Raw genomic sequence first — 57,671 nt, 5'->3', positions numbered from 1 at the left:
GTCTGCCAATACGCGTGGGTGTAAACGCAGGCTCTCTTGATAATGATTTATTAAAAAAATATGGCTCGCCTTGTCCTGAGGCCATGGTCGAGGCCGCTCTTAGAGCCGCAGCTATTCTTGATGAGCACAACTTTGCAGATTATGCCTTTTCAGTAAAGGCCTCAGAGCTTAATCTGTGTGTGACCTCATATGAAGAGCTTGCCAAAAAAACCGATGCTCCGCTGCATCTTGGCATTACAGAGGCCGGTGGTCTTACAGGTGGCACCGTGCTCTCATCAATAGGTATATCCTGGCTTTTGCGTCAGGGTATTGGCGATACGCTGCGTGTGTCACTTGCAGCCGATCCTGTTGAGGAGATCAAGGTAGGCTGGGCTATTTTAAAGAGCATGCACCTGCGCTCACGTGGTGTGAATATTGTGGCCTGCCCAACATGTGCCCGCCATGGCATTGATGTTGTAGGAACAGTACGCGAGCTTGAGACCCGTCTTGCAGATATTAAAGATGAGATAAAGGTTGCAGTCATGGGCTGTATTGTCAACGGACCTGGTGAGGCTCTGCGTGCTCAGGTTGCAGTATGCGGCGGCAGCAACAATAAATCCATGATTTATGAAGATGGTGTGCTGCAGGGCAAAATTGCCTCTGACGAGGCCGTGGATATACTTGAAAAGCGTATACGCGACAAGGTTATGCGTTTAAATACAAATAAGATACTCTAAAGAAGGAAAGATAAAGACATGGTTATGTCGATACAGGCTATACGTGGCATGAATGATCTTCTGCCACAGGATACATCAGTCTGGCAGCAGATTGAGACAGTGCTACGCTCTGTGGTAGGTTCATACGGCTACAGTGAAGTGCGCATGCCGGTTTTAGAAAAGACAGCTCTTTTCTGCCGCGCCATTGGTGAGGTAACCGATGTTGTAGAAAAGGAAATGTATACCTTTGAGGACAGATCAGGGGATATGCTCTCTCTGCGTCCTGAGGGTACAGCAGGCTGCGTCAGAGCCTGCCTTGAGCACAATCTTATCTACAATCAGGAGCAAAGACTGTGGTATATGGGCCCTATGTTTCGCCATGAACGTCCGCAGAAGGGCAGATACCGTCAGTTCCATCAGCTAGGCTGTGAAGTCTTTGGTCTTGAGGGTCCTGATGTTGATGCCGAGCTTATCATTATGACAGCTCAGATCTGGAAGACCCTGGGCATTGAAAAAGAGGTGACACTGCAGTTAAATACCTTAGGCTCAAAAGAAGAACGCGCCTCTTATAAAAAAGAGCTGGTGGCCTTTTTAGAAAAGAATTTTGACAGTCTTGATGAGGACTCAAAGCGCCGTACCCACACCAATCCTCTGCGTGTTCTGGACAGCAAGGATCCTGGTGTTATTGAGCTTTTAAAGAAAGCACCTTCGCTGTCCTCACACTTTGGTGAAAAGACCTTAAATCACTTTAATGAACTCAAGGCTCTTTTAGATGCAGCAGGCGTTGCCTATGAGATCAATGACAGACTGGTGCGCGGTCTTGACTATTACAACTACACAGTCTTTGAGTGGGTGACAACAGCCCTAGGCTCACAGGGTACTGTCTGCGGCGGCGGCCGCTATGATGGCCTTGTTGAAGAGCTTGGAGGGACACCTACCCCTGCTGTGGGTTTTGGTCTTGGCCTTGAGCGTCTGATTTTGCTGCTGACCACACTTGATAAAGTACAGGCCAAAGCCATAGCTGATGTCTATGTCATAGGTCAGGGCAGTGATATTCAAAAGCATTTGAGTCTTACAGCTTCTTATCTGCGCTCAAAGCTTGATGGTGTCAGAGTTATGATGCACTGTGGCGGTGGCAACTTTAAAAAGCAGTTTAAAAAGGCTGACAGAGTGGGCGCCCGTGTAGCTGTAGTGCTTGGCGATGAGGAGATTGCAAAAAATCAGGTCACGCTCAAGGACATGACAGACAAGGATGCACAACAGATGACCGTAGCTCTTGAAGAGAGTATTGAGCTTATCGGCAGAATTATAAATAAATAATATAAAGAGGAAAAAACATGGACGTATTAACCGATGATCACGAGAGAGAAGAGGCGGTCAAAAAATGGTGGAAGGAGTACTGGAAGCCTATAGTTCTTGGCATTGTCATTGCTCTTGGCGGTCTTCTGGGCTTTAGACAGTATCAGGCCTATGAGCTTGAGAAGTCTCAGGAGGCAGCCTATGGTGTCTATCAGCTGCAAAATCAGCTGAACAAGGATGGCAAGGCCTCACTTGATAAGGCCACTGCCTTTATGAATGAGCACAAGGATATTTACGGTGCCCTGTTATCTGTTGATGTGGCTATGGTGCACATCAATGCCAAAGAGTATGACAAGGCAGCCGAGGCTTTAAACTTTGCCCGTGACAATGGTGGCGATCTCGTATCTCCGCTTGTAACTTTAATGCAGGCCAAGCTTTTTGCCCAGACACAAAAATACGATGAGGCCCTCAAGGCTCTGTCAACTATTAAAAACAAAGCCTATGCCATTGAAAAAGAGGAAGTCAGCGGCGATATCTATATGCTGATGGGGGATAAGGATAAGGCTCATGATGCCTATAAAAAGGCACTTGATTTAAGCGTTGAGCGCAAAGTGGCCATAGCCCCTCTTTTGCAGATGAAGTTTGACAACATCATCAAACACGGTGATACCCCGGCCTACAAGCTAATAGGTCAGGATACTCCTAAATAAGAGAGTAAAAGTATAGAATATGGAGCATTATTGCTCCATATCTATCTTGATTTGCTCTAAATATGATGTCACAATCGCTTCAAACGTCTATTTTGCACATATACAGGAAAGCTTAAATGATAAAACATAAATTGGCCCTGGCTTTACCATTATCAATGCTTGCACTTTTTGGCTGCTCTGGCAGCGAGGATCTTTACGCACCCGTTGAGGCTCCTGAAATTGTAAACAGTTTTGAGCCGCAGAAGCTATTTGACGTAAGCTCAGGCGGTGTAGACAAATACTTCTCCATAATATCCCCGGCTTTTGTTGGTAATACCCTGTACGTGTCATCACGCAACGGTTATGTCAAGGCCATGGATGCCATAGAGGGCAGTACACTCTGGAGCATAGATCTTGACGATGAGGATGAAAACTCAGATAAGAGATCTGCAAGGCTATCTGCAGCCCTTGATGCCAATCAGAACTATGTGGCAGTAGGCTCTGAAAATGGTTATATCTACGTTTTAGATGCAAAAGACGGACATGTAGTGTGGAAAAAGTATCTTGAGGGAGAGATTGTGTCAAAACCTGCCTTCTCAGGTTCAGGTGATGCCCTTTTTGTGCAGGATACCAGAGGACGTATTTTCTGTTTACAAAGTTCTGATGGCAGTGAAAGATGGGTGGCAGCCAAAGCCATGACCTCACTGCGTTTAAGATCACAAAGCTCATTTATTGTAGTAGGCGATGAATATGTGATTTCAGGACAGCCTGGCGGCAAGGTAGGTGTGTACCTGCAAAGCACAGGTGCTCTTGTCAATGAGGTAAATATTTCACGCGCGGCCGGTATCAATGATCTTGAGCGTATTGCCGATGTATCATCAACTCCGCTACTGCTTGGCGATGATCTCTATGCCACCTCATACAATGGTTCACTTAGTGTCTTCTCCTTTAATGACAATACTATGGCCAGCACTCTTGGCTATTCAAGTTCACAGAACATGGATTTTGATGACAACTATATAGTGATTACCGATGACAAGGGTCATGTCTACTGTATTGACAGACAGACTGGGGCCGAGATCTGGGTCAACAGCAGATTAACCTACAGAAAGACAGGCGCTCCGGCCATTTACGGTAATTATGTAGTAGTGGGTGACTATGAAGGTTATCTGTATTTTATGTCACTTGCCGACGGTAAGATTGAGTCTATGCTAGCCTGTGACAACTCAGCTATTTACTCATCACCTGTAGTGCATGACGGCAGATTATATGTTTTTGCCAATGACGGCTCTATTATATGTCTAAGCCATGATCCGGCCGGACTTGCCAAGGCCAAGGAAGGCACCAGAAAGGTTGAGCTTATGTATTCAGGAGCTAACGCCAATCTGATGGCCCCAGGTGTAGGCGAGAGTGGTGTCTATGCTCCTGATGTAATGAATGAGGCTGCACTCATGGCCCGCCGTGCCGCCATTATCAAGGCTGTAGAGGATGCGCAGAGACGTCAGAGAGCTGCAGCTCTTGCCCAGAAGAAGGCCTATGAAAAGGCCAGGGCTGAGTACGAGGCTAAAGTCAAAGCCTATGAGGAGGAGCGCCGCAAGCGCCTGTCAGGCTTTGGTCTGATGCCGCAGGAGGGTGTGAAGTCAGATGCTGCTGAGGATGTGCAGCCAGGCACTGACAATACTCAGCCTCAGCAGGCCCCTGCACCTCAGGCAGATCAGGTAGAAGATTCAAAGGCCAGCGGATTTGGTCTTTAAAGTAGGATAAAGATTTTTTATGAAAGTTGTGGCTCTTGTAGGCTGCCCTAATGTGGGCAAGTCTACATTATTTAACCGTTTAACCAAAACTCGCGATGCCCTGGTAGCTGATTTTCCAGGTCTGACCCGCGATCGTAAATACGGCCGTGCTCTTTTTGATGGCCGTGAATATATTGTTATTGATACAGGCGGTATTGCCGAGGATGCAGAGCAGCCATCCGATCTGACCAATAATATGACAAGACAGGCACTGCTTGCTATTGATGAGTGCGATCTCGTGCTCTTTATGGTCGATGCCAGGGCAGGTTTAATGCCAGGTGATTATCAGGTTGCCGACTATATACGCAGATCGGGCAAGAAATGCGCTGTGGTTGCCAACAAGGTTGATGGCATGAATGAGGATCTGGCAGGAGCCGAGTTCTATGGTCTGGGTCTTGGTGAGGTCTATCTTACAGCTGTAGCCCATGGCCGTGGTGTATCCGTGCTTATCGACGAGGTTATAGCACCTGTGCTGCGTGAGGAAGGTCCACTTGAGAGTGATCTTGAGGATGAGGAGGATGATGAATTCTCTGAGTACTCGCAGTGGGAAGAGGGCTATGAGTTTTTAGACAATGTGCCTGCTGATAAAACCGGCGGCGGCTTTGACTGGCATGGCTTTAGAGAGGCTCAAAGAGCAAGACTGAAGGGTGAGGGGACTACAGAGCAGAGCAGTGACAGACCTTTTGCCGATCTGCCTGTAAAATTTGCTCTTGTTGGCAAGCCAAATGTAGGTAAATCCACGCTGACCAACCGTCTTTTAGGTGAGGACAGAGTGGTGGTGTGCGATATGCCTGGCACCACACGTGATTCTATCTATATTCCTCTTGAGCGTGAGGGCAATAAGTATATTGTCATTGATACAGCAGGTGTCAGAAAAAGAGCCAAGGTTAACGAGGCCATTGAGAAATTCTCTATTGTAAAGACTCTAAAGGCTATTGAAGACTGTAATGTGGCTTTGCTGGTAATTGATGCAAGAGAGCATATTACTGATCAGGATCTCTCGCTTTTAAGCTTTATTATTGATTCTGGCCGTTCTCTTGTAGTTGCTGTTAACAAGTGGGATGGACTTAGTGCCGAGTATAAGGATGAGATAAGGCGCGAGCTTGATCTGCGCCTTGGCTTTGTGGATTTTGCCAGAGTGCATTTTATCTCAGCTCTGCACGGCACAGGTGTGGGTCATCTGTTTGAGTCTATTGATGAGGCTTATGAGAGTGCTACACGCCGCAATTCATCCTCGACATTAAACCGCATTTTACAGGCTGCAGTGCAGGAGCATGAGCCACCTGTATCAGGCGGCAGACGCATCAAGCTTAAATATGCTCATGCCGGCGGTTATAATCCACCGCGCATTATTATTCATGGCAACAAGGTCAACAAGATGCCAGAGTCCTACAAGCGTTATCTTATCAACTGCTATAGAAAGGCGCTTAAGATTATGGGTACGCCTGTGCTTTTAGAGTTTAAGGAAGGCTCAAATCCTTATGCTGACAGAAAACCTGCACAGATACGTATTACACAGTCTAAGATTCGTGAGCAAAAGCGTGAGGCACAAAAGCAGCGTATGTATGACAGAGCAGCACGCTCAAAGCAACGCAGTGAAAAGCGTCAGATAGAAAATGCTGTAAAAGCAGGTGAGGGCATGGTGCTCAAGGCTGTTAAAAAGCGTGGCAGATAATATTCAATAAACTTTTGAGCTAGAGCATGGGTTTAAACTCATGCTCTTTTGTATATTTTAAGGCTCAATGGCACAATATATGGGATTTTTCATCGCACAGTGTTTTTGCATTAACAATATGGCACGATCTTAAGCATTTTAGACTTTAGATAACTTATGCTAACTTTGCTCTACCTGCTATCATATAGTTAGTAACTGCTAGCACCCCACAATTTTTTACTTGACCTAACAAATAAATCCTGAAAGTTATAGGGCTTTATGTAAAGCTGTTGCAGCACTGACAGTCTGTGTTTTAATTTATCAAGAAAGCAAGTATCATAGGGATAAAGTGCTCACATTGATGCACTAAAAATCATAAAATGGCATACAAAGGTATTACATATAAATCATAGAGCATTAGAGGTTTTTATTATGGACACACTTGCATAGCCAAAAGTATTGCCAGGATGTGAGAGCTTTGAAAAAATTATTACTACTAATGCATATTATGTAGATAAGACCTCATTCCTAAAAAATCTCCTTGAAAGCTCTGATGAGGTTGAAAATGCCTTATTCATAAGATCTCGCCGCTTTGGTAAAACTCTTAATATGTCCATGATAAAGGCCTTTTGTGAGCTTGACTATAAAAATCCTGGGGACACCTCCTATCAGCAAAAGCTCTTTATAGACAATGACCTTAATCTTGCAGTCTATCAGAAAGAGTATAAAGAGCTGCGCGATAAGGTTATGGGGCAGCTGCCTGTTATCTATGTCTCTTTTAAAGGTATGCAGATCTTTTTTATACACAGGTATAGAGCATAGGCATTGGCTTTTGTAGAAAATACTGTGAGATAGCGTCTTTGGGCAATATGTCAAAGCAGGACAGATCTGACTAAAAAGAGTTATATGCAAGATGGATATTATGTGGCACCATACAATAATTTAAGATCAAGTTATTTGAATTTAACTTTATAGCGCAGCAGGTTAACCTTGTTATACACAGCATGTAGATGCTGTTACAGGTGCCATACGCAAGAGAGGGCTTAACCTATCAGCATAGATAGGCATAAAATATTCAGAGCATCTGCCTGATACTCAATTCTAAAAGTTTATTAGCGCATTTGTATCAATTTTTTTTATGGGGGCTTTGGCTATCATATTTAATTTAGGCTCTCTAATTAACCTTTTGTTTTAATGTATAATTCTATCTAAAAAGTGAACTTGTTTGCAAATTTGTTAAAAAAATAGATAAAGTGCCAAGATGGTAAATTGCAAGCCGATTAATTAGTGTAAGATAACAACAGATTTAATTTTGCCTGTATGAAGTGGCAGTAAAATAAGTTTTGTTTGATGGATAAAATGACTAAAGAGCAAGTACTGCAGACCAAATGCGATACAGGTCAGATAAGTATTTTGCAGTTGACTGATATGCACCTGTTTGCCAGTGAAAACGGCAAACTGCTTGGTGTACGTACGGCCGACAGCTTCAAGGCTGTAATAGAGACCATAGTCAATCAGCATATGCCATATGACTGCATCTTTGTCACCGGCGACTTATCTCAGGATTACTCAGCAGAGTCCTATCAGCGTTTTGCATCGCTGGTAAAGCTTTTAAACGCTCCTGTCTTTTTTGTCCCTGGCAATCATGATGACGGTCCTCTGATGTATAGTATTATGGGTCATCTTGGTATTAATACCAGCCGCTATCTGCGTATTGGCACCTGGCAGTTTATATTTTTAAATTCTGAAGTCTACGCTGTGCCGCATGGCTGGGTGGACAGGTCGGAAATTGATTTTATGCTGACCTATGCGCTTAACAATCCTGAACTGAATACTGCTGTATGCGTCCATCATCTGCCACATCTTGTAGGTAGCCGCTGGCTTGATACACAGACTATGCACAATCAGGATGAGTTTATCTCGGCGCTGCATCTTATACCAAAACTGCGTCTGGTGCTCTCAGGTCATGTGCATCAGGAATATGACAAGACTGTGGATAATATACGCTATATAGCAAGTCCCTCAACCTCTATTCAGTTTGAGCCTTTCTCGCATGACTTTGCTCTTGATATGCGCGGCCCCGGCTGGCGTTATCTGACTTTAGAGCCAAATGGCGATATAAGCACCAAAGTTTTTCGTCTGCCATCTGGCAGATTTGTTCCCGATCTTGGAGTTGGAGGTTATTAGTTTATGCTAATTGCCTATGTGCACGGTTTTCTCTCAGGTCCCAATGCTGTAAAAAGCACTATTTTAAAAAATTATTTAAAGGAGCATGAGCCTGAACTTTGTTTTGATGCTCCTGATTTTCCTGATACACCAAAAGAGGCCTATGAGTATCTTGAAGCCTATTTTAAAAAGGCACAAAAAAGTCACGATAAGATCTGTCTTGTGGGCAGCTCTATGGGTGGCTTTTTCTCAACTCTTATGGCCGATAAGTTTGGTTTTAAGGCAGCGCTTTTAAATCCTTGTGTCCACCCTCAGGATTATTTTAAAGATCTTGTGGGCAGTCAGTACAATGCAGCAACAGACGTATACTTTGAGCTGCATAATGATATGCTAGCTTATATATGCTATCTTGATTCAAGATGTAAGGTTAACAGTGACAGACTTTTTGTACTCTTGCAGCGGGGCGATGAGGTGCTTGACTATACAAAAGCGCAGAGCTTTTATGCAGGATGCAAAATGGATATAGAAGATGGCGGCTGTCATACCTTTGATAATTTTGAGTCCAAGATCCCATCTATTCTTGAATTTTTTAAAGCTTAAGATCTCTAAGCCTTAACTAATTTAAAGCCCTTAGACTTAAAGCATATGCAAGGCACAGGAGATATGACATGCGTATTTTAGTGGTTGAAGATGATCCTATGATTGGCTCTGCTGTATGCGATGCTTTAAGCAAGGACAATTATGCTGTGGATCTTCTTACAAACGGTACAGATGCTCAGTATGCACCTCTTGATGTGGATTATGACTGTATACTGCTCGATCTTGGTCTGCCTGGAATTGACGGAGTGACGCTGCTTATGCGCTGGAGAGAGAGCAGACTTAAAACTCCTGTGATTATTCTTACAGCGCGTGATGCTATTGACGACAGAGTCAACGGCCTTGACAGAGGCGCTGATGACTATCTTGTCAAACCCTTTGAGCTAAGTGAGCTCAAAGCCCGTATTAGAGCTGTAACACGTCGTCTTGGCACAAATGTGCAGTCTGTTTTAACCAATGGTCCATTGTCACTGAATGTACTTGAGCATGAGGTTTCAATTACAGAAGATGGCAAAACCCGTGTCGTTGATCTGACAGCGCGTGAGTTTTCACTGCTTGAGGCTTTGATTATAAGACCTGGTGCTGTGCTCTCACGTGAGGCACTTGAGCAAAAGATTTACAGTTTTGATGAAGAGGTTGAGAGTAATGCCGTTGAGTATATTATTCATACTCTGCGCAAGAAAATCGGTGCTTCATATATTAAGAATGTAAGAGGTGTAGGGTGGAAGGTAGCAAAAGAGTCATAAAGGATTCTTTACGCTTTCGACTTATTGTTATTTTCTGCACTTTAGGTCTTATAGCCACATTTTTTGCAAGTTTTCAGTCCTATGGCGTCGTTAAAAGAGAAGCTACCACCTTTATTGATGAGGAGCTCTCACAGATGGCAGCTGTGGTTATCAACTACAATCTGGCGCTGCCTGGGCGCTGGGAGGGACCGCGCCACAGTCATGAAATGCAGTTTAGGAGTTTCTTTCACAAAAGAAAGGAGCCTGGTAGCTATGCTCTTGAAAACAATGTAATTGCGCCGCGTGATATTGATCATCGCTACGATATCATTATAGCTCCTCTCTTTGGCCGTCCTGGCGATGCCATCTTTATTCCACCTGGAGTTGAGAACGGTTTTTACAACATCATAGTCTCTGATACGCGCATGCGCATGATTGTAGCTACTAAAAACAATGGCAGACGCTTTGTGGTGGCAAGACCTTTAAGTGCCATCAATCATATCAGCTCCAAGGCCTTTATCACCTCGCTTTTGCAGTTTATAGGTATAAGTCTTTTATATATTCCTATTGTTATTGTCAGCGTCAATCTTATGTTCAGGGCCATACATAAAATTGCCAGACGCATTGATAAAAGAAAAGATGATCTGTCCAATATTGTGACGAAGGATGATGGCTATATTCCAACCGAGCTTGATTCATTTATAGGTGCTATCAACGGTCTTTTAGAGCGTGTTGATGAATCGGTGCAGAATCAGCGTCGTTTTATTGCCGATGCGGCGCATGAAATGCGCACGCCTCTTACAGCCTTGTCGCTGCAGGCTGAGGCTCTTGAGGATGAGGATTTAAACGAGTCGGCCAGGCAGAGACTGCGCAGTCTGCGCGATGGTATTATGCGCGAGCGCGATCTTATGACCTCACTGCTCACTCTTGCTAAAACGCAGGGACGGGGTGAGGCTGTGGTTAAAAGCGAGGTTAACATACAGGATCTGTATTTAAAGCTTGTGGAGGATTTAGGCTCAATTGCCGATGACAGGGGCATTGATTTTGGAGTTGAGGGGCGTATTGATTATACAGTTGAGGCCTCCTATGGCGATGTGTTGTGTGTCATGAAGAATCTGACCTCAAATGCACTGAAATACGCTAAGGATGGCGGCAAGGTTGATCTTCTGTGTACGGCTACAGACAAAGAGATAGTGCTTAGTGTAAGAGATGATGGCGAGGGTATTGACGAGGAACATTTATCCAAGGTCTTTGAGCCATTCTACAGGGTCAAGGGAGATGCTGAGAGTGTTATTGGCACAGGTCTTGGTCTGTCTATTGCCTATGAGGCAGCCCGTCGCACCGATGGTATTATTGTGCTTAAAAATCATGAGTCTGGCGGTCTTGAGGCCTCGCTGCATTTAAAAAAAAGCACAGCTGTAAAGACAGATAACAGCTAAAGAATCATACACACTATTATCTGTAACAGCCTGGGCTATTTAAAAAAGGCCAGGCTTTTATACACAGCCCTGTTAACATGGCGCACCTGCATATCTTTTTTTAATCTGTCTTTGGATCAGGACTTATTTGCCGCAGTCTTTTTACCATCGCTTTATAAAAAAAATCAGCTTTTTTGGTTTAAAATAGCAGCAACGAAGATAAATATACATAAAGCTGCAGCCAGTAATAGTAATAAGAATCAGATATGTCAGAAAATATTCAGGAATATACAGGTGCCTCCATTGAGGTTTTAGAAGGTTTAGAGCCAGTACGCAGACGTCCTGGCATGTATACAGATACACAAAATCCCAATCATCTGGCCATGGAGGTTATAGATAACGCTGTAGACGAGGCGCTGGCTGGTTTTGCCACACAGATTGATGTAATAATGCATGAGGATGGCTCCATTGAGGTTATAGACAATGGACGCGGCATGCCTGTTGATATACATCCAAAAGAGGGAGTGCCTTCAATTGAGCTTATTTTTGGACGTCTGCATGCAGGAGGCAAATTCTCATCAGACAGCTATGCCTTTTCAGGCGGTCTGCATGGTGTGGGCGTGTCTGTGGTCAATGCTCTGTCCAAATCTCTTATAGCCAGGGTACAGCGCGAGGGAGTGGTTTATGAAATAGCCTATGCCGGTGGCAACAAGGTTGTGGATCTGCATGAGATAGGCAGTTGCGCTAAAAAAAATCATGGCTCATCAGTAAGATTTATACCAGATGATAGCTATTTTGATGATCCTGACTTTGATTTAAAGGCTTTAAAACATCTTTTAAAAGCCAAGGCTGTATTATGCTCAGGTCTTGTGGTCAACTATGTCAATAAGCAGGATGAGGATGACTCTGATCACTGGTGCTTTACAGGTACCCTCTCTGATTATCTCAAGGCCCATTCACAAAACAGAGTGATAGAGCCCAATCCTCCTTTTTATGACAATGTGTGTGATGAGGAATATGAAGTTGCCTTTGCTGTAACCTGGGAGATGGAGGGCCGCGGTGACAAGGCTCTGGGCGAGTCATTTGTAAACTTAATTCCTACAGCTCTGGGCGGCACCCATGTCAACGGCTTCAGATCAGGTCTTTTATATGCCATACGTGAGTTTTGCGAGCTGCACAATATGCTGCCGCGCAATTTAAAGCTTACAGCTGATGATATCTGGTCACGCTGTTCATATATAGTGGCTGTTAAAATACGCGATCCACAGTTTGCAGGACAGACCAAGGAAAAATTATCCTCACGTCACTGCGCCTCTTTAGTTGAGGGTATAGTCAAGGATCGTTTTTCACTGTATTTAAATGCCAATGCCGAGGTGGGACGCAATCTGGCCAGTATGGTGATACAGGCTGCCCGTGAAAGAGAGGCCAGCGCCAAGGTTGTAGAGCGTAAAAAGATTGTGCGCGGTCCTGCTCTGCCTGGCAAGCTTGTTGACTGCACCTCAACCGATCCAAAACGCGGCGAGCTTTTTATTGTAGAGGGAGATTCGGCAGGCGGCTCGGCCCGTCAGGCCCGTGATGCCTCATTTCAGGCCATTTTGCCTCTGCGTGGCAAAATTTTAAATACCTGGGAGGTCAGTGCCTCATCAGCTCTTGCCTCAGAGGAGATAAGAGCCATATCTGTGGCTATGGGGCTTGAACCTGACAGTGATGATCTTAGTACTCTGCGCTACAATAAAATCTGTATTTTAGCCGATGCCGACTCTGATGGTCTGCACATTGGCACGCTGCTGTGCGCACTTTTTGTAAAACACTTTACCACCCTTGTACGTGAGGGCCATGTTTATGTGGCCTGTCCGCCTCTGTATCGTCTTGACTGCGGCAAGGTCAAAGAATATGCCCTTGATGATGAGGAGCTGGCGCTTAAACAGAAGCAGTTTTTAAAGCGTGGCTACAAGCTTGAGAATATCAAGATTCAGCGCTTTAAGGGTTTAGGTGAGATGAATCCTGAGCAGTTAAGAGAGACTACACTCTCGCCTCAGTCACGCCGTCTTATGCAGCTGACTTTGACAGATGAGAGTGCACAGAGTACTTTTGCGCTTATGGATATGCTATTATCTAAAAAAAGAGCCGGTGACAGAAGATGCTGGCTTGAGAGCAATGGCGACAAAGCAGAAATGCTTGATTAAAGAGGCCTTAAATGTCTGACGGAGCAGAGAAGACAGAACAACCGACCGACAAAAAGATATCTGACGCGCGTAAGCGTGGTCAGGTTCCCCGCTCAAGGGAGGCTGCCACGCTGTTCGTACTCTTATCTGGAGTCCTGGCTTTATGGGCCATGTCGGGCTATCTGGCTGTGGGTATGCGTGATGTAATGCTTACATCCTTTACTCTAAGCCGCGATCAGGTTTTTACAGAAGATGAGATGGCACGTATCTTTGTGCAGGATCTTGTCTTTATTGCCATGCCTCTTCTGGCCGTCACCTTTATAATGATGCTCTTTGCCATCATAGGCTCCATCATGCTTGGCGGCATGAACTTTTCGCAGGAGGCTATGATGCCAAAATTCTCAAAGTTAAATCCTTTGAGCGGCATCAAAAGAATTTTCAGTGCCAACTCATTAGTTGAGCTTGTCAAAAGTATAGCCAAGGTTACCTTTATAGGCCTGTTCTGCTACTTTGTGCTCAAGGGGCAGGTGCAGCAGATCCTCAATTTAAGCTTTATCGATCCTATGAGTGCCATTGGCAAGGCTATATTCATACTCTATAAGCTCATGCTTATTATTGTTATGGCCATGGTGCCTATTGTGCTTATCGACGTGCCTTTTCAGATCTGGAACTATAAAAAAGAGCTGCGCATGTCCAAGCAGGAAGTTAAAGATGAGTTTAAAGAGCAGGAAGGTAATCCGCAGATCAAATCCAAAATCCGTCAGATGCAGTATCAGATGGCAGCCCGCCGTATGATGCAGAATGTACCAACAGCAGATGTGGTGGTAACCAATCCTACGCACTATGCTGTGGCTTTATCCTATGATCCAGAGGGCAGCACTGCCCCTATTGTTGTGGCCAAAGGTGTAGATGAGGTGGCCAATAAAATCAAGGAAATTGCCTATGAGACAGATGTGCCTGTTCTGCAGCTGCCGCCTTTAGCCCGCTCTATCTACTATACAACAGAGCTTGACAAGGAAATTCCCAACGGTCTGTTCAAAGCCGTGGCTCAGGTTTTGGCCTTTGTTATTGGCAACAAAGCCTTTAAAGAGGGTAAAACCCCTAACCGTCCGCGCGATCTTGATCCTGATCTGCCAATTCCAGATGAGCTTAGATTCTAGGTTCTAACCTTAAAAAAATCGCAGAGCATCAGGTTTAACTAAAAATGCACATGCATTTTATAAAGATGCAATCTGTGTCTCATTTATTTAACCTGATGCACAAAAGGGGAGAAAAAAATAAGCATAAATAAGATAAATAAGATAAATAAGCAAATTAAAAAGATAATTATCAACAATTGTATTACAATAAAAAACTGTCTATGTCAGGGTAGACTCAAAAGTATTACCTGCAGATTTAATATAACACTCTCTAAGTTCAGGAGTAATCAATGGCTACCAATAACAGCGCTAAATTTAGAAAACATACAGCAAGTAAAAATGTAAGTACAGGTGCAAATACAGTAAAAACAGCAGTGGTAAAAGAAGAAGTCAAGACTCAGGATTCTGCAAGTTTTGCCTCAGGCATTACTATGAGTGTGGAGGAGTTAAAGGATCGCATTGTGCATCATCTGCACACCTCCATCGGTACTTCAACACAAAAGGCCTCCAAGCTTGCCTGGTGGCAGGCAGTGGTTGCCACCATCAATGAGTTTATCTTTGAAAGACTGACTCAGACACAGTACACCAATGCCCAGAAGGATTCACGTGCTGTACACTATCTGTCAGCAGAATTTCTCATGGGTCGTCTGACTGTAAACAATCTTTGCAATTTAGATCTCTACGAGAGAATCAAGGATGCACTTGCAGCTCTTGGCAAGGATATCAATGAGATCTGTGATGAGGAGCCAGACATGGCTTTAGGCAACGGCGGTCTTGGCCGTCTTGCTGCCTGCTTTATCGATTCTCTGGCTACTTTAAACTACCCATCTGTAGGCTATGGTATTCACTATGAGAACGGTCTGTTCCGTCAGGAAATCCGAGAGGGCCGTCAGGTTGAGCGTCCTGATTCATGGCGTGAGTATGGCTGTCCTTGGGAGGTCTGCCGTCCTGAGTCTGTACAGAATGTGCCAATTGGCGGTTATGTCGAGGAGCAGCAGGCTCCAGATGGCGCCATGCGCAAGGTATGGCACCCTGCCCACGTTATCAAAGGAGTGCCTTGGGATATTCCTGTAGTTGGCTTTAGAGGTTCATCCATCACTGTACTGCGTCTTTGGGAATCACGTGCCACCGAGTCATTCAACTGGGACGTATTCAATGCAGGCGGCTATGTGGATGCCCAGGAGGAAAAGGCATCAGCAGAAGCCATCTCCAAGGTTTTATATCCAAATGATTCAACCGAAGCTGGCAAGATGCTGCGTTTAACTCAGCAGTACTTCTTCTGCGCCTGCTCACTGCGTGATATTCTGCGCCGCTACAACCGCGCCCATCACCATGACTATGGCAAATTTGCCGCCAAGAACATTGTTCAGCTCAATGACACCCACCCTGTAGTTGCCATTCCTGAACTGATGCGTCTTTTAGTTGATGAAGAGGGTGTATCGTGGGATGTGGCCTGGAGCATTGTACAGCAGTGCTTTGCCTATACCAATCACACTCTGCTGCCAGAGGCTCTTGAGAAATGGCCTGTATATCTGTTTGAAAGATTACTGCCACGTCACCTTGAGATCATCTATGAGATCAACTACAGATTCCTAAACGGTGAAGTTGAGGCCCGCTGGCCTGGCCGTGACGACATCAAGGCCAAGCTCTCAATCATTGAGGAAGGTCCATGCCGTCAGATCAGAATGGCCCACCTTGCTGTTATCACCTCATCACGTGTCAATGGCGTGGCTGCAATTCACTCCAAGCTTGTAAAGGAAAATCTTTTCCCAGAGTTTGCTCAGCTGTGGCCAAACAAGTTCTGCAACGTAACCAACGGTGTAACTCCACGCCGCTGGCTTCTCGCCTGCAACAAGGGTCTTGCCGAGCTCTACAACGAGGTTTCAGGCAAGGACTGGCCGCTTAAGCTTGAGCTGTGCCGCAAGATGGCTGACTATGCCGATGATGAGGCTTTCCAGAAGCGCTTTATGCAGGTAAAGCTTGCCAACAAGGAAGCTCTTGCCACCAAGATTAAGCAGTTAACCTCAATTGATGTCAACCCAAGATCTATGTTTGATGTGCAGGTAAAACGTCTGCATGAGTACAAGAGACAGCATTTGAATCTGCTCTATATTCTCTATCTGTACAGACAGCTGCTTGCAAACCCACAGCTTAAGATTGTGCCACAGACCTTTATCTTCGGTGCCAAGGCAGCTCCTGCCTATTCACTTGCCAAGGATATTATTTATGCAATCAATGCTGTAGGTGAGAGAATCAACAATGATCACCGCATTGCCAATCAGATCAAGGTAGTCTTCCTACCAAACTACCGTGTCTCCTTAGCTGAGGTCATTATTCCTGCTGCCGATATCTCAGAGCAGATTTCAACTGCAGGTTATGAGGCATCTGGTACTTCAAACATGAAGTTCTCCATGAACGGAGCTCTTACCTTAGGTACTATGGATGGTGCCAATATTGAGATTGTTGAAGAGGCTGGAGTTGAGAACAACTTTATCTTCGGTCTTTCTGTACAGGAAGTTCAGGATCTCAAGAGCCGCGGCTACAATTCATGGGATTACTACAATTCAAATCCTGATCTTAAGGCTGTGCTTGACTGGCTTGATACTGACTACTTCACACCAAATAATCCTGGTGCTCTGTCATCTATCAAGAGATCACTGCTTGACGGCGGCGATCCATTCCTGGTTCTTGCTGACTTTGCCTCATATGTACAGGCTCATGAGAGAGCTCAGGAGCTTTACAAAGATCAGAAGGCCTGGGCCCGTGCCGCTATTATAAATTCAGCTACCATGGGTAAATTCAGCTCTGACAGATCTATTCAGGATTATGTAAACAATGTATGGAACATCAAGTCAATTGATGTAATTACAGGCGTCAAGTAATCTACAGCAGGAGGCATGACCTCCTGTCATATATTGTAAAAAGGTGCAGGTTATACAACCTGCATTTTTTATGGTTTTTTGTTATCAAGAGTCTTAGTGTCAAAATGATGTTTGAAGGTTTTTCTTGCAAAGCCTGAGACAGCTATGGAGCAAAAGACATTGTCAAGCTGACGCAGCTGTGAGAGCAGCATCATGACAAAGGCCGAGATATCGGCAGAGCTTGAGCTGTTGTGTGTTAAAAAGGTAAGCTGGGATAAAGAGTATTTTTCAATTAAGGCCTTGTACTCCTCTCGGCGCAGCATAACCATGGCCTCATCCTCCTTGCTGCCTGTCATAAAGGCATTGAGCGCAAAGGAAAGATCTTCATTTAACACATGGGTAAGAGATAGCAGATCAGAGCGTGAGCACTGCGGTATGCTATCTTGTGGATTTGCATTTAACTGCTCAACTTCAATTATGGTGCGCAGTATGATTTCACTGGCCTGCATGCAGTGTATGACGCTAGCTAGCGTCTGATGCCACTTTAAAGTCAGATGCTCGTCATTTTCAAATTCAATATCATTTATATATTTTTTAATCTCATTGCCAAGAGCCTCAATATGTTTTGATTTTTCAGAAGCGCTAAGATGCATCTCCTGCTTGCTCTCAATACTCTGTGAGAGCAGATAGAGCATTTCGTGCAGATAGCCGCCAAGACGTATGGTCTCGCGTATGGCATTGGATATGGCAAGAGATGGGGTCTCAAGAGCAGCGCTATCAAGATATTTTGGCTTTTTAATATCATGTGTATCTTTGGGATCTGGCAGAATGTACTGCAGCAGCCTGGCATAGATTGAGACAAAAGGCATAAGCAGTACACAGACACAAAGATTAAAGAGCACATGAAACCATAAGATGGCATCCATGGTCGAATCTAAAAGGATCATGTAGCCTGACACACTCTCAAGAAAAGGCAGCAGAGTCAGAGTTATGGTGGTTTTGAACATGGTATTGCCAAGCATGACGCGCTTGGCCTGCACACCACAGCTTATAGAGCCTATTATCTCAAGTACACAGGAGCCTAAATTGGCACCAACGACTACAATAAGTGCTGTGTGCAGATCAAGTATGCCGCTTGAGGCACTAAGCGCTGTCAGAATCACGGCGGCAAGAGATGAATAGCAGATTATGGCAAGTACAGCTCCAAAGATAAAGGCAGCCGGCAGTATGCCATTTACAGTCTGCAGTATGGTTTTAGTAGCCTCATTTTCAAGAACAGGGCGGGCAGCCTCCATGATAAGACTTAATGAGAGCAGAATAAGACCTAGACCAATAAGAATAAAACCTATACGCCCCGACAGGGTCTTTTTGCTGTAGAGATAAAAAAAGGAGCCAGTTAGCAAAAAGACAGGCTGAATAACAGATATATCAAGGGTCAGCACACGGGCAATAAGGGCCGTGCCCAGATCGGCCCCAAGCATTATCACAAGAGCAGGGCTGAGGCTTATCAGGCCTTTTGAGAGAAAGGATGAGACTAAAAGGGCTGTGGCATTGGAGCTTTGGACTAAAAAAGTGGTAAAGACACCAGAGAGCATGGCACGCAGAGGCCAGAGTCTTGAGTCAAGAGCTCTTTTGATACTTGCATTTATATTATAGCCAAAGGCTCTTAACACACCTTTTTTGGTGACATGTATGGCAAAGGCCAAGAGCGCAACGCCAGAGAGCAGATTTAAGATAACATGCATGGCACACCTTCCTTTTTTAGATTGTGGCATATAAAGCAAGGGTCATAAAGCTGTGCATGTAAAAGTTGCGATTTGCATGTTAAAAAATTGACATGTATCGTTTTGATATCTATGACAAAAATTAAAATCTAAAAAATATAGTTAAATATCAATAAATTACACCATGTGGCATGGTTTTTGAAAGAAGGTGTAAAAATAAAATGGGGAGAGCAATATGCTTATTGATGAGAATGATGCCAAGCTCATGGCTGATGTATTTGAAAAAATACCTTCAGCTATTATTGTGCTTGATGAACGCGGCATGATCAAAAGAGCCAATAACGGAGCTTTGAACCTTCTGTGTGAGGAGCGCCTTGAGGGTCGCCGCTGGATTGAGGTTATTGCCGAGGTTTTCAAGCCACGTGCCGATGATGGACATGAAATCTCGACCCGTGACGGCAAGAGAGTATCTGTAACTACTGTGCCATTGACTAAAGGACAGCTGGTACAGATGACAGATCTTACAGAGACACGTGTACTGCAGGATAAGATTTCACATATGGAGAGATTATCCTCATTAGGTAAAATGGCAGCCTCTCTTGCTCATCAGATAAGAACCCCATTATCTGCAGCCATGCTCTATGCTGCAAATCTTGGCAATGCCAAGCTGCAAACTAGTGCCCGCACCTTATTTCAGAAAAAACTTATGTCACGCCTTGAGGCTTTAGAGTCACAGGTCAATGATATTTTAATGTTTGCAAGAAGCGGTGAGCAGACTGTATCTAAAATTGATGCTGTTGATGTCATTGAGCAGGCCTGCTCCAATGTCGTATCAATTCTGGCAAGAACCAATGCCACACTGCACACTGACATAGGTGACAGACCTATGACCATACTGGCCAATCACGTGGCCTTATGCGGTGCCATATCCAATTTAGTGGCCAATGCCGTTGAGGCAGGTGCCAAGAATGTTCTGGTGTCATTGAAAAAAGATGACAGCAAGATTTACTTTAGTGTGGCCAATGACGGCCCATCAATTCCTGATGAAGTGGCCAAGCAGATCTTTGAGCCATTCTTTACCTCAAAGAGCAATGGCACAGGCTTGGGTCTGGCTGTGGTTTCAGCCGTGGCTAAGGTGCATCAGGGCAGAGTAATTCTAAGTTCAGGTGATGTATACGATACTATCTTCACCATTGAGATACCAACTTATGAAACCATAACCCATCCCAGTAACGCGCTGACAGACAGCAAGAACGTAGCATAAGAGACAGGTTAGATAAGGATATAATAATATGAATCAGAGTCAGATCCTTGTAGTAGATGATGACAATCAGTTACGCGAGGCCATAGTCGATACGCTGATGCTTACAGGTTATGCCTGTATAGAGGCTCCTTCAGGTGAGGATGCCCTGGAGCTTCTGCGATCACATAAGATCGATATGGTTATCTCTGATATTCAGATGGGCGGTATGGACGGACATACTCTTTTACGCTCCATCAGTGAAAAATATCCACAGCTGCCTGTACTTTTAATGACAGCATATGCCAATATCGACGGAGCAGTGACCGCCATGCGTGACGGCGCCATCGACTATCTGGCTAAACCTTTTGCACCTGAGGTTTTATTAAATCAGGTGTCACGCTATGTACCTGTCAACCGTGTGGTTAAAAGAGAGCCTGTCTTTGCAGATCCTTCAACTGAGAATCTGCTGCAGCTGGCTCTTAAGGTGGCAGCCACAGATGCCACTGTTATGATTACAGGACCTTCAGGATCAGGAAAAGAAGTATTATCACGCTATGTACATGATCACTCAGAGCGTGCCTCAGGTCCATTTATAGCTATAAACTGTGCCGCCATTCCGGACACTATGCTTGAATCTACACTCTTTGGTTATGAAAAGGGTGCCTTTACAGGAGCAGTTCAGGCCTGTCCTGGTAAATTTGAGCAGGCTCAGGGGGGAACCATACTGCTTGATGAAATAACCGAGATGGACTTGAGTCTGCAGGCTAAACTTTTGCGCGTACTGCAAGAAAAAGAGGTCGAAAGACTAGGCTCACGCAAGACCATAGCCCTTGATGTCAGAGTTATTGCCACATCAAACAGAGATTTAAAACAGGCTGTAGCCGAGAATAAATTCAGGGAAGATTTGTACTATCGTCTCAATGTTTTCCCACTGCGCTGGCTGCCTCTTTGCAAAAGACCTTTGGATATTGTGCCTATAGCTAAATTCTTTTTACAGCGTCATGCCACAGATGCCCAAAGAGCCATACCAGAGCTCAGCCGTCAGGCAATGGCCAAACTGATGGCCTACAGCTGGCCTGGCAACGTGCGCGAGCTTGACAATGTCATGCAGCGTGCTCTGATTTTATCTAATGACATAGTTGATGAAAATGCTCTTATATTAGATGAGTCTGTAGCCCTTGAGGATATAGATGCCGCTACAGCAGCTCTTGAGAAGCTTGATATAAGACAGGTTCAGACCTTTGACAATGACAGCAGAGGATCTGATCTTAGCTCAGCTAATTTTAACAGCGCCGATGAGGCACTGCGCAATCAGAAAATACCTGAAAACCTAGGTGGAAGTTTAAAGCAGCAGGAATTTCAGGCCATTTTAGATGCACTTATTGAATTTAGAGGCAACAGACAGGCTGTCTCTGACAAGCTTGGAATATCACCAAGAACTCTGCGCTATAAAATTGCCAAGATGCGCGATGAGGGCATGATTATTCCAGGTTAAACGATTTAACTCTATCTTTAAGAACTAGACTGAAAAGACACACGTGTTCTCCATTTATGTGTGTCTTTTTTTTATCTCATAAAAGGCAAAGGTACAGGCAAAAATATATCAAAGCCTGATGTTTGCACAAAGTTTGCTTTATACAGTCTTAAAGATCTTTATCCCTAATCTGCCCATAACTGTAGCGCAGCGGGGCACTGCAGCCCTGAGCAAAGAGACAATAAAGGATGCAGGATATAAGAGTGATGCTATAAAAGAGGATTATTTAAAGATGGTAATGATGTACAGGGTATTAAAATTATATGCAGCGCAAAGCTGCATATAATTAACTGTCTTTTAGAGTATTATAGAGCCTTGTTTTCAAGAGTTGCCTTTTCAAGCTCCTGCTGTGCCTTGCTCTTTCTTACCATATCCATAATGCGGGAGCGATTTAGGGTGATAATAAATTCACAGCCTTTATCTGAGGATTTGAGTTTAATCTTGCCTTTGTGAAAGAGCACCACACGTTTGACAATAGACAGACCAAGACCTGTGCCGCCTGTCTGGCGTGAATGGCTCTTGTCAACACGGTAAAAGCGCTCAAAGATGCGCTCCTGATGCTCAGGCGGAATACCAAGACCTGAATCCTTGACCGTAATGATAATTTTCTTTTCCTGCTCTTTTAAGATAACTTTGACATAGCCGCCGTCTTTGTTGTATTTGATGGCATTGTCGCAAAGATTGTATATGGCCTCATGTATATAGCGATAGACAGCACTGAAGATAATATCATTGCCCTCAAGCTCAAGTTTTATATTGCGCTTTTGCGCCTTGAGTGATAGTGCATCAAAAATCTCATGACAGATTTTATACATGCTGATATTTTCAAAAATGCTTACCATCAGTCCCTCATCAAGACGCGAGAGAAAAATAATATCTTCAATCAGCGTTACAAGATGGGATGACTGTGTTCTTATCTTGCCGGCAAAGGTTTTAATGTCTGAATCTTTGACAATACCGTTTTCAATAAGCTCGGCATAGCCAATAATCGACTGCAGAGGCGTTTTAAGCTCATGTGAGACATTGGCTGTAAACTCCTGTCTTTGTCTTTGAGCGCGGTTTTTGTCAGTGACATCAATAATGAGCATGGCATAGCCCTTTAAAGATCCGTCTATGACAATCTGATTGAAGTGGATCTGATAGTCATGATCAAGCTTTGAAAACTCAGTACTGCGTCTGCTGATTTTCTTGCCAGAGACAAAAACATTGCGTGCATAATTATCCTTATCCACTGACAAAAAGCTTGTGCCTATACACTCATCAGAGACATTGAAAATCTTTTGAGCCATCTTGTTCATGGAGATGATGATGCCATCTTTGTTAAGCAGGATCAGGCCCTCTGACATGGATTTGGTGATAATTAAAAATTCATTGTTGCGCCTCTCAAGCTCTTTTATCACACCGTCAATCTGTTCTTGCTGTTTGACAATCCTGGTGACAAAAGGCTTTATCTCATCATAGAGATCTGTGGCAAGAGGATCATTGATATTGATGTCATTTAAAGGTTTTACAATAAGATTTGATACATGGCGGGCCACAATGGCACAGATAATACTTAAAGCTACAATAATGACTATAAAATATACAAACAGGTCGTAGGAGACTGACAATAGTGTGTCCAGATTCTCGGCTACTCTGAGCACATGCCCGTTTTTAAGGCGTGTGGCAAAATAATAGGTCTTTACATCAAATGATGGGGACAGACGGCTTGAGCTTACAATCTCACCTTCCTTGGCGTGTATAAATTCATAGCGGGAGCTGTGATTGCCAAGCTTTGATGGATCGCGTCTGTTGTCATAAATGACCACGCCCTTGTCATCAATCAATGTGATGCGATATTCCTTGCCAGAGAAGCTGTCAAGTACGCCCTCACCATCGGCATTGACTACATGGCTTAAAAAGGAGGTAAAGCCTTCTATTCTTTTTTGCTCATTATGCACAATGGTATTGTGCATAATGAGGATCAGGGTGGACATGCACAGCAGCATTACTGCCACTGCTGCAAATAATATGGATTTGAAGATCTTTTTGTTCATAAAAGGGCCTGTATGAGGCGGCTTTTTTTAAAGCTCGGCTTTGTAACCGACACCTCGTACTGTTTTTATAATATAGTCCATAGGACCTAATTTTGATCTGAGGGTTCTGATGTGTACATCTACGGTACGGCTCTCGCCGTCATAATCTGTACCCCAGATCTGATCTAAAATCTGATCGCGTGAGTAGACACGACCCTGATGTTTGATTAAAAGCAGTAACAGTTCATACTCTTTTAAAGTCAGATCAAGGTTTTTATTGTTGATAGAGACACTGTAGCTAAGTTCATCAATATGCAAACCTTCAATCTGCAGTGTCTGAGGAGCTTCTCTTACATAGCGGCGCAGCACTGCCTTGGCTCTTGCCACCATCTCCATCATGGAAAAAGGTTTGGCAAGATAGTCATCAGCCCCAAGATCCAGAGCCTGAATCTTGTCAATTTCAGCATCCTTGGCTGTGGCCATGATTATAGGAAGATCTTTGGTTTTAGGATTCTTTCTGATGCGCTTTAGAATCTCAATGCCGTCAAGATCTGGCAGCATTACATCAAGTACTATAAGATCAGGCAGCTGTTCTTTATCAAGAGCTGAAAAAAAAGAGGTGGCATTTTCAAAGCCTCTGGCCTCAAAGCCCATGGACTGGAGTGTATACACTTCAATTTCACGTATGCTGGCATCATCCTCTACACAATAGATCATATTTATCCTCGCTTACATTTTTTTTAATTTTAACAGACATAAAAAGCTATTGTTACATTTTCATGTCTGTTTTTTATGGCTAAGGCTGATTTTGATGCTTATGCTCACCTGTGATGGCAAAGACCACCCAGCCTGCAACATTGCAGGCGTGATCGCCTATGCGCTCAAGGTATTTTGCAACCATCAACACATCAAGGACATCATGACCAATGCTGGCACTGTCTGACTTTAGTTTTTCAATAAGATGCTCTTTGATATTAAAGAACATGGTGTCAACCTCATCATCAAGATCATAGACACCTCTTGCCATATCAAGATCTCTTTTGATATAGGCCTCAATAGCTGTGTGCAGCATGGTTACTACACATGATCCCATGTTTTCAATTTCATGGAGCATAGTCAGGGTACCTGATTTGTTGTGCAGCATAATCTCGGCAATATCACAGGCATGATCGCCAATTCTTTCAAGATCGGTAATCATCTTGAGGGCAGCTGAAATGGCATGCAGATCAGAGGCCACAGGCTGCTGATGTAATATAAGAGACAGACACATGCTCTCAATGTCGCGCTCTTGCTTGTCTACCATATCATCTGAGGCAAAAATCTTGTTGGCAAGCTCCAGATCTCCTGAGCTTAAAGCCTGGCAGGAGAGAGATATGGCATTTTGACACATATTGCCCATATCAATAAGAGCATCGTTTAAAGCCTTTAACTGAGCTGTATATTTGTTACGCATAAAAACCTCCTAACCAAAACGTCCTGTAATATAGTCTTCAGTTCTCTTATCCTGAGGGTGATCAAAGATGTTGACAGTGCTGTTGAACTCAATAAGATCGCCAAGTAAGAAGAAGGCGGTGTCATCGGCAATACGCAAAGCCTGCTGCATATTGTGCGTTACAATAACAATACTGTAGCGCTCTTTTAATCTGTCGGTTAAATCCTCGATTTTGGAGGTAGAGATTGGATCTAAAGCTGAGGTTGGCTCATCCATAAGCAGTACATCAGGCTTTACAGCAAGAGCACGGGCAATGCACAGTCTCTGCTGCTGACCGCCAGAGAGTGACAGGGCAGGGCTTTTTAATCTGTCCTTTAACTCATCAAAAATAGCTGCATCCTTTAATGAAGTCTCAACAATCTCATCAAGCTCTGATTTTTTCTTGATGCCGTGAATGCGCGGACCGTAGGCAATATTGTCATAAACAGACATGGCAAATGGATTTGGCTTTTGGAACACCATACCAACCTGTGTGCGCAGCTCTGTAACATCTATTCTGCTGTCAAGAATTTCCTGCCCCTTGTAGAGTATGCTGCCAGTGGTGCGTACTGATGGGATAAGATCATTCATGCGGTTTAAAGTCTTGATAAAGGTAGACTTGCCGCAGCCTGATGGACCAATGAGCGCAGTTACTGCATTCTTTTTGATATTCATGTTGATATTGTGCAGGGCATGAGCCTCGCCATAGTAGAGATTAAAATCCTTTACTTCAAAAATACTATCCATGTTCTTATTTTCCATTAACAATTCTTTTTAATTAATACTTTTTAGCTGCCATTCTTCTGCCAAGCAGGGTTGAGAGCATATTGATTAAAAAACACATTACAAGCAGTATGGCTGCAATAACAAAGGCCACTTCAAATTCTCCCTGCTCTTTGGCATAGACATAAAGAGCAACTGAGAGGGTGGCGCCTGATGAGCCTATGGCATCAAAGTATCCGTTTAGAGCGTGGGCAAAACCTGCTGTAAAGAGCAGAGCTGCCGACTCGCCAAGCATACGGCCTGTGGCCAGGATACAGCCAGAGACAATGCCGTCGGTGCACGATGGTAAAATCACAGTGCGTATTACATAAAACTTGTTGGCGCCAAGACCAAAGGCACCGTCTCTGTAACTGTTAGGTACAGTTCTTAAACTCTCCTGTGTGGTTCTAATTAAAGTTGGCAGAGACATAATCATAAGCGTAAGAGCACCTGAGATAAGTGATGTCTCAAAACCTAAAAACTGTACAAACACCAGCATACCTACAAGACCGTAGATAATAGAAGGAATGCCAGAGAGGGTTTCAATTGCATATTCAATCACACGCACCAGCTTTTTAGATGAGGCATACTCATTAAGATAGATGGCAGCGCCAACACCTAAAGGCAGCACCAAAAGCAGTGTAGTGAAGATAATGTACAGTGTATTTAAGATATCTGGCATAAGACCTATGGTCTCATCAAGATAGCTTGGCTTGTCAAAAATCAGATCTACTGAAAAGTATGGCAGAGCATTGGTCAGAATATAGAAGATTAAAAAGAAGACCAGAGCTACTGTTGCCAGGGCACTTGCATACATAAAAGTCTGCATGCAGATGCTGTAGATATTTCTTTGTAAATGATTGTTAGTCATGTTTTGTTCCGCGCTTTAAAAACAGATTAAGACAGGCATTAATCATGAGAATGAAGACAAAGAGCACCAGGGCGATGGAGAAGAGGGCCTCTCTTTGCAGGCCTGATGAATAGGCCATTTCAGATGCCACAGCTGTGGTCAGGAAGCGTACTGATTCAAACAGTGAGGGCATATTGGCCACGTTACCTGCAACCATCATTACAGCCATAGCCTCACCAATGGCACGACCTACGCCCAAAACCACGGCAGCGGCAATACCGTCTTTTGCTGCAGGGACCACAACTTTAAAGCAGGTCTCAATATGATTGGCACCAAGGGCTAAGGATGCCTGCTCATACTCAGGCGGTACGGCCTCAAGTGCTGTAATTGAAATTTTAATAATGGATGGCAGAATCATAATGGTTAAAACTAAGATTGCTGCAAAAAGTGAAGCGCCATCCACGAGATCGAACATATCTTTTATAAGCGGCACCAAAAAGAGCATGCCTATAAAACCGTAAACTACTGAAGGAATACCTGAGAGCAGATCAATTAAAGGCTCAACTGTAGAGCGTACTTTCTTTGGGGCGCATTTGGCCATATATACTGCTGAGAAAAAGCCAATTGGCAGACCAAGTACAATAGCTCCTGCTGTACCGTATATGGAAGTTAGAATAAATGGCAGAATACCAAAGCTAGGGACTTCAGCTGAGCTGTCCCAGGATGATCCGAAAAGAAAATCTATAACACCAATTTTGCCAATGGCCGGCAGGCCTGCGTAGATAAGATACAGGCAGATGATAAGTACAAAAAGAATATTTAAAACACCAAGCAGCAAAAAGATTATTCTTGCCACATCCTCTACTCTAAAGCGCGATTTTTTATAAGCTAGCATTGTATTATTCTCAAGAAAAGCCGCACAACAGCGGCTTTTTCAGATGTTTTAATAATTTATAATTACTTGTTTGAAGCAGGGATTACACCGGCTTTAACAGAGATAGCGCGGCCTTCCTCGCTCATAGCGTAGTCAATAAAGGCCTTGGCGCTGTCTGATAACTTCTTGTTCTTGGCAGTTACCATAACAAATGGTCTTTGAATCTTGTACTGACCTGAGGCAATGGTGTCGTGATCAGGCTTTACACCGTCGATGTTGAGGATCTTGACCTTCTTGGTCTTTGAGGCAAGTGAAGCATAACCGATGGCATTGTCGTTGCCGGCTACAGTGGTGATAACGTCACCAGTTGCTGTAAGCTCCTGACGGTAGTTGCACTGACCCTTGGTCTCGGTGATGCTCTCAAAGCCGTCACGGGTACCAGAGCCTGCCTCACGGCCGATAAGAACAATAGCCTTGTCCTGACCGCCTAATTCCTTCCAGTTTTTGATCTCCCCTCTGAATATCTTGCCTACCTGCTCAAGGGACAGGTCGTCAATCTTGTTGTTCTTGTTAACAACAATTACGATACCGTCATAGGCAAGAATGGTTGAGTCAAGTTTCTGTGACTCATCATCTTTAAGGGCACGGCTTGAAAGACCGATGTCGGCTCTGCCTTCCATAGCTGCACTGATACCTGCAGATGAGCCTGTTGGGTTGTAGGTAAATGATATGTCTTTATTCTTCTGTGAGAAGGCCTCGCCTAATGAGCCTATTACTTTCTCCATTGAGGTAGAGCCATCAGTTGATACACTCTTGTCAGCAGCCTGTGCTGCAAAAGGAACTGATAAGAATAAAGCTGCATAAAGTGGTAAAAAAACCTTTTTCATGATTGTAACTCCAAATTTTTTTGTACAAGTTTTTTTTGTTGCGCTCATTGTAAAAAGGATGTGTAAGAGAGCTTTTAGCTCAATATTAAAATGGTGTAAATCAGGTTAAAGAATTGATAATTAAAAGAATTTAGGCAAAAACTAAAATTTTTGGGGTCAACTTTACACAGCCTTAACGCAAAGTTTTTCTAAAAGCGTTAAAAATTTTACCTATGCTTTACATAAGTTAAAAAGTATTTAATATAGGCAAAAAAAAGTTATATTTTGTAAGACAAACAGGCACAAACGAGCCCTCAGTGGTGATAAAAAACTAAAAAGATTTAACAAAAGATGGGTAAAAGAGGGCAAAGGGCCCCATGTCTTAACATAATATATATACAAAGATGCAAAAAAAAGATCCGATATAAATACCATCTTTGCTGCATACTTTACAATTGCTATATAAAGTTTGAAAAAGGCTTTTAGAATAAATAAGGATAATATGTTAAAGCACGAACAATTTAATATAGGCGATCATCTGTGCTCAAGGCGTCTTTTATATACACATCATGGTCTGTATATGGGCAATGGTTTTGTCATTGAATATGACAGGGAGCATGGAGTGCAGATAGTAACAGTTGCTGATTTTACTGATAATGAGTCAGGCTGTGAGCTAGTTGAGCATGACAGCAGACTTTATGACAGACGTCAGTGTGTATTGCGCGCTTTAAGCCGCCTTGGAGAAGATAGATACAATCTTGTCTTTAACAACTGCGAGCATTTTGTAAACTGGTGTATTGAAGGTCAGGCTGTATCCTATCAGGTACAGGATATGTATGCCATTGTAGCTGATGCTGTTTTAGGCTATCTTGGATCTAAGGGCAAAGGTCACAGCCTTTTAAAGCTTGTGCCTGTATCTGATGTGCTTGTAAAGACGCTAAGCTCCTTTATAGACAGTTCTCTTGCCTCAAACTGTGCCAATGAGGCGCAGGTGCAGTCCTTTGAGAGCAGAATTAAAGCTTTATATGTCAAAGAGGCACAAAAAAGTGAAAAATCACCCCTGATGCCACAGATAAAGGCAGTTGTCAAAGACTCACTGTCAAGCTCCAAGGAATTTGTAAAATCAATTGACAAAAAGAGTGTACAAAAGGGTGCGATTAAGACCTATGATATGTTAAAAGACGGAGTGTACAGTGGCATCTTTGATAATGATGTGGCCAGAACTGCCAAAAAGCAGGTTGGCAAAATTACAGACAATAAGGCAATATTAAATGTATCTGCAGGAGCTGCCACACTGGTAACTCTAAAGGCAGGAGCCATGGCAGGTGGCGCTGTGGCTGCCACCATAGGCCTGCCGGCAGCCACAGCCCTTGGTGTCTGTGTGGCTGTAGCCGGAGCTACCAATGTCAGCTCCTATGCCAAAAGCTCTGTTAAAAAAATTATCAGGAAAAAAATTAAGAGCTCGTAACTTATATCAAAGATCTGCATAATATGGCTATAATGTTTTAGGTGATAATTAAATAGCAGGTCTAATGTGAAAGCACATATTTTATGCATAGTCGCAGCATCGATGCTGGCAGGGTGTTCTTCTTATTCATTTCATACCAATCTCTCTCCTAACAATGTGGCAGAGTATTTTACCCCGTCTGCTGTTGATGTTATGGATAAAGACGAGCTTTTAAAATACAACTCCAAAGCTTTAGGCTCTGTCAGCGGTCTGTCCTGTCAGGCGGATGAGCGTGATTTTATAGCCAATGAGGCCGATGCCAGAACTGATGCCCGCATCAAGGCAGCCAGGATGGGTGCCAATGCCATAGTGTTCAATAAATGCGTGGTTGTAACTGACAGTCCTTCATGCCTTAAATCTGTTACATGTTATGGACAGGCCTATATCAGAGGCGACAAGATCAGATAGGAGCTTATGCATTTGTCACAGGACACAGATGAGATACGCTCTGTAGCTATTGATGACAGAGCAGGCTCTATGATGCATATAGATGTCATAGGCTATATTAAAAGCCCTTTTGCGCAGAAATTTGCAGTACCGCGGCAGCCGGTACTGTGCCCCTCTGTTATATCCACCATACATTTTTATCCTCCCTACAGTGATCCGCGCGCCTTTGAAGGCCTTGAAGGCTTTTCACATATACATGTACTGTTTTTATTTGACAGGGCGCCTTATGATCGCTTCAAGGCCACAGTAAGACCGCCGCGCCTTGGGGGCAATACCCATGTGGGCGTCTTTGCCAGCCGCTCACCTTTCAGACCGTCTCGTATAGGACTTAGTGTGGTCAGGCTCTTAAAGATTGAGGTTGTAAACGGTAAAACCACACTTGTAGTCTCAGGGGCCGATCTTGTTGACAATACTCCTATAATAGATATAAAGCCTTATATTCCTTTTGTCGATATAAGATCAGATGCCACAGGCGGTTATGCCTCAAGCATTCCTCCTTTAAAGGATGTGGAATTTGCCTGTGCTACAGATATGCTAAATGACAGGGAAATTGTGATTTTAAAAGAAATTTTAGCCCAGGATCCGCGTCCTGCCTATAAGGGGGATGATGATGCAAGGGAATATCAGACCATAGTTTTGAATTTAGATATACGCTTTAAAGTAGGCTCTAAATGTGTGACTGTTACACAGATTAAAAGGATTGAAAATGGCCAGCAGAGCATATAAACATATTATTTTTGACCTTGACGGTACTATATTTGATACACATGAGGCTAATATGCATGGTCTTTATGTGGTTTTAAAAGAATTTTATCCAGAGACACAGGAGACTGTAGAGAGTTTAGGGCGCTTTTTTGGCATACCTGGCAAACAGACACTGCTATCTCTTGAGATACCTGAGAGTATGCATGAGAAAATGTACTCAAGATGGCTTGAGGAGGTATACAAAAGAGAACATACAGCCTCTGTCTATGATGGTATGCTCTCAGTGCTGCGCCGTCTAAAGGAGATGGGCTTTAGACTTGGTATTGTCACCTCACGTGTTAAAAAGAAAAACGGTCAGGGCATTTTAGGTGACTATATGCCGCCTGTGATAAAAGAGTTTTTTGATATAGCAGTCTGTGCAGATGATGTTGCCCGACCAAAACCATATCCTGATTCTCTTTGGCACTATATGGAGCTGACCGGGGCCAGACCTGATGAGATTTTATTTATAGGCGATGCCTATACCGATCTTATGTGTGCAAATGACGCAGGAGTAGATTTTGGTCTTGCGCTGTGGGGCTACTGTCAGAAGGAAAGACTGCGCTGCCGCTATTATTTTTCAAATCCTTTTGAGATTTTAAGTGCAGTTAAAAGATATACTATTGAACAGGACAGATGGTTTACTCTCTCCCTGGAGCTTGATCAGATAGCAAGTGCAGGTCTTGCCTACAGCAAGGATGTGTATGACAAGGAGCGCTATGAGCGCCTTAGGGAGATTGCAGCTGAAATTTTAGCCTGCCACACTGATGATGATTTTAACAGCATTAATGAAAAGCTCTCTTTTGATATTGGCTACAGGACTCCAAAGATTGATACCAGAGCAGCCATCTTTAATGAAAAGGGTGAAATATTACTGGTAGAGGAGAACACTGGCCTGTTCTCACTGCCAGGTGGCTGGTGTGAGGGTTCACTGTCAGTTGCCCAGAATACTGTAAAAGAAGTGCTTGAGGAGGCAGGACTTAATGTTTATGTCTCACGTCTTATAGCTATCTTTGACAGAAAGCTGCACAATAAACCTGATCTGGCCTGTGGTGTAATGAAGATCTTTTTGCAGTGTGAGATGGTATCAGGCAAGTTTGAGCCAAATATAGAAACCAAATCAGCCAGGTATTTTTCTCTTGAAAACCTGCCAGTTGACAGGTTAAGAACAGGTACTACCTCATATGATCAGCTTCTTGTGTGTTTTGAGGCATACAAAAGCAAAAACTGGATTGCATTAGTGGAGTAAAGAAGATGAGATTTTTAGTAGATTTGCATACACATACCCTTGCCTCTGATCATGCCTACAGCACTTTAGGGGAATATATAAACTATGCTCATGATACAGGCATACAGATGTTTGCCACTACAGATCATGGGCCTGATCTTGAAGATGCCCCATATTACTGGCATTTTGGCAATCTGCGCGTGGTACCAAGAGTGGTTAACGATGTGGCTATTTTAAGAGGTATTGAGGCCAATATTACAGCATCTGGCGATATTGATATTGAAGATTTTATAAGAGAGCGCCTTGATATTGTGCTTGCAGGTTTTCATCCTAATCTGACTCCTACAACAAAAGAAGAGCATACCCGCCTTATGATTAAGGTTATAGAATCAGGCAAGGTTGATATTATTACCCATCCTGGATCTGTAAATTATCCAATAGATTATGAGGCTGTACTCAATGCAGCTCTTAAACACAATGTGGCCATTGAAATTAATTCATCTTCGTCAGTAAACACCAGAGCAGGCTCTCATGATAACTGTGTGGCCATAGCCAGACTTGCCAAAGAGATTGGCAATACCATATCTCTGGGCTCTGATGCTCATATTGCCTATTTTCTTGGAAACTTTGAAGAGTCAGAAAAGGTTATTGAAGAGGCTGAGATGGGCTATGACAAAATTATCAATACTTCACCTATCAAGGTGCTTGAATTTTTAGAATCAAGAGGTCACAAGCCAATTGAGGAGTTAAAGGAATTCTTTATAAAATTCTAAAATAGACTTTGTATTTTTAAACAGGAATAAGGCTGGGAGGTTGTATACAATCTCCCTTTTTTGCATATAGATAAGGAGCACATGTCTTTACAGCAATAACTTGCGCTGTGACCGTGGCTTTCAATGGGGAGTTTTTATTGGTGCAGAAATAAAAAAAGTCTCTTGCGAGACCTTAGATGGTCGGTGATGTAGGATTTGAACCCACGACCCACTGGTCCCAAACCAGTTGCGCTACCAGACTGCGCTAATCACCGAACGCATGCTATTTTAGTTATAAGAGAATGTTATGTCAACAATTTTTTTAAATTTTTATTGGTTTTGCATTAAGATAACATTATAAATGGCTTAAATATCGTGTTTTTCATAATAGTTATCTATATAAAAGGCATTGCCTCCTGCATCTTTAACCTTATATAAAGCATTATCTGCAATATCAATCATCCAGGTCAGATTAAAATCACTAAAGCGGTTGACGCTGTAGTGTACGGCACCAATACTTATGGTAATAGGTTTGTTTCCATTGCCGTTATTGATGATATTAAGCTGTTCTACTGCCTTTACAAGACGTATACAGCTTGATCGCAGAGACTGCAGATCTATATCCTTTAGGATAATACAGAACTCCTCACCTCCATAGCGAATGATGGTATCCTCACTGCGCAGCACTTTCTTTAAGGCCGCGGCAACGCTCTTTAAAGTCTCATCGCCAGCCAGATGGCCATGGGTGTCATTGAATTTTTTAAACTTGTCTATATCACACATTAAAACAGCAATATCATCAGCAGGATTCTGATTTTCATTTATATATTTATTAAGGTAGTGTCTGTTGTAGACCTGTGTTAAAGAATCAAGTTTGGACTCTGTTCTTAGCGCATCATATTTACCACGTATCTGTTCCTCACCTTCTTTGTGTGCGGCAATATTGGTAAAGAGATCCTGAATCTGATTTTTAATAATGCTGATTTCCTTGACACGTGTGTATGGCAGCTGTTTTATCTGATTCCTGTCAATATAGGAACTGATAACATCAGATATAGTGGCAATAGGTTGCACTATAAAATGATGCAGCACGTAGATTAGGGCAAGCAGACCTGAGAGTGTAAGTATTACAAAGATATAGATATAAGGCTCAGAGCTCTCAAGCGTTACATACGACTCATCAAGCGCTGTTTCAATGGAGCTAAGTTCGCCGTTGATAAGTGATCGTGTAACACGTGTATAAGATTTATCAACGACTGCTCTGAAGTCTGACAGTCCCTGAATATCTTTGCGCAACGCAGCAGTGTGCAGTAAAAACTCCTCAAAAAGTGAGGCATTTTGAGTACAGTAGGGATTGCTCTCATTGTTCTTACACAGCTTGATATTGACAAGATTCTGCTTTTCTACAGCATCTGTCACTATTTGTATGTCAGGCTGCATCTGCATGGAAATTGAGCTAAGATAGTTGTCACTTTCAAAATGGGACACTATTTTATGATCTGTCTGATTAAATTCATGACCTATCATATAGGAGTTGTGTAAAAAGCGATGCAGAAGCAGCATGGTGTCATAACGTATGCTGTCAGTCTGTTTTCTAAGACCTAAAAATATCTCAAGATCATGCTGCAGTCGTCTTTTATCTTTGGCATAATCTGGCTCGTCATGAAATGAGTATCTGTCAAGAATGCTTGTTGCAAGTTCAAATGACTGTCTTGCATAATCAATGTCATGAGAAAAATGTATAGATTCAATGCAGCCACGCAGACGCTCGAGGTTAATTGAAAAATTATTGGCAAAATAAATGCGTGGTACTGTATCTTGAATTAGATTCTGCAGTTTGACCTCAACGCGGTTGAAATCATAGATCATAACTGCAGATATGATAGAAAATGCAACAATAAAGGGGCTGAAAATTAGCGATAACAGTGAGCTAATGCGCCATTTTCTTTTTTTCAAGATTTATTGTTCCTGCACGCTGGTGAAAGATACTGTTCTATGCCTCTTATCATAATATGTATAATCATTGTATGCACCTCCTGAATTCTGTCGGCATAGCCATTATGCTCAACTATGATAGGAAGATCACACATATCTTTAAGAGCCCCGCCGCTCTTGCCAAGAAGTACAATGCTTTTCATACCTTTTTCTTTGGCGGCTCTGCAGCCTTCAATAATATTTTTAGAATTGCCAGATGTTGAAATGCCAAGGAAGATATCACCGGCAGAGCCCATGCCTTCAATAAAGCGTGAGAATATATAGTCAAAGCCGTAGTCATTGCCGACACAGGTAATATGTGACGGATCGCAGATGGCAATGGCTGCATATGATGGTCTGTCATCTCTGTAGCGACCTGTCAGCTCTTCTGCAAAATGCTGGGCATCACACATACTGCCGCCGTTACCGGCGCTTATGACCTTGCCGCCATTTTTTATGCTTGAGGACATCATTTCAATAGCCTGTTCAATTTTGTCCCTGGTATCAGCTTTGTTGATGAAGTTTTCAAGAACCAGCAATGACTCTTTAAGATCATCTAATACATTAAATGTCAGCATAAATCTTCCTTATATGTTAATGGGCCTTAACACGACTTTCCCACAGGGCGTGTGCTTTTTTATCGTTTTCAATATATTCTAGCAGAAGTTCCTGTTCTTCCCTGCTCAAAAGCTTATCAAGCATCATCTGCTTTTGCTCGCCTAGGCGTTTGGCATAATCCTTTTTGCTCTCTTCCTTGCCTTTTTCAAGACAGTCCATGGCAAAATCATCAGACCATAAAGATCCTGAAAGATAGGTGCCATCTTCAAGCTGTGAAAATTTTTTACCCTGAGAGAGAGTGATCATAGTATCTATATGTACAGCTTTTGCAGTTGCATCAACCTGCATGCGCGGCAATACGGCCCCTTCTGGGCGGCTCCAGCGGCGTAATGAGGCTTTTTTGGACAGATCTCCAAATTCAAGTGAAGCCTGACCTCCTGTCATGGCAAGATAGACCTCTGCAAGAAGCTGGGCGTCTAAAAGAGCTCCGTGCTTGGTACGGGCCGAGCGGTCAACATCATAGATTCGGCACAGATTATCAAGATTGGCCTGATGGTTTGGGTTGATGCTGCGAGCTAAAGACAGTGTATCTGTAACTGTGCAAAAGGAATTTATAGGTTTGCTCATACCCATGAGCATAAGCTCTCGGTTTAAAAAGGCGCAGTCGAATTTGGCATTGTGAATTAAAAGCTCGGCCCCTGTAATAAAATCAAGAAATTCTGAGGCTATATCTTTAAACTGCGGCTTGTCTGTGAGCATATCATCAGTAATGCCGTGCACCTGACTTGCCTCCTCGTCAATAGGACGCATTGGATTTAAAAGTACACGGAAATCACGCCCTGTAAGTTTGCGGTTTAAAATCTCAACACAGCCTATTTCAATGATACGATGCTCGCCGGTTATGGTTTCTTCATCTTTGCCTGTGGTTTCAGTATCAAGAGCTATCTGTCTTTGCATGCTTTGACCTTTTATTTAAACATGAGGGCGCCTTTAAAGCAGTAAAGAAATTGTATGCACCCTTTAATTTGCTGTCAATGTCTAAAATTTAAGGAGCAGTTATGCCCAGGATCAGTAATTAATGATAAAATTTTTCAAAAGATTTCTATACATAATGTTTATAAATGCGTTTAAAGATAAAGATTCCGTCACGCGCACCTACTGTTGATTAACAAAATTATACATAAAATCATTACATTGACAGTATGCCCCTGTTCATGATGTCTGTTTTCCACTCTTTTTTTATAAAAATTTATCAAATGTAGAAAATTAATAACAAATCACAATTTAAGCAAAATGTTGTTTTAACTCACAATTTTAAGTATATTATTTATACTTAAAAAAGATATTAATTTTATATATCCTAGATCCCGTAATTTAATATAGGGTATCACTTAAAGTAGTGTCAAGCCAAAAACTGAGGGTCGGCACTACCCCTTCTTTATATCTAAGAAACTTATAGGGATGTTAAGAGTCTCTACTAGCTCTTTCTGTTGCTTTGAAAGGGAGCTTGTTAGAACCCAGCTTTCCCCATATTTTCTACAGGTAATGTCAGATAACCGAGCAATAGCACTATCTAAACCAATACGAGAGATCTTTAGATAAGGTCTTAGCTTGTTATCAAGCATGCGTCGAATAATAAGCGCAATGAAGGCTATAAACAACTTGCCGTATATGCTTTCTTGACTCTTAACCTCGAGTCTTTCATAGAGAATATCGTTCTTGAAGACACTGAAAGCTTTCTCAACGCAATCTTTAGCTCTATAGATATCAAGCACCTCTTGTGGCGATAAATCATTGCGTGTACAGAACAAAGCAAAACATCCACAAAGTTCCAGGATCTCAGAGTAGTGCTTTTCCTTGATCTCAAAACTTAAAATCTCGTTCTTTTCATTTACATTAATATGAAAGAGCTGAGAGTATTGCTTGTACCTATTTGGACCAAGGCGAGTTGCAGATCTTAACTCTTCACTAATTTTAGATACATACGAGCTCAAAGATGCTTCATCTCTTGAGGTTGAAAGTGGAGACTTATACATCATAAGTCTTGTATTTATGCGGCCAATATTGTAGTCCTTAACAGAGCAGCGTATAGTCTCATCACTGCGCTGAATAAGGATTGTATTTTCTGATAATGGATTTCGTCTCCAGTTCAAAACCTGTTCTCTAATGTCCTTGCAGAAGTCAAGAGGAGCACCAACAATAAAGTCACAGCCATGAGCTCTTGCATTATCAAGAGCGTCCCCAACAGCAAAACCTCCATCAATTACCAATGTTATAGGTACATCTAACTTAAGACCATTAGCTTTGGCCTGCTCTAAAACATATGGCAGATTTGTAAAATCATTAATTGAGCCATTGTAACAACTGAAATAAACAGGCAACTTGCGTTGAATGGTGCAAAACATACCTACATTTACTTGAGGAAGTCTTTCTTTATCGCGATTATATCCCCATGCAACCATAGGTAATGAAGTGGAGTAGTTTGATATCGATGTGACGTCATAGCAAATGCAGTCATCGGCACAACAGTACTTGATCCAGTCTTGAAAGAAATCATTGCACTCAACAAGGCTAATACTACGATAAAGCTGACTTAAAGCCTGAGAGGATATCACGCTGTCAGTAAAGCACATGTGTTTATCTGTAAAGTGATCAATGTTTGAAAGCCCACCAGGAGCACTAGCTGCAAAGAAGGATGCTACAGCAAGGATCTTGTTAGCCATGGACTCTCCAAATGCGTTCCTAAGCATCACATCAAGAGAATACTCTTTTGCAATAGAATGGCAGGCCAAGGTATATCCAAAAGACGTAATGTTTGCTTTACGTGCCGGCGCTGTAGATATATCTTTACAAGGCCGTCCAGGACCTTTTACAGTTGAGACTTTAGGAAGTGGGATTTTAAAAAAAGAGTAGTAGTTCTCATTTGGATGAAAAGTTTTAATTCCCTCAATATCTTCATTGCTTATCTTGCCAATTAAAAGTCTATCATGCTTAAGCTTACCATCAACGCGATAGCTCTTAATGCGATACTTTACATAGGTCTGGCCTTTTTTTTGCCTATGAAGCTCATATCTAGAGTCATTAGGTAAAGATATAGAAACATCAGTGTACAGCATATATGATACTCCATTAAATATATTTATAGGGTATCATAAAGTGCATAAAAAAACTAGCATATAAGTCTCAAAATCGCTTGTTTATGCTAGTTTTATGGTATTATAACGCTACCCCATTATGTTACCCTATAATTAATTTGGGGATTTAGGATATATCAGATATTTAATATCGTTTATGTTTTTTTTGATTTTTTGCTATAATAGGCACCAGGATACGGGGTGGTTATCCATATTTTTTACCGGCAAATATCAAAACTGTTTATTTTGCTGTCACATATTCTTAAAAGCCCTAAAGGCTGTCTAAGATTAGGTATCTGGTAAATTATTAAAGAGTTTTTAAATCTGGTAGAAAATATTTCATTATGAAAGAGGTTTATTTATTTACAGACGGCTCATGCCTTAACAATCCAGGTCCTGGCGGATATGGAGCCATATTAAGATATAAGGGGCATGAAAAAGAACTGTCACAGGGCTATGAACTTACGACCAACAATCGTATGGAGCTCATGGCAGTGATAGCAGGCCTGTCTGCATTGAGGGAGTCTTGCAGGGTAATAGTTACAACTGACAGTCAGTATGTAAAGCAGGGTATTACCACATGGATTGCAGGATGGAAGAAAAATAACTGGAAAACATCTTCAAAGACTCCTGTTAAAAATAAGGATTTGTGGCAGCAGCTAGATGAGCTTGTGCAAAAGCACGAGTTGTCATGGTGCTGGGTTAAAGGTCATAACGGTCATGCAGAAAATGAACGCTGCGACAGACTGGCCAATACTGCTGCAAATAGTGACGATAAGATCCAAGATTCTGGTTTTATCTCATAACTTGTGTTTAACAACTGGCAATTAATGCCAAGTAGGGTGAATGATAAAGAAAACACTACTGATTATTGGAAGTCTGGCTGTAAGTGGCCTGATTGCACTTAGTGCATGTAAGAGCAACAATGCCGCCGTATTTTCCAATTCAAATCAGAGCGCACTTAAGAATCAGCTACAAAGTTCAATAAGTTCAAATGTAAAGCATGGCTCTTTATGGAACAGTGAACTGTTTAATGACTCACGCTTTATGCTTGACATTAAACTGTCAAAGGCAGAGAAGAAGGAGGCTAAAAAACTTGCCCGCTCTTTTGAGCCGCACATGAAGTCCTCAACTCTGTTTATGCATTATCTGTTATCGGAGCTCAAAAAGCGTAATCTGCCATTAGAGCTTGCCGCACTGCCACTGCTTGAGAGTGGTTTTAATCCACGTGCCAAGTCTCATGCAGGTGCCCATGGTCCATGGCAGTTTATAAGATCAACAGGTAAAACTTATGGTTTAGAGCGAAGCTCCAACTACGATGAGTTTTATGATTTTATAGAATCAACAGATGCTTCATTAAAGTTTCTGCAACATCTATATAATGCCTGCAGCAAGAACTGGTATCTTGCAATTGCAGCCTACAATCAGGGTGAATTTGCAGTAAAGAAGGCTATTTCAAGAGCCAAGAAGAGCGGAGTACCTGCTGAAAAGATCAGCATCAACAATGTCAAGCTCTCAAGATATGCCTATGTCTATGTAAAACGCTTTAAGGCTTATGCAGATATCTTAAGAAATCCTGAGACCTATGGCGTCAAGAGACCAGAAATTGAAAATCGTCCGGCCTTTCGACGTGTAGCGATTGCCGGCCGTATCAATTCAATGAAAAAGGCAGCAGAGCTCTCAGGTGTGGGTATTAAAACTCTGCAGCACTTAAATGCCGGATACTTAAGTGACTCGTTAAAGAGTAATAAGCAACGTGGTCTTTTAGTTCCAATTGATCATGCCTCAAAGCTTGAGGATGCTCTTGGTGTACAAGATAACACTACATTAGATGCTCAGAATCTAAGCTTTAACCGCTAAAATTTCCATGTATTGCCCTATAAGGGCAGTGATCCTCTCAAGGCAGGTTAGTAAATATCCTGCCTTTTTCAATGGCAAAAGTCCCACCTTAATTTTGACAAAATATTTACTCAATCATTTGCATAACTTAAGCCTTTGGTAACAAGAGTTGAGGAGTTTGATCTTTTAACTTATCTTTCTTAGGCAGTAAAACATGCACTTTAAAAAAACGAAGACAGATGCTGTTGACATGCGATCTAGAGTACTTGTTATAAAAAAAATTGCATCTAAGAGACTGATATTTATCATCTTCTTTAAAAGTAAATATGAAATTTTTGTAAAATTGTTTAAAGCAAAGTTAAAGAAAACGTTTTACCTGACGTTAATAAAAATAAACAAATTTAAAGAAAAATAAAATAGGAGCTTTTCACATGGCCTTATTTGTAAATACCAATGTTTCATCAATTAATGGTCAGCGCAATCTTACCAATGCTACCAACAATTTAAATACCACCTATCAGAGACTATCATCTGGTATGCGTATTAACTCAGCAAAAGATGACGCTGCCGGTTTGCAGATCTCTGATCGTTTAACCTCACAGATTAATGGTTTAAACCAGGGCAATCGCAATACCAATGATGGCATTGCTTTAGCTCAGACTGCCGAAGGCGCCATGGATGAAATGACCTCCATGTTACAACGTATCCGTACCTTAGCTGTGCAGGCCTCAAACGGTACTAATAACACTAAGGATCGTCAGGCAATTCAGCAGGAAGTAGATCAGCTCTCATCAGAAATTACCCGTATTGCCTGTCAGACCAAGTTTGGTGGTAATTCAATTTTAAACGGCAGTGCTGCGACCGGTACATTGGTTACAGATGGCGGTAAAATCAAATTACAGGTTGGCGCCTATAACGGTGACACACTTGAAATGACTGGTTTTAGCACTGGCTTTACCTTAAGTGTATTAGGCTCAAGAGCTATTAATGCAGGTGCTACTGCAGCCGACCATGGTTTTGCTGGAGCGAAATTTGTGGTTACAGCTCAGTCAGAAGCTGCCCTTGCTATTGATTCAGTAGATAAGGTAATTGCCGAGATTGACAAGCAGCGCGCTCACTTAGGTGCTATGCAGAACCGTATGGAATCATCAATTCGCAATCAGTCAAATGTCTCCATGAACGTATCTGATGCACGTGCACGTATCCGTGATACAGACTTTGCCGAAGAGTCAGCTAAACTGTCACAGCAGACCATCATTCAGCAGGCAGCATCATCCATGCTGACACAGGCCAACTCAAGACCACAGCTGGCTTTATCACTGCTTGGCTAATACTTTCTAAATTTGAATTCTGTTTTTTTAAAGGGCAGGCTCTAAACAGCCTGCCTGTTTATTTGTCATAACCGTATTAAAGATAACTCAATACTTGGCTTATTTTCTGTAAAAGTATGATGATTCAATAATTATTGTTCAGTTTATCGCTTTGATTTTTGTGTTTATTAAATATAAAGACCACATAATATAAAAGTTGCTTTAAATAAATCATCTGCGGGAAATATTTAGGCTCGCAAAAGGTTGATTTTTATGTGCTTATTTTTAAGTTAATGTTAATTTTTTGTAAAATTTTAAAAAATTCTACTAAAGAAAACTTTTGACCCGACGTTAATAAATTTATACAAATTTTAATAAAAATAAAGCAGGAGTTTTCTTATGGCCTTGTTTGTAAATACCAATGTTTCTTCAATTAATGGTCAGCGCAATCTTACCAATGCTACCAACAATTTAAATACCACCTATCAGAGACTATCATCTGGTATGCGTATTAACTCAGCTAAAGATGACGCTGCCGGTCTGCAGATTTCTGATCGTTTAACCTCACAGATTAATGGTTTAAACCAGGGCAACCGCAATACCAATGATGGCATTGCTTTGGCTCAGACTGCCGAGGGCGCCTTAGATGAAATGGGCAATATGCTGCAGCGTATCCGTACCTTAGCTGTTCAGTCAGCTAACGGTACCAATAATACCAAGGATCGTGAAGCCATTCAGCAGGAAGTAGATCAGCTCTCATCAGAGATCACCCGTATTGCCTGTCACACCAAATTCGGTGGCGATCAGATCCTCGCAGGTGGCTCAGGTGCAGCCAATACCATGAAGGGTCTTATGAACTCTGTAGGTGAGCTTACTGTACAGGTTGGTGCCTACAATGGTGACAAGCTGACCATGAAATTCAACAGTGGTGGCTTTACTATGAATGGTCTGGCATCAGCTGCAAATATCACAATGGACAGCAGTGCAGGTATCAGCGCTACCGGCTCATTTACTGTAAGTATGCAGTCACTGGCTACTTTAGCCATTACTGCAGCCGACAGTCTGATTGCCGCTATTGATAAGCAGCGCTCACACCTAGGTGCTATGCAGAACCGTATGGAATCATCAATCCGCAATCAGTCAAATGTCTCCATGAACGTATCTGATGCCCGTGCCCGTATCCGTGATACAGACTTTGCCGAAGAGTCAGCTAAACTGTCACAGCAGACCATCATTCAGCAGGCAGCATCATCCATGCTGACACAGGCCAACTCAAGACCACAGCTGGCCCTGTCACTGCTTGGCTAATACTTTCTAAATTTGAATTCTGTTTTTTTAAGGGCAGGCTCTAAGTGGCCTGCCTGTTTTTTCTAAGATGTGTCTTTAAGATAAGTCAAGCTTTGCCTTATCTATTTTAAAAAGCTACATGCCTTTGTTCAGCTCTTCATCAAAAGATCTCTGATTTACTAGATCTACAACCTGAGCCTTTATTTTCTCCTTGGTCATAGAATCGCTGCATACATTCAAAGCTTCATTAAACTGAGCTATGGACAGATTGTAATTGCCTATATTTGATAAAAATGTGCCTCTGGTGCGCAGACCTTCACAGCGCTTGCCAGATTTAAAGTAGGACTCTGAGAGTAAAGACAGGGCTGTAAAATCATTAGGATGTTTTTTGATAAAACGCTCAAGCAAGGTATTGGCCTTGTCATAACTGCCGTTTTGATAATAGATATTGGCAAGGTTCAACACCACAGTCTTGTTATCGCCAAGACGTGATCGTGCCTGCTGCAGTCTTGATATAGCCTGATTTATATTGCCACGCTTTAAATCAATATCGGTCTGCAGATCTAAAACAAAGATATTGCTCTTAAGTGCAGACAATTCAGACAGAGCACTTTGAGCTTTATCAAGTTCATTGAGCTCAAAATAACACAGTGCTTTTACATAGCTTTTATAAATTCCATTCATCTTGGAATGCTCAAGCCCCTGTAGTATTGCATCTGGCTGCAGATTCATATAGCGAACATCAGATCTGGCCTTGGCCAGGAAAAAATCTGGATTGTCTGAATCTTTTCTTGCTGGCAGTGTTGCAATTCTGGCACTGGCTTCACTGACGCGTATCTGTGATAAAGGGTGATCTATAAGCATAGTAAAGGCAGGATTGATATTGCCCTGCTGCTCCTGAAGCTTTTTAAACAGATCGGTAGAGCCGCGGGGATTAAAACCGCTTTTATACAAAAGCTCAATGCCAATTCTGTCAGCTTCATATTCATTGTCGCGTGTAAAGTTAATAGAGCTTTGCATGGTAGCACCCATGGTTGAGGTCAGTGCTGCCATACCAACAGCCGGATTTAAAAGAGACATGACAATGGCACCTACTAAGGCACCTGTTGTCAGATGGCTCTGTGCACTCTGCTGTTCAATAAAACGGGCAATATGTCTTTGTGTAACATGGGTTATTTCATGGGCAATAACCGAGGCAAATTCATCTTCAGTGTCACAGTAGTAAAAAAGACCTGAATTGATTCTGACCTTGCCGCCAAGAAAGGCAGAGGCATTTAATGTTGTATCCTTGACTACAAAAAAGTCAAAGGGGAATTTGACATGATTGGCATTAATTAAAAGCTTGTTGCCAAGAGATGCAACATACTCATCAAGAGCAGGATCGTCAATAACAGGCATAAAGCTTCTTGCAGTACGTATAAAATACTCACCAATCTGCTGCTCTTTTTGCACGCTAAGCCCCATAACTCCAGCAGTGCCAATATCTGGAATATTAATTTCACTGCCAGAGCTTGCAAACGGTGCCATGATTATGGCTAAGGTACATGCAAGTTTACTGATACGCATATTTATCCTTATTATCTGTATCCAAGATCTTAAAAGATGCCATTTAAAAATAGATTATAGCAATAATAATTTATTGTCCACATAGCATGGCACATTGATACATGTTGTAGCAATGTAGGCTTTATAAAAGAAATTATTGACTTTAAGTGTAAGACTCTGCAACGTTTGCCTTAATAGGGGGAGGGTTCTTGCAATATCAAAATAAATAGAGGGTAGGACCTTCTTAATTTGATAAAATATAATCATATAGAAGGAAGCTAAAATGTATAAATTATTTCAAAACTGGTACAGACGTCATTTTTCAGAGCCAGGAACGGTTGAATTTGGTCTGGTACTTTTTGTAGTTTTTATAATGGTCTATTACTTTATGTGGCTTGTAGGTCCTATAGTAATAGCTTTGTGCATTGCCTACTGCCTTGATGGAGCGGTGGAGAAGATACAGCATAAAATGCACATGGGACGTACTCTGGCCACCTCCCTTGTCATGACGGCCTTTATTTCTGTGTGCGTGCTCTTTGCACTGCTTGTCGTACCTTTAATCATAGATCAGGGCGTACAGTTTTATACCACTATTGTGGCCATGAGTCAGGATGCCGTATCGACCATGCATCAAATGGATGATGTTGAGACAATAACGGTAAATGATATAGATATGCTTATTGTGGCCAATCTTTATGACATTTTTGACAAGATGCCAGACTCTGTCACGGCCATGTTAAATGAGCAGACTCTGCTCAATACAGTTAAAAAGATAAGAGTACAGCTGCTTGAGATCTGGGCTGGTATCATGCGTACACAGCTTGTACCTTCAGTGGTCAATGCCTTTACTTGGATTGTGTATCTTATTATCGTACCTATATTTTCCTTTTTAATGCTTTTAAATAAAAAGGATTTACAGACAAGAATGGCAACCTATGTGCTGCCAAACAATCAGGTATTGATGAAAAGACTATGGCCTAGCATCAATGAGCAGATTTCAGGCTATATAAGAGGCAAGGTACTGCACATTGTGGTTATAAGTATTGTCAATACCATAGCCCTTATGTGCTTTAATCTCAACTATGCCATATTCTTAGGTATTGGTGTCGGTCTGTCTGTAGTTATTCCATATGTAGGAGCAGTGCTTATTGCTGTACCTGTTCTGTTTGTGGCTATTTTTCAGTTTGGATTTAGCTCAACACTGCTTTATCTGCTTCTGGTCTATACCATAATTCAGCTTTTAGACAGTAATGTGTTAACACCAATGCTCTTTTCCAAGGCACTTAATCTTGATGCCTTTTCTATTCTTGCTGCCATTTTAATCTTCGGTCAACTCTGGGGCTTCTGGGGTGTATTTTTAGCCATACCTCTGGCTACCCTGGTTAAAACCCTTATTGTTAACTGGCCGTCTCTGGATAAAAGCTCTCAGAGCTCATAACAGATAAAAAAGGAGCTAGTAAAATAGCTCCTGAAAAGATCTGTATAAACACATTTTATTATAGCTGCAGTCAGCATTGCAGCATTTTATTTAAAACCTTACCACTTTGGTTTTTGCAGGGCCTGCTTATAGAGTTCTTCATAGTGGGTAGAGGAGTCCTCCCACTCAAATCTTACGCGCATAGCATTTCTCTTGATACGCTGCATTTCCTCCTGATCCTCAAGATAGAAAATTAAAGTACGGCGCATACATGAGAGCAGATCCTCTGAGCTTGGCTCTTCAAAGACAAAGCCATTGCCTATATCTTTGTGCTGATCATAGTCTATAACTGTATCTTTAAGTCCACCTACAGCTCTTACAATAGGCAGTGTACCATAGGCAAGAGAGTAAATCTGATTTAATCCGCAAGGCTCAAAGATTGAAGGCATCAAGAAGAAGTCTGAGCCTGCCTCAATCTGATGGGCTATGCTCTCATCATAGGCTGAGATAAAGACAAATTTATCTTTATGTCTCTTTTGCAGCTCCTCAAGCTCATGGGCAAATTTAGGATCGCCTGTACCCTGAATAACTACCTGTACCTTATGTTTTAAGAAGTTATCAAGAATAGGTATAAGTATGCCTATACCCTTCTGATCGGTAAGACGGGCCACCATGCCGTACAAAGGCATATCTCCCATGGCAAGTCCTAAACGTTTTTGTAAAAAGTATTTGCCTAAAATCTTCTCTTCCATTGTGGTTATGTTATAGCGGATAAGAAGGTGTTTATCTGTTTCAGGATCCCAGTCGCTGTAGTCACAGCCGTTGACTATACCGCACAGATCGGCATATCTGTCCTGGAAGTTTTTGGTCATGCCATGACCGCCAAGATAGGTGGTAAGCTCCTTGGCATAGCCCGGACTTACTGTATTTATCTTATCGGCGTAGAATACGCCGCATTTTAAAAAGTTAATATACTGACCCTGAGAGATCATATCGTTGTAGACGTACATAATCTCAGGAATAAAGTTAATCTGTGAACGGTCAAAAACACCCTGGAAGGCACCGTTGTGAATGGTTATAACAGAGCGTGTCTTTTCAAAAAACTCATCTTTGGCATACTTGATGCGCAGTATCATAGGCACTAGGCCTGCATGCCAGTCGTTGCAGTGTACAATATCAGGCTTAAAATCCATGGCCTTGGTAGCTTCAAGGGCAGCTGCCGATAAAAAGGCATAGCGCTCGCCATTGTCAAAATAAGCCTGATTGTTGTCACCATAAAGTGAGGTTCTGTCAAAGTACTGATCGTATTCAATCAGCCAGACCTCTACATTGCCGTTTAGTATTTTCTGTCTTATAGCAAAGCGTTTTTCAAGCGGTGTATCTTTATTGATAGCTGCAGTGCCTATAACGGGAAGTTCCTTATAGTCTTTGATTACGCTGTAGCAAGGCATGACAACTTTAACCTCATGACCCTTTTTGATAAGGGCTGCAGGTAAAGCTTTTGCCACGTCGGCAAGGCCCCCGGTTTTTATAATATCTGCAACTTCTGATGATATAAATAACACGCGCATAAATACACTATCCTATAAGCAATTATTACTAAACTTTCTATTTCAACATCTTAATCAGTCAAAGCCAAGACGCATTCCCTTAGGTATTACAATAATACCATTCTTTGACATCTGTGGACATGTTTTATCATTGTTGTCAACAAGTTTCATGTCAGCCTCTGTGTCATAGCCCAAGGTAAAGCCTGGAGCAATTTCCACGTGGCGGTCAATAATGGCTCTGCGTATCTTGCAGCCCTTTCCTATTTTTATATCACCGATAAGCACGCTGTCCTCTACTGTAGCACCATCATCGGCAGAGCATCTAAAGCCCAGCACTGATTTTTTGATGGTGGCTCCTACAATCTTGCAGCCAGCTGAGATCATAGAGTGCGAGACAAGAGAGTGATTGTTTCTTGTATCTGAGAAATAGGCAGGTGGTAGAGGCGGATAGAAGGTATGCAGCGGCCACTGCAGATTAAATAGTGAAAAATCTGGTTTTTCCTTTAATAAATCCATGTGAGCATCCCAGTATGCATCAATAGATCCAACATCTCTCCAGTATACTTCACGAGGCTCACCTTCAATGACATTGTTTGACAGATCATAGACATATACATTGCCGCGTGGGAAGAGTTTTGGAATGATGTCATTGCCAAAGTCATGGCTTGAATTTACATCATCGGCATCCTCGCGCAATTCCTTGCTCAGTACTTCTGATTTAAATATGTAGTTACCCATAGACACAAGGCTGTAGCCTGGATCTCCAGGTATTTCTTTTGGAACCTTAGGCTTTTCAGCAAAGCCTATCATACGACCCATGGCATCAACCTCGATGACGCCGAAGCGGCCGGCAACCTCACTAGATGGCATACGCATGGCAGCCACTGTCAATGAGGCCTTGTTGTTCTGATGGTACTGCAGCATCTGACGTATATTCATCTTGTATATATGATCAGATCCAAAGATACAGACGTCATCTGCATACTGATCTTCAATAAAGGTCAGGTTCTGATAGATGGCATCAGCTGTGCCTTTATACCAGTCCTTGCCGGTACGCATCTGTGCAGGAATGGTATCGATAAAGCAGTTTGGAATACCGCTTACGGTCCAGCCGTTTTTCAGGTGCATGTAAAGTGACTGTGACTTATACTGCGTTATAACATAAATTCTGATGATGCCGGAGTTTACAAAGTTGTTTAAAACAAAATCAATAAGACGGTAGCTGCCACCAAAAGGAACTGAAGGTTTACTTCTTGATTTGGTAAGTGGCATCAGACGGGTACCCTCACCGCCTGCTAAAATCATGGCCAAAACACCTGACATACTGCACCTCTCTATTCTTCAAACCATATGTTTTAAATCATATGATTTATGTTTAAAAAAAGTTTAGATATAGAGCATAGTTTTTAATGCTCAAAAGCCATAATTTTAAAATATTTGGTATAGAGCGTTTTTTTGACATATGCTGTTTTATCAAGATGTTCCTAATATACAGTGTGTATAAACCTGCACTACAGACTTTATTTGTACAGCAAGGTCATAAAAATATCTGTAAAATGATAGTTTACATAAATTTAATCTTGCAGATGTATATTAAAATTCATCTTTTTACTGCTCGTGGAGGTTGTACGTGGATATTATTGAAGTTTCAAATCAGCTTGGCATTGATATTCAGGAAATATTCAGATTAAAAAGATTTAATACCTCTTTAGATATAACAGATGCTGAGGCTGTGGCAAATGCATTTCATATTGAGCAGTGTATGATAAACAATCTTGTTGCCACCTATGATAAGAATATAGCCTATTTTAAAGAACATCAGACAGAACTTTATGCCACCTTTGCAAACTTCAAACCACAGCGCTCTTTTGAGTTTTTCTCATCTGGCAACGGAATTCCCAATATTCTTTTTGAAGGCTATGAGCACGCTTTTTATCCAGATGCAGATCCACTGACCTACTGTGACAGACAGATAGCAGAGCTCTCCTCATCTTTAACCTACAGATATCAGAACTATAAAAATCAGGAAGACAGATTTTCTTTAATCAATCATCGTTATGTAAATGAGGCCTGTGCCATTTTAGAAAATATCCCACATGGCGCTCAGACTGATAAGATAGAAGAGATTGGCGCCATGCCGCACATGACACTTCTGGGTGTGGGACTTGGCTATATAGTAGGCTCTTTAGTTGAAAGATATGCTATAGAGACCATGATTTTAATTGAGCCTAATGCTGATCTTTTCTATGCCTCCTTATATACCTTTAGCTGGGCTGATTTTCTTGAGATGGCAGTAAATCAGAAAATATCAGTTAATTTTATTGTAGGCAGAGATATACCTTATACAGATAATTATCTGCAGCACTATTATGAAAGGTCAGGAGCTTTTCTTGCAGAGGCCAACTGTCTTATAGCCCATTATGTAGATCAATCCATCAAGGAGCTGCTTGAGTTCTACTCTGAGTCTTTTTACCGTTATTACACCATGCTCGGTTACTGTGATGATGCTCTGTATGGCATCAGCAACACCATGCGTTCTATCAAAGATGGAAGGGCTTTGGTCAGATCGGATGTAAAACTGCCTGAAAAATTTGTATCAATGCCTGTGTTTGTTATAGGCAATGGTCCGTCTCTTGATGAAGATATTGCTTTTTTGCGCAAAAATCAGGACAGAGCTTTGATAATTGCCTGCGGCACAGCTCTTGATTCTTTATACAATGCAGGCATCAAGGCTGATCTGTATGTGGCATCAGAGCGTACCTATCATATAGGACAGACACTTGAGATTTTTGAGGGCAGTCATTATCTTGATGACATTATTATAGCCACCGCCTGTACCACGCATAAAAACACTATAAAACACTTTAAGGATGCACTTATTTTTGACAAGTATGATGAGAGTATTGCCAAAATGCTCTGCGTCAATCCTGAGTTTAAGGGCATTGAGAAGTGGCAGGATCTGGCCGGCATGAATCCTCTTGTGGGTAATGCAGGTCTTAGCGTGGCCATTCATCTTGGTTTTAAAAATATATATCTTTTTGGTATTGATAATGGCAGAGCCTCAACTGTCAGCAATCTGCACTCAAAGTTTTCAGATATCTATGGTGATAAGTACAAGGCCCGAGAAAAGAGCGATATTGCAGGACAGGATCTTATGCTTGAGGCTAATTTTGGAGGCTATGTAAGCTCTAATGCCCTGTATCGTGTGTCACGTGATTTTCTCGATACTCTGCTTGGCAGCACCAAGGTTAACTGCATCAACTGCTCAAACGGAGCTCTGCTCAAACATGCCAGACCTTTAAAGAGCAAGGATATTGTTCTTGATGATCTTGATGATAAGTGTAAAGAGGAGCTAAGGGCCTTTTTATTAAATGACAAGGTTATGTATTTTAATGTAGATGAGGCTATCATTAAGAGAATTTTTGATGCAAAAAGCTTTGAGTCTTTTGTTGATAAATTAATCTACATAGTAAATCAGGCTCTTGATTCAAGAAAGTCTGGTCTGTATTTCATGGGTGTTATTCATAATATTCTTGAGCAGTCAGATATTGGTTTTGGTCTTGTTTTAAAAAGATTAATGCTGGCAAGCTCGCAGTATTTCTTTATGTTTGCAACCCGTGCTCTTTACACCATTAAAGATGAAAAGACAGCACTCAAGACTGCTCAGGAAATTTTAAACAGATATATTTATCTGCTTTTGGATCTTAAATACATATATGTCAATTTCATGCCTGATTTTATAGAGCATGAGCATGTATCTTTGATGCATGGACGCATTGGCCTTGATCATGAAGACTCAAAGGCTCCTGCTATTGATGATCAGGTTTTGGTGCTTGATACTAAAAAAGATGGTCTTAAGAAAAATGCTTTTGTTAAGCGCTATGAGTAAAAGTATTCACTAACAGGGTTTAATCTAAAAAGTTAAGACAAAGAGTAAAGATAATGCAGAGTATAGATGATGGATACAAAACTAAAGAGATAATAAGACTGCTTGGGATTGATGAGGCGGGCTTTTTAGATCTTAGAGCACAGCACAGTAATATTTCTCTTGATGATTTTTTAATCTATGCAAGAAAAATTCATGAGGAAAATATTTTTTTTGATGGTTTAAAGCAGACATTAAAGCGTAATCTTGAGGCTTTTAAACACTACAGACCAAGTCTTTATGAGTTTTTTAAAGATTACAAGCCGCAAGAGAGCTTTGATTTTATTTTAACCGATGATAACTGTGCCGATCTGTATTTTGCACAAACAAACAGGCGATTGTATAACAGTGAAGATGCTAAAGCGCATTACTCTTATTTAATAGAGCAAAGCAAGGGTGATTTTATCTTCAACTGTCTTGTATATGGCAAGCTTGAGGATAACTACGGTCAGGTGTATTGCCGCTACTTTAATGAGGCAATAGATAAAAGCTCTGAATTTATACAAGAGCGCAGTACCAGGGTCGAGGCTTTGGGGCACATGCCGCACCTTGTTCTGATGGGAGTGGGGCTTGGCTATATCTTTGAGCCTTTATATAAGAATTTTGCCATAGATACTGCCGTTATTATTGAGCCTGATACAGATCTTTTCTATGCCTCTTTATATACAACAGATTATGCCTCTGTCATTGAGAATCTAAAAGAAGGGCAGTGGCTTGAATTTATCATTGGCAAAAGCGATTTAGCTCTTGTAGTTGCTTTACATGCAATCTACACCCGTTATGGCAATTTTTTATTTACCATGTCTGTAGCTCTTTTAGGCTTTGAGTCTGCTCATTATCAGAATATGCTTATGCTGGCGCAAAATCAGCTTAAAACAGCATATACAGCAACAGGCTATCCTGATGATATTATGTTTGGATTTTCTCACAGCATAGCTCATCTTGCGCATAACAGAGCCTTTGTTAAACGTGATGTGCATCTGCCTGATGAGTATAAAGAGAGTAGGGTCTTTGTTATTGGCAATGGACCGTCTTTGGATAATGATATTGCCTTTTTGCGCAAGAATCAGGATAAAGCCTATATTATTGCCTGTGGTACAGCTATTGACACGCTCTATAATCTTGGTATCAAGCCTGATATGTATGTTGCAACAGAGAGAATCAACGGCATAGCTCAGACTTTAGATATTTTCAAAGATACTGATTTTCTTGATGATATAGTCATAGCCGCCACGTCTGTAGTGCACCCTGATACTGCGGCGCGTTTTAAACATGCCATTCTTTTTAGCAAATACACTGAAAATATAGGCAAGCTTTTAAAGGATACTGCGCAGGGGGCCGATTTTGAGGACAGAGCCTCATTTCTTAATTTCTCCAATCCTCTTGTTGGCAATGCAGGACTTGATGTTGCACTTACTCTGGGTTTTAAACATATCTATCTTTTAGGTCTTGATAATGGGCGTGTGCTTGGTGATGACAGACTGCACTCAGCTCACAGTGAACTCTTTAATGAACAGGGACTTAAAGAGCAAAGCTCCATTGCTGTGGACGAATTTATAGTTGAGGGTAATTTTTCTAAAAAGATTGTATCTAATACCCTGTATAAAAATGCAGCTGACTGTATGGCCCTGGCTTTGTCAGTATCAGAGGATGTTACATGCTATAACTTAAGTGATGGAGCAGTCATTGCCGGCACTATAGCACAGCACTCTGAAGATATAGATTTGTCTGCGGTAGAATGTATAAATAAAGTAGCTTTAAGTAATTATTTTTTAGACAAAAATACTTTTACACTGGCATATGACAAAGATAGTGTAAAAGAGATTTTTGCTACAGAAAAATTTAATATGACAGCTGACAGATTATCTAAGATTTTAAGTGCAAAATTTGAAAACAGATCTGATCTTCTAAGAGTAATGCAGGAGTGCAATTTATATCTCTCAACATTCAGTGACAGTGGATCTGACTATATAAACTCTCTGATTTTCTCTTCAGCCTGCACCAATTTTTTTGAAATGTGCACAGCCTATATCTATACAATAGAAGATGAGAGCAAAGCTCTTTTGTGTGCGCAGACCATCATGACAAGACTTTTGTATCTGATTGATGATTTAACGCATCTTTACGGCTTTATGCCAGATTATATACAGGATAGACATATTGAACTTCTGCATGGAAAACTAGGTTTTGATCATGCAGATTCCAATGCTCCGGTCTTTGACAGACACTTTTATATAAGACCTGAGGGCATACTTGCAGCTAAAAGATATAATTTTGTTAAAAAGTATAAATAATAACTATATGTATATTGAAAATGTAACAAATGCATATACATAAGGCGTCTTGAGTGATCTGATCAAAAAAAGAGCACTTTTTTTTGTGAAAAGATCGCCATATTGGTGAAAAAGCGATTTTTTATCACTTATAATAACGTATAATAATAAACTACAGATATGTCTTTTAGGAGTATGATAATGAAGAAAATTGGATTAATGGCAGTTACTGCTATGGCTGCTGCATTATTTGTTACCGGTTGCGGTGGTGAGAAGAGCTCAGGCTCTGCAGCTGATGCCAAGGTAGAAACTACTGTATGGAAGCTGGCCTTCAATCAGCCAGAGGATCACCCAGAGTTCCGCTCAATCGAGCAGTTTGCCGCTGATCTGAAAAAAGCCACCAATGGCGCCTATACCATCGAGGTTTATCCAAATGAGCTTTTAGGTTCACAGAAAGAGACCATTGAAATGGTACAGAGCGGTTCATTACCATTCTCTTTAGTTGCAGGCTCACTGCTTGAGAACTGGAACCCAGATTTTGCTGTATTCAACCTCCCATATGTATTCAAAGATTACAAACACCTGCAGCGTGTTGTAAAAGACAAAGCTGTTGTAGGCGATCTGTTCAAGTCACTTGAGAAGCAGGGTCTTACAGTATTATGTGCCATGTACTCAGGTACACGTAACGTATATACCAAGCCAGGTGTAGAGATCAGAACTCCAGCTGACTTAAAGGGCATGAAGATTCGTGTTATGCAGTCAGACACCATGGTTAAGATGTTAAACTACATGGGCGGTACTGGTACTCCTATGGGTCAGGGCGAAGTTTACACCGCTATTCAGACCGGTGTGCTTGACGGCGCTGAGAACAACGAGGTTACCTACTATGCCTTAAAGCAGCACGAAGTAGGCCCAACCTATAACTTAACCGGCCACCTCATGATGCCAGACTACATTGTAACCAACACCAAGTTCTACAATGGTCTTCCAGATGATGTCAAGAAGTTCTTTGCCGATAACCTCGACAAGCTTGTAGATACTGAGTTTGATATGTTCGCAGCTGAAGTATCAAAATCACTTGAGAAAGCCAAGAAGGGCGGTACTGTAGTTGTTGAGGCCGATCAGGAAGCCTTCAAGAAGGCAGTTGAGCCTCTGATTTCTGAGAAGGTAACAACTGACAGCGCCAAGAAACTCTACGAGGCAGTTCAGAAGTCCCGCGATCTGTAATTAAAAAAATACAAAAGGGGCTATATTTTAATGATATAGTCCTTTTTTGTTTCTATGCTTTGGAGATTATATGTCTTTTATTATCACTATTAAGAAATTGCTCGATAACTTTTTAAAGTTTATGTGCATTTTTCTTTGCGGAGCAATGGTTGTTTTAGTTTCCTGGCAGGTTATATCACGCTTTGTACTGCAGGATCCTTCAGCTATCTCTGAGGAGCTTGCCAATATCTGCTTTGTGTGGACAGCTCTGCTTGGAGCCGCTCTCTTATACGGTGAGAGAGGCCATATGGCAATTTCATTTATTCCAGAGAAATTAGGCCCTGTTAAACAGCACATTCTTTTTATCATAAGTGAGATCTTCACCATGGCTATGGCCTGCTGGATCTTAACCTATGGCGGTATGAATATTGCCATGAATGCCATGTCACAGACCAATGCAGCCATGCTCTGGCTCAAGATTGGACAGATTTATTCTGTAGTGCCACTTGTAGGTGTATGTATTGTATTTTACTCAATATACAACATCCTTGAATCTATTATGATTTTAAGCGGAAAGAAGAAGGTGGGTGTCTAAAATGCCAGTTGAGATTATATATTCCTTACTGATTTTAACCCCGATACTGCTGATTATTGGCTGCCCAATCGGTACCAGTATCTGTATCGGATCATTCCTGTCCATGGGCTTTATTTTAGGCTTTGATTCAGCACCGCTTGTAAGTGCCACCCGTATCTATTCTGGTATGAACAGCTTTGCTCTTTTAGCCATTCCATTTTTCGTTCTGGCCGGTGTTATTATGAACACAGGTGGTATTGCCCAGAGACTTATCAACCTAGCCAAGGTTTTCATTGGCTTTATTCCAGGCTCTCTTGCCCACACCAATACTGTAGCCAATATGATGTTCGGTGCTATTTCAGGTTCAGGTGTGGCTGCCGCTGCCGCTATTGGCTCAGTTATGCTGCCAATTGAAAAGAAAGAAGGTTATGATCCACGTCTGTCAGCTGCTGTAAATATTGCCTCAGCTCCTGCCGGCATGATTATTCCGCCTTCAAACATCTTTATTATCTACTCATTAGCCTCAGGCGGTGTATCAGTTGCAGCTCTGTTTATTGCAGGTTATATTCCTGGCATGCTCTGGGGTCTTGCCTGTATTTTAGTTACTGCATATTTTGCCTATAAGTTAAAATACAAGCCACAGACTATTCCTGGTTTTAATGCCAAGTTAAAGGTTATAGTTGATGCTATTCCAGCTGTATTCTTAATTGTTATCATCATCGGTGGTATTATCTCAGGTGCCTTCACTCCAACCGAGGCCTCGTGTGTGGCAGTGGTTTATTCAATCATTCTGTCATCACTTTACAGATCATTCCACTTAAAAGATATTCCTGCCATGCTGTTATCTACAGCTAAAACCACAGGTCTTATCGTGTTCCTCATTGGTATTTCAGCAATTTTAGGCTGGGTACTTGCTTATGCCAAGATCCCTAATATGATTGCCTCAGGTCTTATCGCCTTTGCTGATACTCCATGGGTAATCATGATTGGTATGATGCTTATCATGCTGGTGGTAGGTACTGTAATGGATCCTGCTCCTGCTGTGCTTATCTTTACTCCAATCTTCCTGCCTGTAGCTATGAAGCTTGGTGTTGATCCTGTTCACTTTGGTGTAATGATGGTATTTAACCTCTCATTAGGTGCCATTACCCCTCCTGTAGGACCAATTCTCTTTACAGGCTGTCGAGTGGCAGGAGAGAGTATTGAATCGGTATTTACAAAGTTACTGCCATTCTTTGGCGCACTGATTGTAGCACTGATTTTAGTAACCCTGGTACCATCTCTCTCGCTGTATCTGCCAAAGGCTGCAGGACTTATGTAAAGTTTTGATGCTATAGATAAAATCTATATACTGAACAAAATTAAAGGCTCTGATCTTCTATAAGTATCAGAGCTTTTTTATTATCATGTAAAAAAAATCGGCCCACAGCTGGGGCCGACAATAGTGGGTTGTAAATTAAGCGCTGTATCAGACAAAGGCCTGAACCACGCAAAAGCGCGTATTGCTCTTTAGAGTTACTACCTTTGAAAAAGAATTTTTTAAAATATTTTTGTAATCTAAAAAGCTGTTATAGACAATTATGGCACTGCCGCCTGTCTTGAGCATAGAGCGCATGGAGGTAAGGGCTGCCGCTGTTTTTTCAGATGAGTTTTTTATACCATCATGAAATGGTGGATTTGAGAGTATAAAATCACATGGTTCAAAGCTATCGCCTAAACAATAGGGTCTGATATCTATTCTGTCAGAGACTAAATTTTCACTGGAATTGAAGGCTGCACATTCAAGAGCAGATGCCGAAATATCAGAGAGTGTAACTGTTAATGAAGGATTTTTAAGGGCTGCATAGATGCCAATTACACC

The 57,671-nt window shown here is 41.9% G+C and carries 46 protein-coding genes, 1 tRNA gene and 1 pseudogene (2 of these 48 cut by a window edge); 30 read left to right on the top strand and 18 right to left on the bottom strand.

The window, feature by feature from the left end; translation table 11 throughout:
• The 13 genes from ispG to DRZ93_RS10860 form a co-directional block, all read left to right on the top strand.
• Positions 1-716, top strand: the 3' portion of a protein-coding gene (gene ispG / locus DRZ93_RS10920) for a flavodoxin-dependent (E)-4-hydroxy-3-methylbut-2-enyl-diphosphate synthase (RefSeq protein WP_113746601.1). Its footprint begins 388 nt before the window's first position; the window shows 716 of its 1,104 coding nt (coding positions 389-1,104); its start codon lies off the left edge, out of view; the stop codon is at positions 714-716.
• Positions 717-734: 18 nt separating this feature from the next.
• Positions 735-2,015, top strand: a complete 1,281-nt coding sequence (gene hisS, locus DRZ93_RS10915; RefSeq protein ID WP_113743602.1) for a histidine--tRNA ligase — start codon at positions 735-737, stop codon at positions 2,013-2,015.
• A 17-nt stretch (positions 2,016-2,032) separates the two neighbouring features.
• On the top strand, positions 2,033-2,704 hold the full coding sequence (locus DRZ93_RS10910; RefSeq protein WP_113743603.1) for a YfgM family protein: 672 nt from the start codon (positions 2,033-2,035) through the stop codon (positions 2,702-2,704).
• Positions 2,705-2,820: 116 nt separating this feature from the next.
• Complete coding sequence (gene bamB / locus DRZ93_RS10905; RefSeq protein ID WP_113746600.1) at positions 2,821-4,437, top strand: outer membrane protein assembly factor BamB; 1,617 nt, start codon at positions 2,821-2,823, stop codon at positions 4,435-4,437.
• 19 nt (positions 4,438-4,456) lie between these two features.
• Positions 4,457-6,151: a ribosome biogenesis GTPase Der gene (gene der / locus DRZ93_RS10900; protein WP_113743605.1), complete on the top strand. Its 1,695-nt coding sequence runs from the start codon at positions 4,457-4,459 to the stop codon at positions 6,149-6,151.
• A gap of 438 nt (positions 6,152-6,589) precedes the next feature.
• Positions 6,590-6,952, top strand: a complete 363-nt coding sequence (locus tag DRZ93_RS10895; RefSeq protein ID WP_113746599.1) for an AAA family ATPase — start codon at positions 6,590-6,592, stop codon at positions 6,950-6,952.
• Between the two features lie 537 nt (positions 6,953-7,489).
• A complete protein-coding gene (gene cpdA / locus DRZ93_RS10890) occupies positions 7,490-8,317 on the top strand; it encodes a 3',5'-cyclic-AMP phosphodiesterase (protein WP_113746598.1) in 828 nt (275 codons plus the stop codon).
• Between the two features lie 3 nt (positions 8,318-8,320).
• Positions 8,321-8,896 carry a YqiA/YcfP family alpha/beta fold hydrolase gene (locus DRZ93_RS10885; protein ID WP_113746597.1) on the top strand — a complete coding sequence of 192 codons (576 nt, stop codon included), beginning with the start codon at positions 8,321-8,323 and terminating at the stop codon, positions 8,894-8,896.
• 68 nt (positions 8,897-8,964) lie between these two features.
• Positions 8,965-9,639, top strand: coding sequence for a response regulator (locus DRZ93_RS10880; protein ID WP_113743609.1), 675 nt, complete (start codon positions 8,965-8,967; stop codon positions 9,637-9,639).
• Positions 9,615-11,057, top strand: a complete 1,443-nt coding sequence (locus DRZ93_RS10875) for a sensor histidine kinase (RefSeq protein ID WP_113743610.1) — start codon at positions 9,615-9,617, stop codon at positions 11,055-11,057. The genes DRZ93_RS10880 and DRZ93_RS10875 overlap by 25 nt, the downstream gene beginning before the upstream one ends.
• Before the next feature lie 245 nt (positions 11,058-11,302).
• On the top strand, positions 11,303-13,222 hold the full coding sequence (gene parE / locus DRZ93_RS10870) for a DNA topoisomerase IV subunit B (protein ID WP_113746596.1): 1,920 nt from the start codon (positions 11,303-11,305) through the stop codon (positions 13,220-13,222).
• An 11-nt stretch (positions 13,223-13,233) separates the two neighbouring features.
• Complete coding sequence (gene flhB, locus DRZ93_RS10865; protein WP_113746595.1) at positions 13,234-14,361, top strand: flagellar biosynthesis protein FlhB; 1,128 nt, start codon at positions 13,234-13,236, stop codon at positions 14,359-14,361.
• Between the two features lie 410 nt (positions 14,362-14,771).
• A complete protein-coding gene (locus tag DRZ93_RS10860) occupies positions 14,772-17,222 on the top strand; it encodes a glycogen/starch/alpha-glucan phosphorylase (RefSeq protein WP_218564297.1) in 2,451 nt (816 codons plus the stop codon).
• A gap of 68 nt (positions 17,223-17,290) precedes the next feature.
• Here DRZ93_RS10860 and DRZ93_RS10855 read toward each other — a convergent pair whose 3' ends face one another.
• On the bottom strand, positions 17,291-18,946 hold the full coding sequence (locus DRZ93_RS10855; RefSeq protein ID WP_172458204.1) for a Na/Pi cotransporter family protein: 1,656 nt from the start codon (positions 18,944-18,946) through the stop codon (positions 17,291-17,293).
• Between the two features lie 214 nt (positions 18,947-19,160).
• Between DRZ93_RS10855 and DRZ93_RS10850 the strand changes: the two genes are divergently transcribed.
• Together DRZ93_RS10850 and DRZ93_RS10845 are read left to right on the top strand one after the other, a co-directional pair.
• A complete protein-coding gene (locus DRZ93_RS10850; RefSeq protein WP_113743616.1) occupies positions 19,161-20,189 on the top strand; it encodes a sensor histidine kinase in 1,029 nt (342 codons plus the stop codon).
• A gap of 28 nt (positions 20,190-20,217) precedes the next feature.
• Positions 20,218-21,663: a sigma-54-dependent transcriptional regulator gene (locus tag DRZ93_RS10845; protein WP_113746593.1), complete on the top strand. Its 1,446-nt coding sequence runs from the start codon at positions 20,218-20,220 to the stop codon at positions 21,661-21,663.
• Between the two features lie 344 nt (positions 21,664-22,007).
• Here DRZ93_RS10845 and DRZ93_RS14045 read toward each other — a convergent pair whose 3' ends face one another.
• The 8 genes and pseudogenes from DRZ93_RS14045 to DRZ93_RS10805 form a co-directional block, all read right to left on the bottom strand.
• Positions 22,008-22,544, bottom strand: a complete 537-nt coding sequence (locus DRZ93_RS14045) for a sensor histidine kinase (RefSeq protein WP_373854306.1) — start codon at positions 22,542-22,544, stop codon at positions 22,008-22,010.
• A gap of 15 nt (positions 22,545-22,559) precedes the next feature.
• Positions 22,560-22,790, bottom strand: a pseudogene (locus tag DRZ93_RS14040) (histidine kinase dimerization/phospho-acceptor domain-containing protein); the annotation flags it as partial.
• Positions 22,791-23,765: 975 nt separating this feature from the next.
• Entirely contained in the window at positions 23,766-24,434 is a 669-nt protein-coding gene (locus DRZ93_RS10830; protein ID WP_113743620.1) for a winged helix-turn-helix domain-containing protein, read from the bottom strand.
• Positions 24,435-24,513: 79 nt separating this feature from the next.
• Entirely contained in the window at positions 24,514-25,170 is a 657-nt protein-coding gene (gene phoU / locus DRZ93_RS10825; protein ID WP_113743621.1) for a phosphate signaling complex protein PhoU, read from the bottom strand.
• Positions 25,171-25,179: 9 nt separating this feature from the next.
• Positions 25,180-25,950, bottom strand: a complete 771-nt coding sequence (gene pstB / locus DRZ93_RS10820) for a phosphate ABC transporter ATP-binding protein PstB (RefSeq protein ID WP_245933802.1) — start codon at positions 25,948-25,950, stop codon at positions 25,180-25,182.
• A gap of 16 nt (positions 25,951-25,966) precedes the next feature.
• Positions 25,967-26,821, bottom strand: coding sequence for a phosphate ABC transporter permease PstA (pstA, locus tag DRZ93_RS10815; protein ID WP_113743622.1), 855 nt, complete (start codon positions 26,819-26,821; stop codon positions 25,967-25,969).
• Positions 26,814-27,695, bottom strand: a complete 882-nt coding sequence (gene pstC / locus DRZ93_RS10810; RefSeq protein ID WP_113743623.1) for a phosphate ABC transporter permease subunit PstC — start codon at positions 27,693-27,695, stop codon at positions 26,814-26,816. The genes pstA and pstC overlap by 8 nt, the downstream gene beginning before the upstream one ends.
• 62 nt (positions 27,696-27,757) lie before the next feature.
• Entirely contained in the window at positions 27,758-28,561 is an 804-nt protein-coding gene (locus DRZ93_RS10805) for a phosphate ABC transporter substrate-binding protein (protein ID WP_113746590.1), read from the bottom strand.
• A gap of 481 nt (positions 28,562-29,042) precedes the next feature.
• Between DRZ93_RS10805 and DRZ93_RS10800 the strand changes: the two genes are divergently transcribed.
• From DRZ93_RS10800 to DRZ93_RS10780, 5 genes are all read left to right on the top strand, one after another.
• Complete coding sequence (locus DRZ93_RS10800; RefSeq protein WP_113746589.1) at positions 29,043-30,008, top strand: lecithin retinol acyltransferase family protein; 966 nt, start codon at positions 29,043-29,045, stop codon at positions 30,006-30,008.
• Between the two features lie 102 nt (positions 30,009-30,110).
• Positions 30,111-30,455: an Rcs stress response system protein RcsF gene (gene rcsF, locus DRZ93_RS10795; protein WP_113746588.1), complete on the top strand. Its 345-nt coding sequence runs from the start codon at positions 30,111-30,113 to the stop codon at positions 30,453-30,455.
• Between the two features lie 6 nt (positions 30,456-30,461).
• A complete protein-coding gene (gene tsaA, locus DRZ93_RS10790; RefSeq protein ID WP_245933801.1) occupies positions 30,462-31,220 on the top strand; it encodes a tRNA (N6-threonylcarbamoyladenosine(37)-N6)-methyltransferase TrmO in 759 nt (252 codons plus the stop codon).
• On the top strand, positions 31,201-32,487 hold the full coding sequence (locus DRZ93_RS10785) for an NUDIX hydrolase N-terminal domain-containing protein (RefSeq protein ID WP_113743627.1): 1,287 nt from the start codon (positions 31,201-31,203) through the stop codon (positions 32,485-32,487). Before tsaA ends, DRZ93_RS10785 begins: the two co-directional genes overlap by 20 nt.
• A 5-nt stretch (positions 32,488-32,492) precedes the next feature.
• Entirely contained in the window at positions 32,493-33,239 is a 747-nt protein-coding gene (locus tag DRZ93_RS10780; RefSeq protein WP_113743628.1) for a phosphatase, read from the top strand.
• Between the two features lie 177 nt (positions 33,240-33,416).
• Here DRZ93_RS10780 and DRZ93_RS10775 read toward each other — a convergent pair.
• The 5 genes from DRZ93_RS10775 to DRZ93_RS10755 all read right to left on the bottom strand — a co-directional run bounded on the left by DRZ93_RS10775 (position 33,417) and on the right by DRZ93_RS10755 (position 38,866).
• Positions 33,417-33,493 (bottom strand) — tRNA-Pro (locus tag DRZ93_RS10775).
• A 91-nt stretch (positions 33,494-33,584) separates the two neighbouring features.
• Positions 33,585-35,174 carry a GGDEF domain-containing protein gene (locus DRZ93_RS10770; protein WP_113743629.1) on the bottom strand — a complete coding sequence of 530 codons (1,590 nt, stop codon included), beginning with the start codon at positions 35,172-35,174 and terminating at the stop codon, positions 33,585-33,587.
• On the bottom strand, positions 35,171-35,770 hold the full coding sequence (gene gmhA, locus DRZ93_RS10765; protein ID WP_113743630.1) for a D-sedoheptulose 7-phosphate isomerase: 600 nt from the start codon (positions 35,768-35,770) through the stop codon (positions 35,171-35,173). Before gmhA ends, DRZ93_RS10770 begins: the two co-directional genes overlap by 4 nt.
• A gap of 16 nt (positions 35,771-35,786) precedes the next feature.
• Positions 35,787-36,707: a DNA polymerase III subunit epsilon gene (gene dnaQ / locus DRZ93_RS10760; protein WP_113746587.1), complete on the bottom strand. Its 921-nt coding sequence runs from the start codon at positions 36,705-36,707 to the stop codon at positions 35,787-35,789.
• Between the two features lie 470 nt (positions 36,708-37,177).
• Entirely contained in the window at positions 37,178-38,866 is a 1,689-nt protein-coding gene (locus tag DRZ93_RS10755; RefSeq protein WP_113746167.1) for an IS1634 family transposase, read from the bottom strand.
• 359 nt (positions 38,867-39,225) lie between these two features.
• Between DRZ93_RS10755 and rnhA the strand changes: the two genes are divergently transcribed.
• From rnhA to DRZ93_RS10730, 4 genes are all read left to right on the top strand, one after another.
• A complete protein-coding gene (gene rnhA, locus DRZ93_RS10750) occupies positions 39,226-39,690 on the top strand; it encodes a ribonuclease HI (protein ID WP_113743635.1) in 465 nt (154 codons plus the stop codon).
• A gap of 40 nt (positions 39,691-39,730) precedes the next feature.
• Positions 39,731-40,744, top strand: a complete 1,014-nt coding sequence (locus tag DRZ93_RS10745) for a transglycosylase SLT domain-containing protein (RefSeq protein ID WP_113746586.1) — start codon at positions 39,731-39,733, stop codon at positions 40,742-40,744.
• Positions 40,745-41,154: 410 nt separating this feature from the next.
• Entirely contained in the window at positions 41,155-42,054 is a 900-nt protein-coding gene (locus DRZ93_RS10735; RefSeq protein ID WP_113746584.1) for a flagellin N-terminal helical domain-containing protein, read from the top strand.
• A gap of 378 nt (positions 42,055-42,432) precedes the next feature.
• The gene (locus DRZ93_RS10730; RefSeq protein ID WP_113746583.1) at positions 42,433-43,341 is read left to right on the top strand and encodes a flagellin N-terminal helical domain-containing protein; all 909 of its coding nucleotides are present in this window, start codon (positions 42,433-42,435) and stop codon (positions 43,339-43,341) included.
• 114 nt (positions 43,342-43,455) lie between these two features.
• Here the strand turns inward: DRZ93_RS10730 and DRZ93_RS10725 are convergent, their stop codons facing one another.
• Positions 43,456-44,886, bottom strand: coding sequence for a M48 family metalloprotease (locus DRZ93_RS10725; RefSeq protein WP_113746582.1), 1,431 nt, complete (start codon positions 44,884-44,886; stop codon positions 43,456-43,458).
• A gap of 262 nt (positions 44,887-45,148) precedes the next feature.
• On the opposite strand from DRZ93_RS10725, the gene DRZ93_RS10720 reads away from it, so the two are divergent.
• A complete protein-coding gene (locus tag DRZ93_RS10720; protein ID WP_113743639.1) occupies positions 45,149-46,303 on the top strand; it encodes an AI-2E family transporter in 1,155 nt (384 codons plus the stop codon).
• A gap of 98 nt (positions 46,304-46,401) precedes the next feature.
• Here DRZ93_RS10720 and glgA read toward each other — a convergent pair whose 3' ends face one another.
• Positions 46,402-47,853, bottom strand: coding sequence for a glycogen synthase GlgA (gene glgA / locus DRZ93_RS10715; protein WP_113746581.1), 1,452 nt, complete (start codon positions 47,851-47,853; stop codon positions 46,402-46,404).
• A 54-nt stretch (positions 47,854-47,907) separates the two neighbouring features.
• Positions 47,908-49,155: a glucose-1-phosphate adenylyltransferase gene (glgC, locus tag DRZ93_RS10710; RefSeq protein WP_113743641.1), complete on the bottom strand. Its 1,248-nt coding sequence runs from the start codon at positions 49,153-49,155 to the stop codon at positions 47,908-47,910.
• A 307-nt stretch (positions 49,156-49,462) separates the two neighbouring features.
• Here glgC and DRZ93_RS10705 point away from each other — a divergent pair, with 307 nt between their 5' ends.
• From DRZ93_RS10705 to DRZ93_RS10685, 5 genes are all read left to right on the top strand, one after another.
• On the top strand, positions 49,463-51,721 hold the full coding sequence (locus tag DRZ93_RS10705; RefSeq protein WP_113743642.1) for a motility associated factor glycosyltransferase family protein: 2,259 nt from the start codon (positions 49,463-49,465) through the stop codon (positions 51,719-51,721).
• Between the two features lie 53 nt (positions 51,722-51,774).
• Complete coding sequence (locus DRZ93_RS10700; RefSeq protein ID WP_113746580.1) at positions 51,775-54,051, top strand: motility associated factor glycosyltransferase family protein; 2,277 nt, start codon at positions 51,775-51,777, stop codon at positions 54,049-54,051.
• Positions 54,052-54,231: 180 nt separating this feature from the next.
• Positions 54,232-55,257, top strand: coding sequence for a TRAP transporter substrate-binding protein (locus DRZ93_RS10695; RefSeq protein ID WP_245933800.1), 1,026 nt, complete (start codon positions 54,232-54,234; stop codon positions 55,255-55,257).
• Between the two features lie 145 nt (positions 55,258-55,402).
• Positions 55,403-55,831, top strand: a complete 429-nt coding sequence (locus DRZ93_RS10690) for a TRAP transporter small permease (RefSeq protein ID WP_172458200.1) — start codon at positions 55,403-55,405, stop codon at positions 55,829-55,831.
• A gap of 1 nt (position 55,832) precedes the next feature.
• A complete protein-coding gene (locus DRZ93_RS10685; RefSeq protein ID WP_113746579.1) occupies positions 55,833-57,131 on the top strand; it encodes a TRAP transporter large permease in 1,299 nt (432 codons plus the stop codon).
• Positions 57,132-57,278: 147 nt separating this feature from the next.
• On the opposite strand, the gene DRZ93_RS10680 is transcribed toward DRZ93_RS10685, so the two are convergent.
• Positions 57,279-57,671, bottom strand: partial view of a methyltransferase gene (locus tag DRZ93_RS10680; RefSeq protein WP_113746578.1) — the 3' portion only. It continues 693 nt past the right edge of the window; 393 of the gene's 1,086 nt are visible here — the last part of the coding sequence; its start codon lies beyond the right edge, outside the window; it ends in the stop codon at positions 57,279-57,281.

Source organism: Anaerobiospirillum thomasii, assembly GCF_900445255.1.
Taxonomy (GTDB): domain Bacteria; phylum Pseudomonadota; class Gammaproteobacteria; order Enterobacterales; family Succinivibrionaceae; genus Anaerobiospirillum_A; species Anaerobiospirillum_A thomasii.
This window is presented reverse-complemented; position numbering and strand designations above follow the sequence as displayed.

Excerpts from the sequence above, each read along its gene's own strand:
- DRZ93_RS10730 (WP_113746583.1), top strand. The coding sequence starts at position 42,433 with ATGGCCTTGTTTGTAAATACCAATGTTTCTTCAATTAATGGTCAGCGC.
- DRZ93_RS10725 (WP_113746582.1), bottom strand. The coding sequence starts at position 44,886 with ATGCGTATCAGTAAACTTGCATGTACCTTAGCCATAATCATGGCACCG.
- glgA (WP_113746581.1), bottom strand. The coding sequence starts at position 47,853 with ATGCGCGTGTTATTTATATCATCAGAAGTTGCAGATATTATAAAAACC.
- pstC (WP_113743623.1), bottom strand. The coding sequence starts at position 27,695 with ATGCTAGCTTATAAAAAATCGCGCTTTAGAGTAGAGGATGTGGCAAGA.
- DRZ93_RS14045 (WP_373854306.1), bottom strand. The coding sequence starts at position 22,544 with ATGGTAAGCATTTTTGAAAATATCAGCATGTATAAAATCTGTCATGAG.
- DRZ93_RS10880 (WP_113743609.1), top strand. The coding sequence starts at position 8,965 with ATGCGTATTTTAGTGGTTGAAGATGATCCTATGATTGGCTCTGCTGTA.
- DRZ93_RS10755 (WP_113746167.1), bottom strand. The coding sequence starts at position 38,866 with ATGCTGTACACTGATGTTTCTATATCTTTACCTAATGACTCTAGATAT.
- DRZ93_RS10885 (WP_113746597.1), top strand. The coding sequence starts at position 8,321 with ATGCTAATTGCCTATGTGCACGGTTTTCTCTCAGGTCCCAATGCTGTA.
- der (WP_113743605.1), top strand. The coding sequence starts at position 4,457 with ATGAAAGTTGTGGCTCTTGTAGGCTGCCCTAATGTGGGCAAGTCTACA.
- pstA (WP_113743622.1), bottom strand. The coding sequence starts at position 26,821 with ATGACTAACAATCATTTACAAAGAAATATCTACAGCATCTGCATGCAG.
- DRZ93_RS10845 (WP_113746593.1), top strand. The coding sequence starts at position 20,218 with ATGAATCAGAGTCAGATCCTTGTAGTAGATGATGACAATCAGTTACGC.
- DRZ93_RS10685 (WP_113746579.1), top strand. The coding sequence starts at position 55,833 with ATGCCAGTTGAGATTATATATTCCTTACTGATTTTAACCCCGATACTG.
- flhB (WP_113746595.1), top strand. The coding sequence starts at position 13,234 with ATGTCTGACGGAGCAGAGAAGACAGAACAACCGACCGACAAAAAGATA.
- DRZ93_RS10800 (WP_113746589.1), top strand. The coding sequence starts at position 29,043 with ATGTTAAAGCACGAACAATTTAATATAGGCGATCATCTGTGCTCAAGG.
- pstB (WP_245933802.1), bottom strand. The coding sequence starts at position 25,950 with ATGGAAAATAAGAACATGGATAGTATTTTTGAAGTAAAGGATTTTAAT.
- rcsF (WP_113746588.1), top strand. The coding sequence starts at position 30,111 with ATGCTGGCAGGGTGTTCTTCTTATTCATTTCATACCAATCTCTCTCCT.
- DRZ93_RS10745 (WP_113746586.1), top strand. The coding sequence starts at position 39,731 with ATGATAAAGAAAACACTACTGATTATTGGAAGTCTGGCTGTAAGTGGC.
- DRZ93_RS10805 (WP_113746590.1), bottom strand. The coding sequence starts at position 28,561 with ATGAAAAAGGTTTTTTTACCACTTTATGCAGCTTTATTCTTATCAGTT.
- bamB (WP_113746600.1), top strand. The coding sequence starts at position 2,821 with ATGATAAAACATAAATTGGCCCTGGCTTTACCATTATCAATGCTTGCA.
- tsaA (WP_245933801.1), top strand. The coding sequence starts at position 30,462 with ATGCATTTGTCACAGGACACAGATGAGATACGCTCTGTAGCTATTGAT.
- DRZ93_RS10830 (WP_113743620.1), bottom strand. The coding sequence starts at position 24,434 with ATGATCTATTGTGTAGAGGATGATGCCAGCATACGTGAAATTGAAGTG.
- glgC (WP_113743641.1), bottom strand. The coding sequence starts at position 49,155 with ATGTCAGGTGTTTTGGCCATGATTTTAGCAGGCGGTGAGGGTACCCGT.
- DRZ93_RS10785 (WP_113743627.1), top strand. The coding sequence starts at position 31,201 with ATGGCCAGCAGAGCATATAAACATATTATTTTTGACCTTGACGGTACT.
- DRZ93_RS10855 (WP_172458204.1), bottom strand. The coding sequence starts at position 18,946 with ATGCATGTTATCTTAAATCTGCTCTCTGGCGTTGCGCTCTTGGCCTTT.
- parE (WP_113746596.1), top strand. The coding sequence starts at position 11,303 with ATGTCAGAAAATATTCAGGAATATACAGGTGCCTCCATTGAGGTTTTA.
- DRZ93_RS10695 (WP_245933800.1), top strand. The coding sequence starts at position 54,232 with ATGAAGAAAATTGGATTAATGGCAGTTACTGCTATGGCTGCTGCATTA.
- gmhA (WP_113743630.1), bottom strand. The coding sequence starts at position 35,770 with ATGCTGACATTTAATGTATTAGATGATCTTAAAGAGTCATTGCTGGTT.
- DRZ93_RS10735 (WP_113746584.1), top strand. The coding sequence starts at position 41,155 with ATGGCCTTATTTGTAAATACCAATGTTTCATCAATTAATGGTCAGCGC.
- DRZ93_RS10720 (WP_113743639.1), top strand. The coding sequence starts at position 45,149 with ATGTATAAATTATTTCAAAACTGGTACAGACGTCATTTTTCAGAGCCA.
- hisS (WP_113743602.1), top strand. The coding sequence starts at position 735 with ATGGTTATGTCGATACAGGCTATACGTGGCATGAATGATCTTCTGCCA.
- DRZ93_RS10700 (WP_113746580.1), top strand. The coding sequence starts at position 51,775 with ATGCAGAGTATAGATGATGGATACAAAACTAAAGAGATAATAAGACTG.
- DRZ93_RS10690 (WP_172458200.1), top strand. The coding sequence starts at position 55,403 with ATGGTTGTTTTAGTTTCCTGGCAGGTTATATCACGCTTTGTACTGCAG.
- DRZ93_RS10780 (WP_113743628.1), top strand. The coding sequence starts at position 32,493 with ATGAGATTTTTAGTAGATTTGCATACACATACCCTTGCCTCTGATCAT.
- dnaQ (WP_113746587.1), bottom strand. The coding sequence starts at position 36,707 with ATGCAAAGACAGATAGCTCTTGATACTGAAACCACAGGCAAAGATGAA.
- DRZ93_RS10860 (WP_218564297.1), top strand. The coding sequence starts at position 14,772 with ATGAGTGTGGAGGAGTTAAAGGATCGCATTGTGCATCATCTGCACACC.
- cpdA (WP_113746598.1), top strand. The coding sequence starts at position 7,490 with ATGACTAAAGAGCAAGTACTGCAGACCAAATGCGATACAGGTCAGATA.
- DRZ93_RS10850 (WP_113743616.1), top strand. The coding sequence starts at position 19,161 with ATGCTTATTGATGAGAATGATGCCAAGCTCATGGCTGATGTATTTGAA.
- DRZ93_RS10910 (WP_113743603.1), top strand. The coding sequence starts at position 2,033 with ATGGACGTATTAACCGATGATCACGAGAGAGAAGAGGCGGTCAAAAAA.
- phoU (WP_113743621.1), bottom strand. The coding sequence starts at position 25,170 with ATGCGTAACAAATATACAGCTCAGTTAAAGGCTTTAAACGATGCTCTT.